This is a genomic window from Nonomuraea fuscirosea (assembly GCF_003001935.1).
Classification (GTDB): domain Bacteria; phylum Actinomycetota; class Actinomycetes; order Streptosporangiales; family Streptosporangiaceae; genus Nonomuraea; species Nonomuraea fuscirosea.
The window spans coordinates 113,472-171,142 of sequence record NZ_PVNG01000009.1; the positions used below are offsets into that span (position 1 = coordinate 113,472).

General features: G+C 70.5%; 46 protein-coding genes and 1 pseudogene (2 of these 47 cut by a window edge). 23 read left to right on the forward strand and 24 right to left on the reverse strand.

What is annotated here, in order from left to right:
- Positions 1-232 carry the 5' portion of a X2-like carbohydrate binding domain-containing protein gene (locus tag B0I32_RS21595; RefSeq protein WP_219911937.1) on the reverse strand. Its footprint begins 2,345 nt before the window's first position, so only the first 232 of its 2,577 coding nucleotides appear in the window; it begins with the start codon at positions 230-232; the stop codon falls past the left edge of the window.
- A 413-nt stretch (positions 233-645) separates the two neighbouring features.
- Between B0I32_RS21595 and B0I32_RS21600 the strand changes: the two genes are divergently transcribed.
- From B0I32_RS21600 to B0I32_RS21610, 3 genes are read left to right on the forward strand one after another with little or no spacing between them, the layout of a single operon-like run.
- Positions 646-1,644, forward strand: a complete 999-nt coding sequence (locus tag B0I32_RS21600) for an ABC transporter permease (RefSeq protein ID WP_106242185.1) — start codon at positions 646-648, stop codon at positions 1,642-1,644.
- Positions 1,641-2,573 (forward strand): carbohydrate ABC transporter permease, encoded by a 933-nt coding sequence (locus tag B0I32_RS21605; protein WP_181307638.1) that lies wholly within the window; start codon positions 1,641-1,643, stop codon positions 2,571-2,573. The genes B0I32_RS21600 and B0I32_RS21605 overlap by 4 nt, the downstream gene beginning before the upstream one ends.
- 26 nt (positions 2,574-2,599) lie before the next feature.
- Positions 2,600-4,273: a type 2 periplasmic-binding domain-containing protein gene (locus B0I32_RS21610; protein ID WP_106242188.1), complete on the forward strand. Its 1,674-nt coding sequence runs from the start codon at positions 2,600-2,602 to the stop codon at positions 4,271-4,273.
- 48 nt (positions 4,274-4,321) lie between these two features.
- On the opposite strand, the gene B0I32_RS21615 is transcribed toward B0I32_RS21610, so the two are convergent.
- From B0I32_RS21615 to B0I32_RS21630, 4 genes are read right to left on the reverse strand one after another with little or no spacing between them, the layout of a single operon-like run.
- Complete coding sequence (locus B0I32_RS21615; protein WP_219911938.1) at positions 4,322-6,067, reverse strand: alpha-1,3-galactosidase-related protein; 1,746 nt, start codon at positions 6,065-6,067, stop codon at positions 4,322-4,324.
- A complete protein-coding gene (locus B0I32_RS21620) occupies positions 6,042-8,411 on the reverse strand; it encodes a glycoside hydrolase family 95 protein (RefSeq protein ID WP_106242189.1) in 2,370 nt (789 codons plus the stop codon). Before B0I32_RS21620 ends, B0I32_RS21615 begins: the two co-directional genes overlap by 26 nt.
- Before the next feature lie 8 nt (positions 8,412-8,419).
- A complete protein-coding gene (locus B0I32_RS21625) occupies positions 8,420-9,376 on the reverse strand; it encodes an acetylxylan esterase (RefSeq protein ID WP_106242192.1) in 957 nt (318 codons plus the stop codon).
- A gap of 3 nt (positions 9,377-9,379) precedes the next feature.
- Positions 9,380-11,476 (reverse strand): alpha-galactosidase, encoded by a 2,097-nt coding sequence (locus B0I32_RS21630; protein ID WP_106242194.1) that lies wholly within the window; start codon positions 11,474-11,476, stop codon positions 9,380-9,382.
- 115 nt (positions 11,477-11,591) lie between these two features.
- Between B0I32_RS21630 and B0I32_RS21635 the strand changes: the two genes are divergently transcribed.
- Both B0I32_RS21635 and B0I32_RS21640 read left to right on the forward strand, forming a co-directional pair.
- Positions 11,592-12,746 (forward strand): ROK family protein, encoded by a 1,155-nt coding sequence (locus tag B0I32_RS21635; protein ID WP_106242196.1) that lies wholly within the window; start codon positions 11,592-11,594, stop codon positions 12,744-12,746.
- Positions 12,747-13,008: 262 nt separating this feature from the next.
- Positions 13,009-14,280 carry an extracellular solute-binding protein gene (locus B0I32_RS21640; protein WP_106242199.1) on the forward strand — a complete coding sequence of 424 codons (1,272 nt, stop codon included), beginning with the start codon at positions 13,009-13,011 and terminating at the stop codon, positions 14,278-14,280.
- Positions 14,281-14,371: 91 nt separating this feature from the next.
- Here the strand turns inward: B0I32_RS21640 and B0I32_RS58895 are convergent, their stop codons facing one another.
- The 3 genes from B0I32_RS58895 to B0I32_RS21655 all read right to left on the reverse strand — a co-directional run bounded on the left by B0I32_RS58895 (position 14,372) and on the right by B0I32_RS21655 (position 17,715).
- Positions 14,372-15,067, reverse strand: coding sequence for a CGNR zinc finger domain-containing protein (locus tag B0I32_RS58895; protein ID WP_146178260.1), 696 nt, complete (start codon positions 15,065-15,067; stop codon positions 14,372-14,374).
- A 64-nt stretch (positions 15,068-15,131) separates the two neighbouring features.
- Positions 15,132-16,349 carry an MFS transporter gene (locus tag B0I32_RS21650; protein WP_106242201.1) on the reverse strand — a complete coding sequence of 406 codons (1,218 nt, stop codon included), beginning with the start codon at positions 16,347-16,349 and terminating at the stop codon, positions 15,132-15,134.
- 187 nt (positions 16,350-16,536) lie between these two features.
- Positions 16,537-17,715, reverse strand: a complete 1,179-nt coding sequence (locus B0I32_RS21655) for an SGNH/GDSL hydrolase family protein (RefSeq protein ID WP_106242203.1) — start codon at positions 17,713-17,715, stop codon at positions 16,537-16,539.
- A 295-nt stretch (positions 17,716-18,010) separates the two neighbouring features.
- Here B0I32_RS21655 and B0I32_RS21660 point away from each other — a divergent pair, with 295 nt between their 5' ends.
- The 6 genes from B0I32_RS21660 to B0I32_RS21685 all read left to right on the forward strand — a co-directional run bounded on the left by B0I32_RS21660 (position 18,011) and on the right by B0I32_RS21685 (position 25,913).
- On the forward strand, positions 18,011-18,820 hold the full coding sequence (locus B0I32_RS21660; protein WP_181307640.1) for a GntR family transcriptional regulator: 810 nt from the start codon (positions 18,011-18,013) through the stop codon (positions 18,818-18,820).
- A gap of 117 nt (positions 18,821-18,937) precedes the next feature.
- The gene (locus B0I32_RS21665) at positions 18,938-19,972 is read left to right on the forward strand and encodes an ABC transporter substrate-binding protein (RefSeq protein ID WP_106242207.1); all 1,035 of its coding nucleotides are present in this window, start codon (positions 18,938-18,940) and stop codon (positions 19,970-19,972) included.
- Positions 19,972-21,648 carry an ABC transporter permease gene (locus B0I32_RS21670; protein WP_106242209.1) on the forward strand — a complete coding sequence of 559 codons (1,677 nt, stop codon included), beginning with the start codon at positions 19,972-19,974 and terminating at the stop codon, positions 21,646-21,648. The genes B0I32_RS21665 and B0I32_RS21670 overlap by 1 nt, the downstream gene beginning before the upstream one ends.
- Positions 21,649-21,662: 14 nt before the next feature.
- Positions 21,663-22,802, forward strand: coding sequence for an ABC transporter ATP-binding protein (locus tag B0I32_RS21675; protein WP_181307642.1), 1,140 nt, complete (start codon positions 21,663-21,665; stop codon positions 22,800-22,802).
- Between the two features lie 4 nt (positions 22,803-22,806).
- Positions 22,807-23,589 carry a phosphatase gene (locus B0I32_RS21680; protein ID WP_106242215.1) on the forward strand — a complete coding sequence of 261 codons (783 nt, stop codon included), beginning with the start codon at positions 22,807-22,809 and terminating at the stop codon, positions 23,587-23,589.
- An 11-nt stretch (positions 23,590-23,600) separates the two neighbouring features.
- Positions 23,601-25,913, forward strand: coding sequence for a phosphodiester glycosidase family protein (locus tag B0I32_RS21685; RefSeq protein WP_146178261.1), 2,313 nt, complete (start codon positions 23,601-23,603; stop codon positions 25,911-25,913).
- Between the two features lie 9 nt (positions 25,914-25,922).
- Here B0I32_RS21685 and B0I32_RS58900 read toward each other — a convergent pair whose 3' ends face one another.
- Positions 25,923-26,804 carry a helix-turn-helix transcriptional regulator gene (locus B0I32_RS58900; protein ID WP_245955949.1) on the reverse strand — a complete coding sequence of 294 codons (882 nt, stop codon included), beginning with the start codon at positions 26,802-26,804 and terminating at the stop codon, positions 25,923-25,925.
- Between the two features lie 102 nt (positions 26,805-26,906).
- Here B0I32_RS58900 and B0I32_RS21695 point away from each other — a divergent pair, with 102 nt between their 5' ends.
- Positions 26,907-28,343, forward strand: a complete 1,437-nt coding sequence (locus tag B0I32_RS21695) for an MFS transporter (protein WP_219911940.1) — start codon at positions 26,907-26,909, stop codon at positions 28,341-28,343.
- A 17-nt stretch (positions 28,344-28,360) separates the two neighbouring features.
- Positions 28,361-28,705 carry an EthD domain-containing protein gene (locus B0I32_RS21700; RefSeq protein WP_106242220.1) on the forward strand — a complete coding sequence of 115 codons (345 nt, stop codon included), beginning with the start codon at positions 28,361-28,363 and terminating at the stop codon, positions 28,703-28,705.
- Positions 28,706-28,774: 69 nt separating this feature from the next.
- Here the strand turns inward: B0I32_RS21700 and B0I32_RS21705 are convergent, their stop codons facing one another.
- From B0I32_RS21705 to B0I32_RS21720, 4 genes are all read right to left on the reverse strand, one after another.
- The gene (locus tag B0I32_RS21705) at positions 28,775-30,040 is read right to left on the reverse strand and encodes a serine hydrolase domain-containing protein (protein ID WP_106242223.1); all 1,266 of its coding nucleotides are present in this window, start codon (positions 30,038-30,040) and stop codon (positions 28,775-28,777) included.
- Positions 30,041-30,609: 569 nt separating this feature from the next.
- Positions 30,610-31,425 carry an alpha/beta fold hydrolase gene (locus tag B0I32_RS21710; RefSeq protein ID WP_106242225.1) on the reverse strand — a complete coding sequence of 272 codons (816 nt, stop codon included), beginning with the start codon at positions 31,423-31,425 and terminating at the stop codon, positions 30,610-30,612.
- A 19-nt stretch (positions 31,426-31,444) separates the two neighbouring features.
- Entirely contained in the window at positions 31,445-32,014 is a 570-nt protein-coding gene (locus tag B0I32_RS21715) for a DJ-1/PfpI family protein (RefSeq protein WP_106242228.1), read from the reverse strand.
- A gap of 87 nt (positions 32,015-32,101) precedes the next feature.
- Positions 32,102-32,845 carry a GntR family transcriptional regulator gene (locus B0I32_RS21720; protein WP_106242231.1) on the reverse strand — a complete coding sequence of 248 codons (744 nt, stop codon included), beginning with the start codon at positions 32,843-32,845 and terminating at the stop codon, positions 32,102-32,104.
- A 386-nt stretch (positions 32,846-33,231) separates the two neighbouring features.
- Here B0I32_RS21720 and B0I32_RS21725 point away from each other — a divergent pair, with 386 nt between their 5' ends.
- From B0I32_RS21725 to B0I32_RS21755, 7 genes are all read left to right on the forward strand, one after another.
- Positions 33,232-34,647: an extracellular solute-binding protein gene (locus B0I32_RS21725; RefSeq protein WP_106242234.1), complete on the forward strand. Its 1,416-nt coding sequence runs from the start codon at positions 33,232-33,234 to the stop codon at positions 34,645-34,647.
- Positions 34,644-35,594, forward strand: a complete 951-nt coding sequence (locus B0I32_RS21730) for a carbohydrate ABC transporter permease (RefSeq protein WP_106242237.1) — start codon at positions 34,644-34,646, stop codon at positions 35,592-35,594. Before B0I32_RS21725 ends, B0I32_RS21730 begins: the two co-directional genes overlap by 4 nt.
- On the forward strand, positions 35,594-36,505 hold the full coding sequence (locus B0I32_RS21735) for a carbohydrate ABC transporter permease (RefSeq protein WP_106242240.1): 912 nt from the start codon (positions 35,594-35,596) through the stop codon (positions 36,503-36,505). The genes B0I32_RS21730 and B0I32_RS21735 overlap by 1 nt, the downstream gene beginning before the upstream one ends.
- Positions 36,505-37,572 carry an ABC transporter ATP-binding protein gene (locus B0I32_RS21740; RefSeq protein ID WP_106242243.1) on the forward strand — a complete coding sequence of 356 codons (1,068 nt, stop codon included), beginning with the start codon at positions 36,505-36,507 and terminating at the stop codon, positions 37,570-37,572. Before B0I32_RS21735 ends, B0I32_RS21740 begins: the two co-directional genes overlap by 1 nt.
- Positions 37,572-38,648, forward strand: a complete 1,077-nt coding sequence (locus tag B0I32_RS21745; protein WP_106242245.1) for an ABC transporter ATP-binding protein — start codon at positions 37,572-37,574, stop codon at positions 38,646-38,648. The genes B0I32_RS21740 and B0I32_RS21745 overlap by 1 nt, the downstream gene beginning before the upstream one ends.
- Before the next feature lie 38 nt (positions 38,649-38,686).
- On the forward strand, positions 38,687-40,147 hold the full coding sequence (locus B0I32_RS21750; RefSeq protein WP_106242769.1) for an NAD-dependent succinate-semialdehyde dehydrogenase: 1,461 nt from the start codon (positions 38,687-38,689) through the stop codon (positions 40,145-40,147).
- A gap of 67 nt (positions 40,148-40,214) precedes the next feature.
- The gene (locus tag B0I32_RS21755) at positions 40,215-41,453 is read left to right on the forward strand and encodes an iron-containing alcohol dehydrogenase (protein ID WP_106242248.1); all 1,239 of its coding nucleotides are present in this window, start codon (positions 40,215-40,217) and stop codon (positions 41,451-41,453) included.
- Between the two features lie 36 nt (positions 41,454-41,489).
- On the opposite strand, the gene B0I32_RS21760 is transcribed toward B0I32_RS21755, so the two are convergent.
- From B0I32_RS21760 to B0I32_RS21795, 8 genes are all read right to left on the reverse strand, one after another.
- A complete protein-coding gene (locus B0I32_RS21760) occupies positions 41,490-42,830 on the reverse strand; it encodes a CE1 family esterase (protein WP_181307644.1) in 1,341 nt (446 codons plus the stop codon).
- 426 nt (positions 42,831-43,256) lie between these two features.
- Entirely contained in the window at positions 43,257-44,312 is a 1,056-nt protein-coding gene (locus tag B0I32_RS21765) for a hypothetical protein (RefSeq protein ID WP_106242253.1), read from the reverse strand.
- A complete protein-coding gene (locus B0I32_RS21770; protein ID WP_219911942.1) occupies positions 44,309-44,566 on the reverse strand; it encodes an acyl carrier protein in 258 nt (85 codons plus the stop codon). The genes B0I32_RS21765 and B0I32_RS21770 overlap by 4 nt, the downstream gene beginning before the upstream one ends.
- Positions 44,567-44,571: 5 nt before the next feature.
- On the reverse strand, positions 44,572-45,762 hold the full coding sequence (locus B0I32_RS21775; protein WP_219911943.1) for a radical SAM protein: 1,191 nt from the start codon (positions 45,760-45,762) through the stop codon (positions 44,572-44,574).
- Between the two features lie 23 nt (positions 45,763-45,785).
- Complete coding sequence (locus B0I32_RS21780) at positions 45,786-46,754, reverse strand: phosphotransferase family protein (protein ID WP_106242256.1); 969 nt, start codon at positions 46,752-46,754, stop codon at positions 45,786-45,788.
- Positions 46,754-47,773 carry a MupA/Atu3671 family FMN-dependent luciferase-like monooxygenase gene (locus tag B0I32_RS21785; RefSeq protein ID WP_106242258.1) on the reverse strand — a complete coding sequence of 340 codons (1,020 nt, stop codon included), beginning with the start codon at positions 47,771-47,773 and terminating at the stop codon, positions 46,754-46,756. Before B0I32_RS21785 ends, B0I32_RS21780 begins: the two co-directional genes overlap by 1 nt.
- Positions 47,763-49,226, reverse strand: coding sequence for an AMP-binding protein (locus tag B0I32_RS21790; RefSeq protein WP_106242261.1), 1,464 nt, complete (start codon positions 49,224-49,226; stop codon positions 47,763-47,765). The genes B0I32_RS21785 and B0I32_RS21790 overlap by 11 nt, the downstream gene beginning before the upstream one ends.
- On the reverse strand, positions 49,223-50,944 hold the full coding sequence (locus B0I32_RS21795) for a condensation domain-containing protein (RefSeq protein WP_106242266.1): 1,722 nt from the start codon (positions 50,942-50,944) through the stop codon (positions 49,223-49,225). The genes B0I32_RS21790 and B0I32_RS21795 overlap by 4 nt, the downstream gene beginning before the upstream one ends.
- A 289-nt stretch (positions 50,945-51,233) precedes the next feature.
- Here B0I32_RS21795 and B0I32_RS21800 point away from each other — a divergent pair, with 289 nt between their 5' ends.
- A complete protein-coding gene (locus tag B0I32_RS21800; protein ID WP_181307646.1) occupies positions 51,234-53,012 on the forward strand; it encodes an ABC transporter ATP-binding protein in 1,779 nt (592 codons plus the stop codon).
- Positions 53,009-54,760, forward strand: a complete 1,752-nt coding sequence (locus B0I32_RS21805) for an ABC transporter ATP-binding protein (protein ID WP_106242276.1) — start codon at positions 53,009-53,011, stop codon at positions 54,758-54,760. The genes B0I32_RS21800 and B0I32_RS21805 overlap by 4 nt, the downstream gene beginning before the upstream one ends.
- A 6-nt stretch (positions 54,761-54,766) precedes the next feature.
- On the opposite strand, the gene B0I32_RS21810 is transcribed toward B0I32_RS21805, so the two are convergent.
- From B0I32_RS21810 to B0I32_RS21820, 3 genes and pseudogenes are all read right to left on the reverse strand, one after another.
- Positions 54,767-55,504, reverse strand: a complete 738-nt coding sequence (locus tag B0I32_RS21810; protein WP_106242280.1) for an NAD-dependent epimerase/dehydratase family protein — start codon at positions 55,502-55,504, stop codon at positions 54,767-54,769.
- A gap of 228 nt (positions 55,505-55,732) precedes the next feature.
- Positions 55,733-55,881, reverse strand: a pseudogene (locus B0I32_RS61425) (IS3-like element ISRhosp5 family transposase); the annotation flags it as partial.
- Positions 55,882-56,411: 530 nt separating this feature from the next.
- Positions 56,412-57,098, reverse strand: coding sequence for an alpha/beta fold hydrolase (locus B0I32_RS21820; protein WP_106242283.1), 687 nt, complete (start codon positions 57,096-57,098; stop codon positions 56,412-56,414).
- 456 nt (positions 57,099-57,554) lie between these two features.
- Here B0I32_RS21820 and B0I32_RS21825 point away from each other — a divergent pair, with 456 nt between their 5' ends.
- On the forward strand, positions 57,555-57,671 hold the beginning of the coding sequence (locus tag B0I32_RS21825) for a hypothetical protein (RefSeq protein WP_106242286.1). Its footprint extends 363 nt past the window's final position; 117 of the gene's 480 nt are visible here — the first part of the coding sequence; its start codon is at positions 57,555-57,557; its stop codon lies off the right edge, out of view.

A 57,671-nucleotide genomic window follows, 5' to 3' on the forward strand; every position in this document is an offset into this window, starting at 1 on the left:
TGGCGGCCCGCGCGCCCAGTGCCGGGCCCGGCTTGGGACCGGTGACGGCCGACGGCCCGGCGGTCGGCTCGGGGCCGGTAACGGCGGTCGGCCCGGCGCTCGGCTCGGGGCCGGCGGTGGCGGACGCCGGCGGGGCGCTCGGCGACAGGAGCAGCGCGGCGGACAGTACGGCGGCGGCGGCGCGGGTTCGCCGGCCGCCTAAAGGTGCGGCGAAACGTAGCGGTGACCTCACGGTCACACCTCCTGAGGTGCGTACCGATCCTCGAACCAGGCGTCGGATGGACGGCGACCGCTGGGGTGCGGCACCCGAGGCCCGGCGCTCGAAGCCGGTGCGGATGGGCGAGTTCGAGATGGGCGCGAGAACTCGGTGCCATGTGGGGTGACGAGCACAGAGTGCCGCCGAGCGTAGGCCCGGTACGGGCGGCAAATCAATACTTGACGAAGGAAATTATTGGGCTTACGTTTCGGCCATGTTTCTAAAAATCGGCGCTACGGGTGCCGCCACCCCGCCCCGGATCGAGGAGGTGTGACTGTGAGGACACCGTCAGGCGCCCCTCGACCCGTCGTCCCGCAGGCGGCTTGGGCGGCGTTCTCGGGCCTGGGTACGGTGCGAACCGGCCCATCCGCCCGGAAGCGGGCGGTCTGATGTCGGCCACCACTTCGCCTCCGCTTCGCTCGCCGAGCGCGAACGAGGACCCGGCCCGCCCGGCCGGCCCGGCGCATCGGCGCCGCCGCTGGTCGGAGGCGCGCAAGTCCTGGCGGCTGCACTGGCAGCTGTACCTGCTGGTGAGCGTGCCGGTCGCCTATTTCATCGTCTTCAAGTACATACCGATGGCGTTCAACGTCATCGCGTTCAAGGACTACAGCCCCGTGCTGGGCCCGTGGGCCAGCGAGTGGGTGGGGCTTGAGAACTTCGAGCGGCTGTTCAGCAACCCGGTCTTCGTCGACCTGCTGACGAACACCTTCCTGCTGTCCTTTTACGTGGTGCTGGCGAGCTTCCCGATCCCGATTCTGCTGGCGCTGGCGCTGAACGAGATCGGCAACGGCTGGTTCAAGCGCACCGTGCAGATGGTCACCTACGCGCCGTACTTCATCTCCACCGTGGTCGTGGTCTCGATGATCATCCTGGTGCTCTCGCCCCGGATCGGCATCGTGAACCAGGTGCTCGCGCTGTTCGGCGTCGCCCCGGTCGACTTCCTCGGCGAGCCGGACGCCTTCCGGCACATCTACGTGTGGAGCGACGTCTGGCAGACCGCCGGTTACGCGGCCGTCATCTACCTGGCCGCGCTGGCCGGCATCGACCCGGCGCTGCACGAGGCGGCCAAGATCGACGGGGCCAGCCGGCTGCAGCGGATCCGGTACGTCGATCTGCCGGGAATCATGCCGACCGCGGTGATCATGCTGATCCTCGGCGTGGGCAACATGATGGCGATCGGGTTCGAGAAGGCGTACCTGCTGCAGAACAACCTGAACCTCGCGCAGTCGGAGATCATCCCGACCTACGTCTACAAGACCGGCCTGATCAACGCGGACTTCAGCATGGCCGCCGCCGTGGGCCTGTTCAACTCGGTGGTCAATCTCTGCCTGCTGCTGGTGGTCAACTTCGCGGCCAAGCGCGTCACCGGAAGAGGACTGTGGCGATGACGACCATGCTCACCTCCAAGCTGCGGCGCACCGGCCCGGCCGCGTCGAAGGTCCGCGAACCGCTCGGCGACCGGCTGGTGCTGATCGTCGTCAGGCTCATGCTGCTGGTCGTGCTGGCGATCGTGCTGTTGCCGCTCATCTACATCGTGGCCAGCTCGCTCAGCAGCCCGGCCGCGGTCAACGCGGGCCGAGTGCGGTTCTGGCCGGTCGAATTCTCGCTGGAGGCGTACCAGACCATCCTGAACAACGCGGAGATCTTGCAGGGATATTACAACTCCCTCATTTACGCCGCCGCCGGCACGGTGATCAGCGTCACGCTGACGGTGGCCATCGCGTATCCGCTGTCGCGCAAATCCTTTTACGGGCGCAATGTGCTGATGACCCTGCTCATCTTCACGATGTTGTTCTCCGGCGGTCTCATTCCGACGTACATGGTGGTCCAGGACGTAGGGCTGCTCGACACGCGCTGGGCCCTGCTCATTCCCAACGCGATCGGCGTCTGGCAGGTGATCATCGCCCGCACGTTCTTCGCGAACTCGATCCCCGACGAGCTGTACGAGGCGGCGATGCTGGACGGGGCGAGCGGGATGAGGACGCTGCGGTCGGTGGTGCTGCCGCTGTCGAAGCCGCTGCTGGCCGTGCTCGCGCTGATGTACACCGTCTATCAGTGGAACACCTATTTCGACGCCCTGGTCTATCTCAAAGACCCTGATCTGTTTCCGCTGCAGATCGTGTTGCGCAACATTCTTATTCTCAACACGCCCAGGACCGGCGCCGTCGATCTGGCCCAGCAAATGCATCAGATCCAGCTCGCCAACGTCCTCAGATATGCGCTCATCGTCGTCTCCAGCCTGCCCGTGCTGATGATGTACCCGTTCATCGCGCGGCACTTCACCAAGGGCGCGATGGTGGGGGCGGTCAAGGGGTGAAGGAAATCAAGAAAAGGAACAGTGCCATGAAGCCGCATTCACCGGGAAACAGGATCGCCGCAGTCGTGGCCGCCGCGGCGTTGCTCGCGGCGGGCTGCTCCTCCGGCGGGAACCAGAGCAGCACGGACAGCGCCCCCAAGGCGAAGACGGAGGGCGACAAGGTCGTCGTCTCGGTCATGGCGGCGGCCAACCCCGACATGAAGCTCGACACCAACCAGACCACTGCCCTGCTCAGCGACAAGTTCAAGATCAAGTTCCAGTGGCAGCCCACCACGATGGACGGCGCGGCGGCCAAAGAGAAGCGCCAGATCGCGATCTCGAGCGGCGACTACCCGGACCTGTTCCTGCTGATCCCCTACGTGGACGCGTTCACCAAGCCCGAGCTGCAGAAGCTCGGCAAGCAGGGTGTCGCGATGCCGCTGGAGGACCTGATCAAGCAGCACGCGCCGAACATCCAGAAGGCGCTCGACTCCAACAGCGTGCTCAAGGCGATGTCGACCGCGCCGGACGGGCACATCTACGCGCTGCCGCAGTGGTCCGACTGCTACCACTGCACCTACCCCAACAAGTTGTGGATCAACTCCGCGTGGCTGAAGAAGCTCAAGCTGGAGATGCCGAAGACGACCGAGGAACTGCGCGAGGTGCTGCGGGCGTTCAAGACGAAGGACCCGAACGGCAACGGCAAGGCCGACGAGGTCCCGATGACCACCGACAAGCAGAACAGCACGCTGATCGGCTACCTGATGGGAGCCTTCGCCTACGCCCCGTACGGCGCCGGCAACGGCGTCCCGTCACTGCTCGAGCTCAACGGCGGCAAGGTGAGCACGCCCGTCGACAAGCCCGAGTGGCGCGAGGGCCTGAAGTACATCAAGTCGCTCTACCAGGAGGGCCTGATCGACCAGGCCTCCTTCACCCAGAACGCCGAGGCGCTGCAGGCCGTCGGCAACGACCCGGACGCGGTCCGCATCGGCTCCTCGCCCGTGTTGTGGCCCGGCATCTTCGTCCAGCTCGGCTCCAAGGACGGCCGCGACGAGCAGTACGACCCCGCGCCGCCGCTGACCGGCCCCGACGGCACGAGCCTCACCGCGTACAACAACCCGACCTCGATCGGCTACACCTTCATGCTGACCAACAAGTCGAGCATGGAGGCGCGCGTCGCGGCGATCAAGATGCTCGACTACATGTACACCGACGAGGGCGCGATCATCGCCAACTCCGGCCCCGAAGGGGTCGGCTGGGTCAAGCCCGGCCCCGACGACGTGGCCCTCGACACGAAGGCGAAGCCCGTCTGGAAGAACCTGACCGGCACCCCGAAGAACATCGCCTGGGAATCCATGGGCCAGTACCACCTCCCGCTCCCGCTGCGTAACGCCCAGGCGGTGCCGAAGGACATCTACTCCGAGGCGGGTCTCGAACGGCGGCTGTTCCAGGCGACGCAGGCGTACGAGCCGCACGTGGACAAGGCCAAGGTCTTCCCCGAGGCGCAGGTCTGGACCGACCCGGGCGTGGTCTCCGAGCTGGCCACGCTGAAGACCAACCTCGACAGCTACGTCAGCCAGGGCCAGCTCGCCTTCATCACCGGGTCGAAGAACATCGACACCGAGTGGGACGCCTGGGTCAAGGGCCTGGACGGGCTCGGCATGAAGCGCTACCTCGAGCTCAACCAGCAGGCGTACGACAAGAACAAGCCCAGCAGCTGACGTGATGAGGGGAGTCCCGGCCCGGCCGGGACTCCCCTCATTCGCCGATCAGCGGTCGTCGCCGGCGATCACGATGCCGGAGCTGTCGTGGAAGACGAACAGCGGCCGTTCAGGCCCGTCCGGGCGGCGTACGACGTTGCCGGTGAAGCGGAACCCGCGGACGCCCTTGACGTCGGCCACGGTCACGTCGGAGCCGATGTCGAACGTGTTGTCCTCGACCGAGATGCCGTGGTGCACCTCGGCGGGGACCTCGTTGGTCGGCTGCACGAGGATGACGGGGCCGGCGGGCCTGGTGAAGGTGTTCCCCCTGATGGTCACGTCGGTGACCGCGCCGGACTCGTACCACGAGGAGGCGTCGGCGGAGATGAAGACGCTCGCCATCGACATGCCGTCGAACCGGTTGCCGGTGATGAGCACCGGCTTCGGCGTGGTCACCAGCACGCCGCGGGTCGGCACGTTGCGGAAGACGTTGCCGGAGACGAGCACCTCCGGCGCGTACGTGAGGTTCTCCGTGACCGTGCCGCCGGCCGCCACGCCATCGGGCACCGGGCGGTCGAACGTCACCGTCATCGTGGTCAGCGGCCGGGTGTGGTCCGTGCCGCTCGGCCCGTCCACCGCGGTGACGGTCGCGGGCGGGCCGGGGAGCGGGGTCATCGAGCGCTTGTCGATGAAGCGCACCTGGTCACCGGGGTAGAACTGGGGGAATCCGGCCGTCTCAAGGTGCTTGTAGGCGAGGGTGAGGGCAGCCGGTTCCGGTTTGCCGGTCACCTCCAGGTAGGTCCCGTGGACGTTGATCGGATCGTCGTGCGGCCCGTCGAAGGTGCAGCCGGTGATCGTGACCTTGCCCTTGACGCCGGACAGGTTGACGTGGTCGGCGAAGGACGACGACGAGCGGCCGGACGCGGGGTCCGGGGCGAAATTCACCCGGTCGATCGTGATGTCCTCGCTGAACTGCCCCACGACGCCGAACTCCTGGAGGTGGTGCAGGTTCATTGCGCGCATCACGACATTTCGTGACTCCCAGATGAACGCCCCCGGGTGCAGGCGCTCGATCAGCCGCATCTGGTAGACGAGGCCCGCGTCGGCGGGTGGCGTCGCGCTCGCGTAGTCGATGCGGATCCGGCCCGCGCCCAGGTCGGTGACCGCGGCGACGCCGGTGAACAGCGGGTTGTCCCCGCGCCAGGTCCGCTGCGCCGCGGGGTCGTGGATCTGGGTGTACGCCAGGCCGTCCACGCCCGACCAGTACGGCCGCCCGCCGGCCGGGGAGGTCTCGCCGAGCCAGGTGATGTGGGTGCCGTCGATCCGGTAGCGGGTGCCCTCAGGGAGGGACAGGACACGCCAGGCCCGTCCGCCGGTGACGCCGGCCGCGGCGACCGTCGCGTCGATCACCTTGGGGACGGCGTAGTCGACGGAGAAGTTCGTGAACGTCACGTTCGCCGAACGGATCGCCGCGAACGCCGTCTGCGGCCCGTGGTAGATCAGCCTGGCGCCGCGGCCGTCGACCGTGACGTCGCTCATGTCCTCGACCAGCAGCCCGATCCTCTTGTCCCGGTAGCGCTGGTCGGCGCCGACGGTGTTGGACACGTACAGCTCACGGACCTCGGCCTGCTCGGGATAGAGCTGGTACGTGCCGCCGGCGAAGACGATCTCGACGGGACCGCGGAGGGTTCCGGCGTACCGCAGTGCCGCGGCGACCGCGGGGGCCGAGTCGGCCCGGCCGGTGGGGTCGGCGCCGAACGCGGTCACGTCCACCTGGGACGCGCCGCGCTCAGGCCGTGAAGTGGTGCTCCTCAAGCATGAATCCTTCCCCTGGACGGCAGGCGACGTCGATGACGGCGTCGCGATGGCGGACGCGGGTGCGCGCCGCCCGGTCGCAGTGGATCCGGGCCCGATGCAGGCGCCCGTCTCGCCAGGCCACGTCGACCGTGAAGCCGCCGCGGGCGCGCAGCCCCCGGACCGAGCCGTCACGCCAGGCGGACGGCAGCGCCGGCAGCAGCTCGACCTCCTCGCCGTCGGACTGCAGCAACATCTCGGCGAGCGCGGCGGTGCCGCCGGCGTTGCCGTCGAAGGAGTAGATGTTCTGCTCGGCGCCGGCGACCCCGCCGACGGAGTAGCTGAGCAGGTTCGCCTCGCTGGCTTCCGTGATCAGCTTGGTGAGGTGGGTCAGCGCCTTGTCGCCGTCGAGCAGACGGGCGTAGAAGGCGGCGAAATTGGCCTCCACCCACTCGGTCTGCTCCCAGCCCGGCGCCCGCTGCCGGCGTTCCAGGACCACCTCGGCGGCACGAGCGAGCTCGGGCGTGCGGCGCGGCGTGATCTGCCGCTCGGGGAACACCGCGCACAGATGGGAGGTGTGCCGGTGGGCGGGGACCGCCTCCTCGGCGTCGTCCAGCCACTCCTGCAGCTGGCCGTGCCGGCCGATCAGGAACGGCGACAGCCGTTCCCGCGCGGCGGCCACGCGCTCGCGCAGGTCAGGATCGCAGTCGAGGATGGTGGCGGCCTGACCGCAGATCCGCAGGATCGCCTCGGCGAAGACGCGGTCGACCGTGTTGCCCATCGCGATCGAGCACGGGGTGCCGTCCGGCGCCAGGTACCAGTTCTCCGGCGAGTCGGACGGACCGGCCACGAGCCAGCCGTGGACCGGATGGGGCACCAGATAGGAGAGCAGGAACAGGGCGGCGTCGCGGAGGACGGGGTAGGCCTCCTCGCGGAGGAACTCCTCGTCGGGCCGGTACTCGTAGCGCTCCCACAGCTGCAGGGCGAGCCAGGCGCCGCCGGTGACGTTCAGGCCCCAGCCCAGGCCGGCGCCGGGCGCGGTGTAGCCCCAGGCGTTGGTGACCGTGTGCGCGACCCAGCCGTCCGCGCCGTACATCCCCTTGGCGGTGGCCCGGCCGTGCGCGGCGAGCCGCTGGAGGAACCGGACCAGCGGGGTGTGGCATTCGGCGAGGTTGGCCGGTTCGGCGGCCCAGTAGTTCTGCTGGGTGTTGATGTCGAGGTGGAAGTCGTCGCTCCAGCCCGAGGTGCTGGCCAGCCCGTCGTTCCAGACGCCCTGCAAGGCGAGCGGCAGGGGCGAGTCCTCCCGTGAGCCGGCCATGGTGAGGTAGCGGCCGTACTGGAAGTACAGGGCGATCAGGTCGTCGTCGCGCTCGCCGCGGGCGAGACGGTCCCGGCGGACGTCGGTGGGCAGGTCGACCGGCTCGCCGAGGTCGATCGACACCCGGCCCATCAGGCGGCGGTGGTCCTCGACGTGCGCGGCGCGTAGCACGTCGTAGCCGGCCTCGGCGGCCGCTGCGATCAACCGCTCCGCCCGCTCGGCCGGGTCGTCGCCGGCCCAGTCCGTGCCGACCGCGACCAGCACGACGGCCGCGTCCGCGCCGGTCACGGCGACCGTGCCGGCGTCGCGGCGCAGCGTCCCGCCCTCGGCCTCGATCCGGACCCGGATCTCGACGGCGGCGCCCCGGGTCCCGTCGCTGTGCAGCGACTCGACCGCGCGGCCGCTGAACGCGAGACCGCAAGTGACGCCGGACGTGACGCCGGACGCGAGGCCGGACGCGAGGCCGGACGTGACATCGGCGGCGAGGCCGGAGGTGACGCCGGGCGCGGTGGTCGTGACCTCGCCGGGGAACACGCTGTCGTCCAGGCCGGCCGTGAAGCCGACCGCGCCGGGCCGATCGGCCGTCAGGCGCAGCGCGATGACCCCGTGAGGATGGGAGGCGAGCACCTCCCGTACGTGATGGACGCCGTCCTGCTCGAACTCGACCCGGACGACTCCTTCGTCGAGGTCCAGCAGGCGACGGTAGCCGCGGAACCCGCCGCCGCCGAAGTCCAGCCGCAGCCGGGGGAGCGGCAGGTTGGTGCCGAACGAGGCCGGCCGGCCGAGCAGGTGCTCCTCGGCCAGCCGCTGGGCCTCGGCCGGCCGGCCGTCGAACAGCAGCCGCCGCACGGTCGGCAACGCGCCGAGCGCCGTGGGGCTCACGTCGGTGGCCGAGGGCGCCCCCGACCACGCGGTCGACTCGGACAGCCGGATGCTCTCGGCGCCCACACCGCCGTACACCATGCCGCCGAGCCGGCCGTTGCCGATCGGCAACGCGTCGAACCAGCGCTCGGCGGGCCGGTCGTAGCGGAGAACGGTGGAAGACATCGGACTCCTCATGCCAGCTGATCGCGCAGCCACGGAAGCTGGACCGGCGCCTGGAACGTCCCGCCGCCCTCGTGCCGGTTGTACGGCCAGACCTGCATCCGCTTCGGCCCCGCGTAGTGGTTGTAGGCGGCGTAGACCGTGGACGGCGGGCACACGTCGTCCATGAGGCCGACGGAGTACAACGCCGGCGCGGTGGCCCTGGCCGCGAAGTTCACGCCGTCGAAATAGCGCAGAGTGCGGAAGACCTGCTCGACGCGATCGCGGTTGGTCGCGCAGAAGACCGACAGCTCCTGGTACGGGTAGGAGTCGGTGATCTCGGTGGCCCGCCGGAAGGAGGTCAGGAACGGCACGTCGATCAGCGCGGCCCGGACCTGGCGGTGCAGACCGGCCACCGCCTGCGCGATGCCGCCGCCCTGGCTCGCCCCGGCCACCACGATGCGGCCCGGGTCCACCGCGGGGAGGGTGCCCGCCAGGTCCACCGCCCGGACCGCGTCGGTGAACAGCCGGCGGTAGTAGTACTCCTCGGGGTCGAGCACGCCCCGGGTCATCAGGCCGGTGTGGTGCGGTGTGCCGTCGCCGGGCAGGTCGGGGGTGTCTCCGTCGCCCTGCCCGCGGGAGTCCACCACGAGCACGGCGTAGCCGGCGGCCGGCCAGAGCAGCCATTCGTGCGGACGCCCGCGCCCGCCGCCGTACCCGATGAACTGCACGACGCACGGCAGCGGCCGCTCGCCGACGACGGGCTCGATCAGCCAGGCGGCCACCCGCTGACCGTCGTGGCCGCTGAACCGCACGTCGAAGACGCGCACCCCGGGCAGCAGCGCGTCGTAGGGCGTCACCTCGGCCGCCAGGTCGTGCTCGCGGGCGGCGCTGAGCGTACGGGACCAGAAGGCGTCGAAGTCGTCCGGCTGGTCGAGGGCCGGGCGGTAGTCGCGCAGCCGGTCGAGGGGAAGGTCGAACATGGCCATGGGTCAGTCCTCGATGCGGATGAGCTGGACGAGGGCGCTGGCGTGGTCGCCCTCGGGCAGGGGGAGGGGAAGGCCGGACCGCAGCAGGACGGCTCCGGAGTAGGTGGCGCCGGTGTCCGGATCCCGGTAGGTGGCGCCGGGATCGAGCGCGGTCAGCCGCAGCGGGGCCGGTTGATGCCCGTACGGGCGCGACGGGCACCAGGCGAGCACCACGAACCGGTCCTCGTGCGCGAATCCCACCGCCGTCAGGGTGCCCTCGCCGGTCAGCCGGTACGCCGTGCCGTGCTGCACCGCCGGCCGGATGCGTTTGTACGTGGCGATCAGCTCGGTGGCCTCCTTGAGCTCGTCCTCGGTCCACGTGGCGAGGTCGCCGCCGACCCCCAGCGCCCCGGCCATGGCGACGTGGAACCGGAAGCGCAACGGGGTCTGCCTGGCGGTGGCCACGTTCGGGCTGTCGGTCACCCACGCGCCCATGACCTGGGCCGGGAAGAGCTGGCTGAAGCCGTGCTGGATGGCGATCCGGTCGACGGGGTCGGTGTTGTCCGAGGTCCAGATCTGGTCGGTGCGGGCGAGGATGCCCAGGTCGGCGCGCCCGCCGCCGCCGGCGCACGCCTCGATGCGCAGACCGGGATGATCGGCGCGGAGCCGATCCATGATCCGGTAGACCGCCCGCGTGTGCTCGATCCACAACCGGTCGGGGTCGTCGTGCCCGGGCCAGCCGGCCTCGGTGAACGGCCGGTTGGCGTCCCATTTGAGATAGTCGATGTCGTGCTCCGCCACCAGCCGGTCGAGCCAGGCGTGGGCCCAGGCGGCGGTGTCCGGCCGGGCCAGGTTGAGCACGAGCTGGTGCCGCAGCTCGGTACGTTCGCGGTTGGCCATGTGCATGACCCAGTCCGGATGCGCCCGGTAGAGGTCGCTGTCGGGGTTGACCATCTCCGGCTCGACCCACAGCCCGAAGCGCATGCCGAGCCGGTGCACCTCGGCGGAGAGCGACCGCAGGCCATGGGGGAAGCGGTCCGGGTTGGGCGTCCAGTCGCCGAGGCCGGCGTGGTCGCCGACGCGGCCGCCGAACCAGCCGTCATCCACCACGAACAGCTCGACGCCGATCCGCGCGGCCTGCGCGGCCAGCGCCGTCTGGCCCGCCTCGTCGACGTCGAAGCCCGTCGCCTCCCACGAGTTGTAGAGCACCGGCCGCGGCTCGCCGGGGTGCGGAAGCACGTGCCGGGCGACGTACGCGTGCCAGGCCCGGCTGGCCGCTCCGAACCCGCCGGCGGTGAACAGGCCGGCGAAGACCGGCGTGCTGAGGGTCTCGCCGGGCGCGAGCGACCAGGTGAGCCCCTCGTGGCCGTGGCCGCCGGTCCACGTCGTGCGGCCGGCCGGGTCGCGGTGCAGGGTGATCCGCCAGCTGCCGCTCCAGGCCAGGGCGGTGCTCCACACCTCACCGTGCTCCTCGCCGGCCGTGCCGTCGTCGAAGGCCAGCCAGGGGTTGGCGTGGTGGCTGGTCAGGCCGCGCCGGCTGGTGAAGACCGTCTCGGCGGTGGCGACCTCGGCCCGGCGCAGCCGGAACTCGCTGTTCCAGCCGCCGACCAGGTGACTCACCCGGTAGCCGTCCCGGCCCGGCAGGGTCCACGCCGCGCTGTCGCAGCGCCGCAGCGTGATCGGGAGCCGATCGTCGCGGTTCTCGACGGTGGTCCACCGCTCGATCACGTCGCTGTCCTCGTGCACCCGGTAGTGCAGGGTGAGCCGCAGCGGGTAGTGCCGGTCGTCCAGGTGGATGCTCAGATAGCCGTCGTCGGCGTCGTGGCCGGCGTAGCGCCACTCGACGGCGCGGGTGCCGTCGGCGAAGCGCACCTGCAGGCCGGGCGGCCCGAAGCGGGCGCCGCCCTCCACGGCCAGCTCCTCCGCCCCGCCCACGGCGTCGAAGCTGCTGCCCGCCGCCGGGGTGCGCTCGGCCAGCTCTCCGGCCTGCTCCAGGGTCAGGGCCGCACCCCAGTGCACGTGCCGCACGGTGTCGTCCTCGTCGATCCGGACGGCGTACGACGTGGACGGGGTACGCAACAGCCACAGGCGCCGGCGGGGCTCGAACAGCGGAGGGGACATCTGGCTCCTTGGTGGTGATCGTGGGAGCGTGGGCGGTGAGTGCAGTGAGCGTAGGTCCGCGCTCGCGGCCAAATCAATACTTGACGAAGGAAATTATTGTGCCTAGATTTCAGTCATGTTTCCCGAGGCTGACGCCGTAGCCCCCGCGGTCACGGCGGTCTTCACCACCGTGCTGACCGAGGGCCCCCTCAGCCGCGTCGCCCTCGCCCGCCGGCTCGGCCTGTCCTCGGCCGCCGTCACCAAGGCCGCGCGTCCGCTCATCGAGCTGGGCTACCTGGAGGAACTGGCCGCGACCGAGCGGACCGGGCCGGGCGCCGGGCGTCCGGCCAGCCCGCTGGCCATCCGGGCCGACCGCGAGTTCTTCGTCGGCGTGAAGATCACCGGTGACGAGCTGATCGGCGTGGTCTGCGACCTTCGCGCCGAGGTGCGCACCTCGGCCCACCGGCGGCTGTCGGCGCCCGACGTGGATCACGTCCTCACCGAGCTGGGCGAGCTCGTCGGCGAACTGCTCGACCGTCCCGGCGGCTACCGGGCCCGTACCCGCCGGCTCGGGCTGGCCGTCTCCGGCGACGTCGACCGCTCCACCGGTCTGGTGCGGTATTCGCCGTTCCTGCGCTGGCACGACCTGCCCCTGCGGGAACAGGCGGAGAAGATCACCGGCCTCACCGTCACCGTGGAGAACGACGTCAAGGCGCTGACCACCGCCGAGCACTGGTTCGGCGAGGGCGTCGGCGCCGAGTCGTTCGCCCTCGTGACCGTCGGCGCGGGCATAGGCTGCGGCCTGGTCGTCGGCGGACGCCTCGTCTCCGGCTCACACGGCGTGGCCGGCGAGATCGGTCATATCGGCATCGACGTGAACGGCCCGGCCTGCCACTGCGGGAGCCGCGGCTGCGTCGAGGCGATCGCCGGCGCCGACGCCATCGTCCGGCAGGCCCGGTCGGCCGCCGGCCGGCCGGAGCTCACCTTCGACGACGCGGTGGCGCTGGCCCGAGCCGGCGACGCCCCGGCCGGCGCCGTCTTCGCCCGGGCCGGCGACGCGATCGGCTCCGGCATCGCCGCGGTCGCGAACCTGGTCGGCCCGGCCCGGATCGTGGTCTCCGGCGAGGGCTTGGCGGCCTACGACCTGTTCGAGCCGCACATCAGGGCCGGCTTCCAGCGCCAGGCGTTCGGCGCCGCCGCCGACTGCCCGCTCTCCATCCGCCCCCTGCCGTTCGAGGAGTGGGCGCGCGGGGCGGCCACCGTCAGCATCCAGGCTCTCGTAGCCTCCTGACGTTCCCGGCCGCCTTCCGCCGGGGTCTCTCCCCGAGATCCTGAGCGCCGCGGTTCGACTGTGATCTTTGCTGACTTTCTCTGACAAGGTCAGTACAGTGGTCGCACCGATGCGCAGAGCAACCCCTCGACCGCCATCAGGAGCGCCCGGATGTGTGCGATCCGCCACCGGGCTGACGCCGGACCGTCGATCCGTGTCGCCGGGCGCAGTGCCGAAGACGTTTTTCCACCCCCCCAACTGAAGACCCGCAGGAGGTAGAGCCGTGAGCTCTGGCAAGAAGATCTGGTCGGCGGCCTTACTCGCCGCAGCCATGCTGACGGTCACCGCGGCCTGCGGCGGCGAGAGCGCCGGGGGCGAGATCAAACTGCGCTTCTCCTACTGGGGTGGCGACGCGCGCCAGAAGATGACCGAAGCGGCGATCGCGAAGTTCGAGGCGAAGAACCCGGGGATCGACGTCGAGGCCGAGGTCTCCGACTTCCCCAGCTACTACGAACGGCTGTCCACGCAGGTCGCGGGCAGGGACGCGCCCGACGTCATGACCCTGGAGATCCGTGGCCTGCGCGAATACGCCGAACGCGGCACGCTGGCCGAACTGGCCTCCAAGGTCGACACCGCCGACATCGACGGCAAGGTGCTGGCCACCGGCGTCGTCGACGGCAAGCAGTACGCCATCCCCTCCGGGGTCAACGCCTACTCCATGGTGATCAACCCGGCCCTGGTCGAGGGCGCCGAGGTCGCACTGCCCGACGACACCTCGTGGACCTGGAAGGACTTCGTCGAGCTGAGCTCCAAGGTCACCTCCGGCAGCGGCGGCAAGGTCACGGGTACACAGCTGAACTGGAACCCCGCGTACCTGCAGATCTACGCCGCGCAGAAGGGCGAGCGGTTCTACGACGGCAACAAGCTCGGCGTGTCCCCGCAGACGGTCAAGGACTGGATGGCCATCGCGCAGGACCTGATCAAGACGAAGGGCTCGCCCGCCGCCGCCAAGAGCTCCGAACTGTACGACGTCGGCATCGAACAGACGCTGATCGGCACCAACACCGGCGCGTCGATGATGATGTGGAGCAACGTGCTCGGCGCGGCCGCCAAGGCCTCGGGCCAGAACCTCGAACTGCGGCGGATGCCGAAGGCCGAGGGCGCCACGACCGGCGGCATGTTCCTGCAGCCGGCCATGCTCTACACCGCCTCCTCCGGCTCGAAGCACGCGGCCGAGGCCGCGAAGTTCATCGACTTCATGGTCAACGACAGCGAGGCCGGTCAGATCATCCTCAGTGACCGCGGCCTGCCGGCCAATGCCAAGGTGCTGGCGGCGGTCAGCGCCAAACTGCCGCCCGCGGACCTGAAGACGATGGAGTTCGTGAACGAGATCCGTGACGAGCTGACCGACCCGCCCGCCGCCCCGCCGAGGGGCTCCAGCGCGATGGAGGACGTCATCAGGCGCTACGGCGAAGAGGTCATCTTCGGCCGGATGACCCCCGACGAGGCCGCGCAGAAACTCATCACCGAGGCCAACGCCCTGCTCGCGGGCTGAGCGCCACACTCTCCGCGGCGACCGGATGCCGCCGTCGGCATGGTCGTGAACGCGGCGGGCCCCGGAGCACGCGCCCGGCGACGTACCGGACCTACGGGGTGTCGTCCCGGGCGGCGCGGCGGCGCTCGGTGAGCCGCCGGGCCTTCGCCGTGTTGCCGCAGTCGGCCATGCGGCACCAGCGGCGGGAGCCGTTACGGCTCTGGTCGAGGAACAGCCACCCGCAGCCGCCCTCGTGGGTGGGGCAGCGGCGTACCCGGGTCAGGTCGGCCGTGCGCAGGACGTCGAGTGCGGCCTCGGCGGCCCGGTCGGGTATCAGCATGGTGGGTATCGTGCCGTAGGTGAGCCGCACCCGCGGCGGGTCGCCTCTGTCGAGCACCAGTGCGGCTCTGGCGGCCGCCCCGGCCCATCGCTCGTGCAGTGCGACCAGCGCGGCCCCGGCCGCGACCGGGTCCCCCTCGGCCGGGCCGCTCGCGTCGCCATCGGGTCCGCCGCCGGCGGGCCGGATCGTGGCGAGCACCACGACGTGCAGCCCTTCCCGGATGTCCCGTACCGCGGCCAGCCCCGCCCGCGCCGACGCGGGATCGTCGCGCCACGCCCGGCCGGCCCGATCGTGCTCCGCGTCGCTGATCAGGCCCGCCCTGGCCGCCCAGCGCAGCAGCGCGGAGGCGTCGGACAGGGAGTCGTGGGGCGGCCCGCCGTCGAGCGGTGACCCTCGTTCGAGCGTGTTGACCAGATCGAGCGCGGGGTGCCCGCCGACCAGGGGAAGGTGTCCCACGTCGAGTGACATGCCGTCGAGGCTACCACTCAAACCGCGCAAGGGGGTTGCACGGTTCGATGCGTGGGGCATCGGGTCACCTGACCCGGGCGCTCTCGGGCAGGGGGTCGCCGGTCGTGGCCCGCGTGACCTTCCGACGGCTGGACACGGCCGGCTCGGCCAGCACGATGGCGAACGCCACCAGGCTGAGCAGCGCCCCGGCCAGTGCCGTGCTGCGCACGCCGGGACCGGGCAGGAGCACGCTGCCGAGGAACGCGCCCGCGGTGATTCCCACATTGAACGCCGTGGAGGTGGCGGCGCTCGCCATGACCGACTCACCCGGCGCGTACACGAGCACCCGCGCCCCCAGTACGGCGGTCAGGCCCGCGAGCGTGAAGCCGGACAAGGAGATCGCGATGACGGCCCCGGCCGGGGAGGCGCCGAACGCGTACTGCCCGGCGAGCGCCAGCGTCTGCAGGCCGACGAGCCCCGTCATGGTGATCCAGCCGTGGCGGTCGACGAGGTAGCCCACCACGACCACGCCGGCCAGGCCCGCGATGCCGCGTGCCAGCAGAAGCGGGCCGATCGACGACTCGGTGAAGCCGCTGACGTCACTCAGGAACGGGGTGATGTAGGTGAACGCCGCGAACGCGCCGGTGACCGCGACCGCCGTCGTGGCCACGATGGACAGGTACCGGCCGCGGTCGGGCGCGCTGCCCCGGTCGGCCGCGCCCTGACCGGGGGGCGTGTCGGGCAGGACGGCCGCGATCGTGGCGAGGACGAGCAGGGCCAGGCCGCTGAGCGCGAGGAACGAGACCCGCCAGTTGGTCTGCTGGCCGAGCCACGTGCCGGCCGGGATGCCGGTCAGCGCGGCGCTGGAGGCGCCGGCGTACAGGATGGACAGGGCCCGGCCGCGCACCTCGGCCCGGAAGAGGCCGGCGGCGGCCGGCGTCACGATGGCCCAGAACAGCGCCTGGCTCAGCGCGGTCACCATCCGGGCGCCCATGAGCAGCCAGTAGTCTCCCGCCAGGGCCGACAGGCAGGTCGCCACGACGAAGACGCCTAACAGGACGCACAGCACCCGACGCCGGGGCAGCCGGCGGGTCAGCCGTGCGAGCGGCAGGGACACCAGGACGATGATCAGGCCGTATCCGGTGACCAGGAGCCCGACCGCCGACGGGCTGGTGCCGAGATCCTGGGCGATCTGGGGGAGCAGGCCGATGGGCAGCGACTCGGTGGTCACGTAGATGAACACGGCCAGGGTCAGGGCGGTCAGCGCGACGATCGCCGACTTGCTTCCGAAACGTTCTTGCACGCGGTCTCCTCAGCTGAGTCACCATCGTCCGGCATGACGAAGGTAGCTTTCTCATGGCTAGCATGAGCGTAGACATGAATCTGCTACCGGTCAATGCGCGTTAGCCGGTACGATGGTGACCGTGCTGGAGTCCGCCGGAACGCCCTTCAGGTGGCTCGCATCCCGCTGGCCCGCGGACGCCTCCGCCTCAGCGGGCTCGTCTGGTCAGGAGCGGGCGCAGGGCCCTGTCGTACGCGTCGGCGTACGTCATCATCCCGAGGTCGCTCGGGTGCGAGCCGTCCACCAGCTCCTCCGGCCCGGGGAGCTGGTCGGCCGAGAGGTAGGACAGACCTCCCACGCCGGAGCGGCGCAGGTTGTCGTAGGCCGTGCGCAGGGCGGCCGCGTTCTGGGCGTTTCGGGTGCGGCGGAACTCGACGAACTGGCCGTCCCCGTACCTGCGGTCCTCGACCATCAGGATGGGCGTGTCGGGGCGGGCCGCGCGCAGGATGCGGACGAAGGGCTCGGCGCGCTCGGTGATCTGCTGCGGGTTCATGTTGGGGGAGCTGTCGACCACGTAGACGGACGCGTCGAGCTCGGTGAGCAGCTGGGCGATCTCGGGCTCCATCCGCGCGTTGCCGGAGAAGCCCAGGTTGACGGTGGGGAGGTCGAAGCGGCGGCCCAGGAGCGCGGTGATGGACATGCCGGGCCTGGACGCCACGCCGCCCTGCATGATCGAGCTGCCGTAGCAGACGACGGGCGGGGTGGTGCGCGGCACGGCGCCGAGGAACTTCGCGCCGGCCTGGACGCCGATCTCCAGCCGCTGCGGGCTGTTGTAGAGCGGCAGGTAGGCGGTGTAGAGGCGCTCGCCGGGGTCGACCGCGATGCCCATCTGCTCGTTGACGTTCTGCGAGGCCGGGTGTGTGTTGGCGAGCCAGGCGTCGTGGCCCGCCGGGGTGCGCGCGTACAGGTCCACGCCGCTGTGGCCGATGGCGGGCATGTGGTACATCGCGACGGTGGCCAGGCTGAGCCGGTAGCGGGCCCGGAAGATGGTCGAGTCGGTGACGAACCGGGTCAGCAGCCCCGAGGAGTTGCGGCTGCGCACCCAGACCTCGGGGGTCACGACGCCTTCCGCCCTGGCCGGGAGCCGGTCGTAGTACGCCGCCGTGTCGGACCAGCCCTTGCCCTCGACGCCCCAGCGCGAGACGTCGTACCAGGCGATGTCGCCCTCGATCGTGGGCGTCACCTCGACGAACTCCGTGGGCCACGCGGCGGGCCGCCGTGGGGCGGCGTGGGCCGGGGTGGGTGACAGGGCGGGGATCGCGAGGGCGGCTCCGCCCGCGCCCGCGAGCCCGAAGAGATGACGTCGATTGACCATGTGGTTGCCCATCGGTGCTCCCTTGTCGGAACGATGCTGCTCAGGGCTGAGGCCGGTCGGGGGAGGGCGCGGGTCGGAGGCAGGGTGGTCATGCGTCGGCCCTGATGCGACGATGATCGGACCCGGCCTGACGGTCGCGGCCAGCCGTGGAACGGAGGAGCGGCGGTGGCGTTTCGCGCCCCGCCCTGGTTCACCGGAAGGTCATGATTCTTCGGTGACTGTAAAAGTTGGTATACAAGTCGTCAATACCAATCCATGGCTGTGGCGTAAAATGCGGAGAAGTGCGGATGTCGCCATGGAGGCGCCGATGAGGGGCTCGGAGGGGGTCGACGTGAGCGAGGCGGACGCTCGTCGCGGGCGCAAGCACGACATGGTCCGCGAGCGGATCATGAGCCTGCTCGAAGACCTCAACGTGGGAGATCCGATCCCGCCCGAGCGAGTGCTCGAAGAGGACTGCGGCGTCTCCCGGCTCACGGTGCGGCGCGCCGTCGACGACCTGGTCAGGGACGGCCATCTCATCCGCAAGCAGGGCAGCGGCACCTACGTCGCGCGGCCCACGATCACCCAGTCTCCGACGGCGTCGTCGTTCTCGATGGGGCTGCGCCGGCGCGGCATCACGCCCTCGACCCGCGTCGTCGGCGTGGAGCGCTCCGACGCGGGCGTGCGCATGAGCTGGCGGCTGCAGATCGCGCCATCCGACACGATCGTGACGATCCGCCGGCTGCGGCTGGCCGACGGCGACCCGATCGCGCTGGCCACCACGTCGCTGCCCGACGCGCTGGTGCCCGGCCTGCCCGCCGGGGAGCTGGAGGAGAAGTCCCTCTACCGGTTGCTCTCCGACCGCTACGGCCTGAAGGTGGCGGCGGGCACGCAGACCATCGAGCCGACGGTGCTCAGCCAGGAGGAGTCGGCCGTGCTGGACGCGCCGCCGTACTCTCCCGCGTTCCTCTTCAGGACCGCGACCCGCACGTCGGACGGTGTGGCGATCGAGTTCACCCAGACGTTGTTCCGCGGCGACCGCTACATGATCACATCGGAGCTGGACCTCACGTCCACCCTGGAGGAGGACCTCGGACACCCCCGCGGAGTGACCCACGACGCGACGTCCCTGGGATGACGACCGGTCAATTGGTCTACAAGAGGTATTGACATCTCGCGTCCCAGATAACACCATCTCGTGCATCGTGACCTTGCGCCCCTTGCTGCGGGCGCATCGATCCGAAGGCGGTCACTCATGCACACGTCCCTGTTACGAGTCGCCGCAGGCGCGCTCTCTCTCGCACTCCTCATGCTCGGGTCGGCCTGCGGATCCGGCGGCGGCGACGACGCCGTGTCCGCGTCCGGCGGCACGGTGACCTGGTACACGCCGATGCCCGAGGAACCCGCCCGGCGGCTGGCCGAGGCGTACCAGGCCGAGACGGGCACCGAGGTCGAGGTGCTGCGGCAGAGCGCCGGCGAGCTCCTGGCGCGGCTGAAGGCCGAGGCCGGCCGCCCGGCGGCCGACGTGATCGGCCTGGCCAGCGGGGACGCGGGACCGCTCGCCAAGGAGAAGCTGATCCGGTCGTTCAAGCCCGCGGCCGAGGGCATCGACAAGCGGTTCGTCGACCCCGAGGGCTACTGGCACGCCAACGAGCTCATCCTGATGACCGTCGGCGTCAACGCCGACCGGTGGAAGGAGGAGACCGGCGGCGCCCCGCTCCCGACGACGTGGGACGAGCTGCTGCGCCCCGACCTGAAGGGCCAGCTCGTCATGCCGAACCCGACGCTGTCCGGCACCGGGTACACGTTCGTGGCGACGCAGATCTTCCGCCACGGCGACGAGGCGGGCGCCTGGAAGTTCCTCGACGAGTTCCACAAGCTGATCGGCCAGTACACCGACAGCGGGGGAGCGCCGTCGCAGCTGGTCGCCACCGGCGAGTACGCCGCCGGCGTCTCCTTCGCCCACGACCTGCTCAACGTGCGCGGGGCCGGCTTCCCCATCGAGCTCGTCTACCCCAAGCCCACCGGCGTCGTCATCTCCGGCAACGCGCTCGTCCAGGGATCGCCGAACGCCCAGGGCGGCGAGAAGTTCGTCCAGTGGCTCCAGGGCAGGAAGGCGTCCCAGATGATCGTCGACCTCGTCCACTCCTACCCCGTGCGGAGCGACGTGGACCTGCCCGACGGCGCGCAGGGTCTGGCCGAACTCGACCTGGTGGACTACGACCCGGTGCGCGCGGGCGAGATGCGCGACGCGGTGTCCAAGGAGTTCGCCAAGCGGTACGGGGTCTGATGGCCGTCCCCTCGGCGACTGCCGCATCACAGCAGCGGGCGGAGCCGGGCTGGCAGCGGCGCAGCCGCAGACGCCTGCTGGCCGACCGGATCACGGTGGGCACGCTCGTCGCCTACGTCGCCGGCCTGCTCCTGCTGCTCGTCCTCGTGCCCACGGCCGCCATGCTGTTCGAGCCCGACGGCGAGGCCTGGAGCAGGCTGGCCGAGCCGCGCGTGGCGACGGCCGCGAAGAACACCGCCGTCATCGGCGTGGCCTCGACGCTGAGCGCCACCGTGGTCGGCTTCCTGTTCGCCTACGCCCTCAGCCGGCCCGACATCAGGGGCCGGGCCGTGCTGCGGGTGATGGCCCTGCTCCCGCTGATCTCGCCGCCGTTCGTCGTCGGCCTGGCGGTGCTGCTGCTGTTCGGGCGGCGCGGCCTGATCACGCACGAACTGCTCGGCCTGGACATCAGCCTCCTCGGCCTCGGCGGGCTCTGGCTCGTCCAGACGCTCGCCTTCTTCCCCATGGCCACGCTCACCCTGCTGCCGACGCTGAAGAACATCGGCTCCACCCTGGAGTGGGCCGGCCGGGACCTCGGCTGGACCTGGTTCCAGACCTTCCGCCGGGTCACGCTGCCGCTGACGTTCCCCACGATTCTGAACGCGCTGCTGCTCGTCGGCATGTTCGTCATCACCGACTTCGGCAACCCCGTCCTCATCGGCGCCGGGTACCAGGTGCTCTCGGTCGAGGCGTACGTGCAGGCCGTGGGCCGGCAGGACTTCGGGATGGCGGCGGTGCTGTGCGTGCTGCTGTTCGTCCCGACGCTGATCCTCTTCCTGATCCAGCGCCGCGTCCTCGCGCGGCGCTCCGCCGTCACCGTCTCGGGGAAGACGGGCAGCCTGCCGCCCGCGCCGCTGCCCGCGGCCGTGCGGCGCGGGCTCCTCACCGTGCTCGGCCTGGTCAGCGTCCTGATGATCCTCATCTACGGGAGCATCCTGGCCGGCTCGTTCACCCGGGCGTGGGGCGCGGACTGGAGCCTGACGCTGGACCACTGGCGGACGGCACTCCTGCGCGGGGACGACATCCGCAACTCCGCGCTGTTCTCCGCCACGGCGGCGATCATCACGACGATCAGCACGCTGGTCGCCGCCTACGTCGTGCACCGCACCCGGGTCTTCGGCCGGGGCGTGCTGGACGGGCTCGCGGTGCTGCCGTCGGCGATCCCCGGGACGATGATCGGCATATCGTGGCTGCTCACCTTCAACCAGCCCCCCATCGCCCTGACCGGCACCGCGCTGATCCTGGTGCTGGTCATGGTCGTGCGGGCCATCCCGGTCGGCTACCGCACCGCGGTGACCACCATCAGCCAGATCAGCCCGTCGATCGACGAGGCCGCCACCGACCTCGGCGCCTCGCGCGCCCGGGTCATCGTCCAGATCATGTTCCCCCTGCTGGGCGGCGCGTTCACCACGTCGCTCGTGTTCGGGTTCCTGCACGCGATCAACACGCTGAGCGCCGTCATCTTCCTCACCTCGCCGGGCATCGGCCTGGGCGCGCCCACCATCGTCAACCTCGCCGAGTTCGGCCAGTGGGGCGCCGCGACCGGCGTCGCGGCCGGCCTGATGGTGGTCAGCTTCGCCGGGCTCGCCGTCGCGAAGCTCGCCCTCGGCTCCCGGCTGCGGCTCTACGACCTGTGACACCTGGAGATCTCGTGATCGAACTGAAGTCGTTGTGCAAGTCGTTCGACGGGGTGCCGGCCGTGCGCGACCTCGACCTCGCCGTCGGCCGCGGCGAGTTCCTCTGCCTCCTCGGCTCCAGCGGGTGCGGCAAGAGCACCACGTTGCGGATGATCGCCGGATTCATCCGGCCCGACAGCGGGAGCGTGCTCATCGACGGCGTGGACGTGTCAGGGTACGGCCCAGACGCGCGGCCGACGTCCATGGTGTTCCAGGACTACGCGATCTTCCCGCACCTCACCGTCGCGGAGAACATCGAGTTCGGGCTGAAGGCGCAGAAACTCGCCAAGGACGAGCGGGCCCGCCGTACCGGTGAGGCGCTCGACCTGGTCGGCCTCACGGGACTCGGCGGCCGGCGGCCGAACGAGCTCTCGGGCGGGCAGCAGCAGCGCGTCGCCGTCGCCCGGTCGCTGGCCATCCGGCCGTCGGTGTTGCTCATGGACGAGCCGCTGTCCAACCTCGACGCGAAGACCCGCATCCAGCTGCGCACCCAGCTGCGCGAGATCCAGCGCGACACCGGGACGACGATCGTCTACGTCACCCACGACCAGGAGGAGGCGCTGGCCCTGGGCGACCGGATCGCCGTCATGAAGGACGGCTCGCTCGAACAGCTCGGCAGCGGGCACGAGATCTACCTGGCCCCCTCCAACGGGTACGTCGCCGACTTCGTCGGCATCACGAACTGGCTGGCGGGGGAGTACGCAGGCAGGTCGGACTCGGACGAGTCGTGGCAGGTGAACGTCGCCGGAGCGGTGCTCCGCGCGACGCCCGCGAGCCCGTCGTCCTCCGTCTCTCCCGGCTCGCCCGTCGATGTGTCCGTACGCCCTGAGGACGTGACGCTCATCGAAGAGGAGGCCCCCGGCGCGGGGGTGCTGCGCGGCGTCGTCCGCGACGTGCAGTTCCTCGGCCCGGTCGTCCGCACCTACGTCGAGGCCGGCGGCTCGATCGTGATCGTGCACACGGCCCAGAGCGGCTGGTCGCCGGGAGCGAACGTCCGGCTGAGCATCGGCGAGGGCGCGGCGCGGGCGTTCCCCAGGAGCGAGGGCGCGTGGCGCCCGCCGGAGGCCGCCGCCCGGTCCGCGGCCCGGCCCGTCGTCGCGGCCGCGGCGAGCTGACGGCATGGGCATCGCACACGAAGAGGCGGACCTGCGCGACCTGCTCGTCGGGCGGCGCCTGTCCGGCGGCATCAGGACCGTCCGGCGGCAGTCGCTGGCGTACGCGTACAAGATGCTCAAAGGAGACCCCGACCACACCTTCGGCCTGGACGACTGGCGGACCGCGTCCATCGACGAGGTCGTGGCCGCCGTCGCGGCCGGCATCGGCGACCGCATCACGGACGGCGACCCCGAGCTCGGGTACATCGCGCCCGAGCACACGCTGGCCGGCATCAGGGCGCACGCCGACGCCCTCGCCCCCTTCCTGCGGGACGGCGGCGGCACGGTGCTGCTGGCGACCGGGCACCCGACCGGGCTGCTCGACCACTACGCCGACCTGGCGCGGGCGCTGCGGAACGCGGGCAACAGGATCGTCCGCGTCCTCGACGACCACCGGCTCGACCACGCCGTCGGGGCCCACGCCGCCGGCGAGACGGGGATCCGGTTCTTCGGCGGGGTCGCGTGCGCCTTCCACGACGAGGCGATCCTGCACACCCACCGGCCCGACCACATGGAGGCCATGATCGCCGCCGGCGGGCGGATCGATCTCGTCATCGCCGACCACGGCATGGCGGGCGCGGCGATCGCGGCCGGCCTGCCCACGCTGTCGATCGCCGACGCCAACGACATCGCCCTGTTCCTGGCCCGCGCCAGGGGACGGCACGAGCACGTCCTGCCGATCGAGGACAACTTCACGCCCGCCGAGTTCGCGCCGGTGACCGCGTACCTGCTCCGGCGCGCTGTTTGAGGAGGATGGTCATGTCCCGTCACGGTTTGCTGGGCCGGAGTCTTTTAGCCACGGCTCTCGCCCTGGTCCTCACCGGGCCGGCGTACGCGGAGACGTCCGCGCCCGCCGCCGCGGTCGTCCTCGACGGCCGCACCGAGACCTACCGCGAGACCCAGCCGGTCGCTCCCGGCGTCGAGCTGAACACGGTGGAGCTGTACGGGCCCGACGGCGCCACCGGGGAGCCCGGCTGGCTGCAGACGTACCAGATGTCCGTCGACCTCAAGGCCGGCGTCCGGATCGGGCGGCTGTTCCCCGGCCAGGTCGCCGCGCGGCGGCCGCTGCTCGACATGGCGCGCGAAGCGGGCGCCGTCGCCGCGACGAACGCCGACTACTTCGACATCGCCGCCTCCGGCGCGCCGTGGGGCGTGGCCGTCCAGGACGGCGAGCTGCTGCAGTCGCCGCTGCCCAACACCAAGGCGACCCAGACGGACCGGACCGCGGTGATGTTCTCCGAGGACCAGGTGGGCGCCATCGGCGAGATCGTCTTCGAGGGCACCGTCAAGCTGCCCGGCCGGACCGTCCCGCTGGACGCGCTCAACAAGGCCGAGCTGCTGAAGGACCAGATCGGCATGTTCACCCCGGTCTGGGGCACCTACTGCCGCTGCCATCCGGTCAGGGGCGTCGCGCGGACCATCGAGGTGGTCGTGCGCGACGGCGTCGTGGCCGAGGTGGTGGACGTTCCCCGCGAGGGCGCGCTCGCCGAAGGCGCGTTCGTGCTGGTGGGACGGGAGGCCGGCGCCGACGCGCTGTCCTCGCTGCGGGTCGGCGACCCCGTCTCGGTGGACTATGCCGTCCGCGCCCCCGGCGACATGAAGGTCAAGGCGGCCATGAGCGGACGCCAGCTCATCGTCGCGGACGGCGAGCCGCTCGACCTTCCGCCCGAGAACAACACGCCGGAGCCCAGGACCGCCGTCGGATTCTCCGCCGACGGGAGCAAGATGTGGCTGGTCGCGGTGGACGGCCGGCAGCCCGAGTTCTCCCGCGGTCTCGGGCTGGACGAGCTGGGCGAGATGATGGTGAAGCTGGGCGCGCACACCGCGCTCAACCTCGACGGCGGCGGCTCGACCACGCTCGTCGTACGCGAACCGGGACAGAAGCAGGTGGACCTCGTCAACCGGCCGTCCGACGCGGCGGGCACCCGTCCCGTGCCGACCGGGCTGGCCATGTTCCTGCCCGAGGGCAGCGGCAGGGCCAAGGGCTTCTGGGTGAGCACGGCGACGGAACGCGACCGGTTCCCCGGGCCCGCGGCCGCCGCGTCGTGGCGTACCGAGCGGGTCTTCCCCGGGCTGACCCGCCGGCTGACGGCGGCCGCGTACGACGAGACGTACGGTCCCGCCGAGCTGCCCCGCACGATCAAGCCGCAGTGGCGGGTGGAGAACAGCCGGATCGGCGGGGTCGACCGCGACGGCGTCTTCCGCGCGCTGTCGTCCGGCGAGACGAGCGTGACGGCCAGGCACGGCAAGGCCGCCGGCGACATCGGCCTCACCGTGCTGGGCCGGCTGGCCCGCCTGGAGACCGGCCCCCGCCGTGTCAACCTGTTGACCAAGGGCGCCCAGGGCACCTTCGAGGTCAACGGCGCGGACACCGCCGGGTACGCCGCCCCCATCGACCCCGCCGACGTCCACCTCACCTACGACAAGGCCGCGCTGGACGTGACCCCGACCGGCACCGGCGCGTTCACCGTCACCGCGCGGGCCGCCGAGGGCGAGCACGTCGTCACGGTGTCCGCCGGCGGCGTCCGGACCGAGCTGGTCGTCGGCATCGGGACGTCCCAGGACGTCGTGGACACCTTCGACGACACCTCGAACTGGGACTTCTGGAGCCTGCGCGCCACTGGCTCCGCCTCCTCCACCCCTGACGGCCATGCCGGGAACGGGCTGAAGCTGGACTACGACTTCACCCAGAGCACCCAGACGCGCGGCGTCGGCATCTGGCCGTCCGCCGGCCTCCTGCCGGTGGCCGGGCAGCCGGCGGCGTTCAAGCTGTGGGTGAAGTCCGAAGGCCACGACCAGCGGACCCGCCTGGAGGTCGTCGACCGCGACGGCACTCTGCACACGATCGAACCCGCCTTCATCACCGAACCGGGGTGGCAGCAGATCACGTACGACGTGCCGGACGGCATGGCGTACCCGGTGAGCCTGCGCCGCGTCTTCTTCAACGAGATCAACCCCGACGCCCGCTACACCGGCACCCTGATCCTGGACGAACTGACCGCCGTGGCCGCCGGCCCAGCGGGCCGGCCGCCGGCTGCGCTGAAGGCGTCCGCGGCGCCTGGGCTGTCGTGAGCGATCTCGTCAGGTCGCCGCACGCAGCCGCCGTACCTTCGCGGGACCGTCGATGACGCCGCGGCCGATCCGGCTCGCGAGCTCTTCGAGCCGTTCCCCGGTCGTCCGATCCTCCGGCTGGTAGACGACGATTCGGGTGCGGGGGTTCGCCTGGAGCTGCATCGTGATGGTGCGCAGGGACAGCGTGCCGACGTGCAGCGACCGGATCCCCTTCACCCGGTCGGGATCGCCCGACACGTCCGCCTGGTCCCACAGGCGGACGAACAGCGGTGACTCCTCGCGGAGCCGGCCGAGCAGCGGTCCCCAGGCGGGATCGGTGACCGACTCGCCGTAGTACGCGCGCAGCCTGGCCACGATGCCCGCGCACTCCTGCTCGTGGTCGGAGTGCCCGGCGATCCAGTCGGGGTGGGTGAAGTGCAGGTAGGCGCAGTTGCGATCGGCCGCCGGCAGCGCCTCCACGTCGTCGATCATGAACCGGAACGGCGCGTTGTAGGCCAGGGGCTCGAACCACGGGTTCATCGCCACGGCCGGATGCGGGGAGAGGCTGTCCAGCAGTCCCTGCAACTGGCCGCCGACCTCCTCGAAGCCCGAAGGTTCTGTCACGTCCGCGTGCCCGCCGAGGAGCAGCAGGTGACGGCGTTCGCCGGGGGAGAGCCGCAACGCGTCCGCGATCGCCGTCAGCACCTCGACGCTCGGTTGTACGTCACGTCCCTGTTCGAGCCACGTGTACCAGGTCGACCCGACGTTCGCGAGGACCGCGACCTCCTCCCGGCGCAGCCCCTTGACCCGGCGCCGGCCGCCGCCACCGGGCAGGCCCACGTCGGCGGGCGCGAGCCGGTCACGCCGGGCGCGCAGGTAGGCGCCGAGCTCACGAGAACGTATGTCCGCCATGGCAACGAGCATGCCACGGCGGGGCCGGGCCAGGGTGGTGCTCCGACCACCAGCATCACGGCACTCTGGAGGGCCGCCCGCCAGGGGCGCAGGGTGGGTGCCATGCAACGGACATGGCCGGTTCTCGTGGCGGCATTCGGAGCGACGTACACGTTCAGCGTCGGCAACGTGACCGCCCCACGTCTCGGACCGGATCTGGGCGCCGATCGTGGCGAGGTCGCGCTCGTGCTCGCCGCCTTCGCGGTCACGTTCGCGGCCGGGCTGATCCCCGCGGGACGCCTCGGCGACCGGTACGGACGCCGGCGGCTGCTGGCCCTCGGGCTTCTCGCGGTCGCGCTGACCTCGGCGCTGGCCGCGGCGGCTCCCGGACTCTGGTGGCTGGTCGCCGCGCGGGTCCTGCAAGGTGCGGCCTCGGCGATGGTGATGCCACAGACGCTGGCGATCATTCGGACGTCGGCCGGCCGGGCCGCCCAGGTGCGCGGGGTCGCGGCGTTCACCGCGAGTTCCGGGGTCGGCACCGTGGCGGGGCAGGTCGCCGGTGGCCTCGTGATGGGGCTGAGCCTGCCGTGGGCGGGATGGCGAGGGGCGGTCCTGACCTCCGCGATCCCCGCCGTGGTGGCGTTGCCGGGCGTGCGCCGGCTCCGGGTCGCCCCGCCGAACAGCACAGAACGGCCCGACCTCGGCGGCGCGCTCCGGGCGGCGATCCCGCTCCTGGCCCTGGTCGCCGGACTGTCACTCGGCCCGGCGACAGGCTGGCCCTGGTGGACACTCGCGCTGGTGGCGTTCGGGTTGCTGGGGTTGTACGGCTTCTGGCTCAACCAGAGACGGCGCGAGCCGGCGGGCCGTTCGGTTCTCGTCGCCCCCTCCAGCCTGCGGCCCCCCGCGCTGCGGATCGGGCTGCTGATGACCGTGCTGCTCTTCGCCGGGTACGGCGCCTTCAGCTACGAGTACTCGATGTTCACCCAGGTGGGTCTCGGGTTGACGCCGGTCGCGTCCGGGCTCGGGCTGGCCGCGTTCGCGGGGGCCTTCGTCCTCGCGGGACTTCGCATGCCGCGCATCACCGCGCGGTTCGGCGACCGCACGATGGAGGTGGCCGCCGCCCTGCTGGCCGCCGGTCTGGTCGTGCTCGGCCTGGCCTCGTGGTTCAACCAGGGCGAGGGCGCGGCGGTCTGGATCGGCTGCTTCCAGGTGATCGGCATGCTCCTCGGCGCGGCGCAGGCGAGCCAGTACGGCCCTCTCGTCGCGACGGTCATGGCAGCGGTGCCCCATCGAGTCGCGGGCCTGGCCGGAGGCCTGTTCACCACCGCGCAACAGGCCGCGCTCGCGCTCGGCATCGCCACGATCGGCGGCATCCCCGGGACGCTCGCCCCGTCGCTCGGCTGGGAGCGCGCCTTCGCGGCGGGGCTGGGCGTCCAGGTGGTCACGACCGTGCTGTTCTGGGCCCTCGCCCGGCGGCTGCGCGGCTCCGGCACCCGCCATGCCCCGGACGGAAACGACCCTTCGACCACGTCACTTTCCTTGTCAGAAAACAACCAGTAGAGGATGGGAATTCACTCATGATCAAGATGATCATCACGCTGAAGCGCCGCGAAGGCATGACGCACGACGAGTTCAAGCACTACCAGCAGAACATCCACCGACCGCTGCTCATGTCGATCCCGGAGTCGGAGCAGTACATCCGCCGGTTCGTCGTGTCGTACCCCGTGCCGGCGCCCCGGTACCCGGCATCGGAGTACGACTCGGTGGTCGAGGCCTGGTTCGACGACATGGCCGGCCTCGAAGCCCTGTTCTTCAGCGAGAACTTCCTGAAGATCGTCGACCCCGACCACGAGAACTTCATCGACCTGGCGACGTTCGGGCGCATCATCTGCGAGGAGGACGTCGTCATCGATCGCGGCTAGCGCCGTAACCGCCCGAACCCTGGACCTCGGTGGCCGCTGTCACGCATGAACGACATGTACCGGCGCCCGCTACGGTGTGGTGCCGTGCAGTTCCCGGACGAGGGAGCCCGGCACCGGCGTGCCGAGCATGTGGCAGACGGCCACCTTCTGGGCGGCGAACTCCGCGTTGGTCCAGCGGGTGATCCCGTCGTTGGGCGCGAGGTCGCCGGCCTTGCCGGTGCTGTCGCTGATGGCGGTCCGGCGGCCGTCGTCGGAGACCGCGGTCGTGCTGTGGTGGCCCTGGGTGTCGCCGCCGTGGCCCCATGCCGTCCCGCAGGGCGTATCGAACTTGATCAGTCCGAGGCCGTAGCGGCCCTTGATGGGGAACTCGGGCGGCAGGGCGACGGTGGTCTTCATCTGGCGGAGCTGGGCTCGGGAGAACAGTTCGGCTTTGAGCAGGGCGGAGTAGAAGCGTGACAGGTCGCCGGCGGTGGAGATGACCGCCCCGGCGGCGCCGGCCCAGCCACCGATGTTCGCCCCGGTGTGATCGGTGTACTTCGGGGTGCCGCCGGCGAAGATGATGGCGTATCCGTGCGCGTATCCCGGGCCGGTGTCGGTGGCCCGGGGGTTGGCGTAGTAGGTGTGCTTGAGGCCGAGCGGGCGGGCGATGCGCCGGCGTACGAGGTCGGCGAGACTCGAGCGGGTCAGCTTCTGCGCGATCATTCCGAGCAGGGTGTAGTTCGTGTTCGAGTACGACCAGCCCTTGCCGGGGGCGAAGGTCGGCGGGTGGGCGAAGGCGGCGTCGAGCAGCTCTCGCTCGGTCCAGTCGTGGTGCGGGTCGTTCTGCATGAGAGCCAGCACCTTGGGGTCGCCGGTGTAGTTGAACAGGCCGCTCGTGTGGTTGAGCAGCATGCGCACGGTGATGTTGTCGCCGTTGGGGACGACGCCGGGCAGGTACGTCGAAACGGGTGCGTCGAGTGCGACGGCCTTCTCGTCGACCAGTTGCAGGATCAGTGTCGCGGTGAAGGTCTTGGTGTTGCTGCCGATCTCGAACTGGTCGTCCGCGCGCAGCGCCCGGCCCGTGGCCATGTCGGCGACTCCGGCGACGGTCTTGGAAACGCGCCGGCCGTCGTTGATCCGTGCCAGGTAACCAGGGTTGCCGATGGCCAGCATCTGCTGTGCGACGTCCCGCATGGAGCCACCGGCCGGTGGGGCCGGGTGGGGAGAGGCGGCAGCGGGAGCGGCGACGGCGACGACCGAACCGGCCAGTATCGCCGCCGCGGTCATGGCGACACCCGCGGTGCGCCGGATGGTGTGGTGCCTCGTCGTCGAGGCGGTGGGGGAGGTGGGGTTCATGGTCTGGTCTCCTTGGTCGACGGCGCGAGGTTCGGGACCGCCCCACCGCTGGTGGTGGGGATGGGTGAGGACAGATCCCTCCCAAGAAGCGCCGCGGCTGTCGCGTCTGTTCTATTAGATGTATATCAGATAGAACCTCTAGCGTGTAGCCGCCACGAACTGACCCACCGAACGCAGCGGGCCCGCCGTTACTCGGCGGGCCCGCGTCATCGCCCTCGACGCCGTGCGGTCGCGGCATCGCGGCGATCATTTATCTGCTGATGGAAGGCCGGATCAAGCGCCGCGAACCACTCGGACGCTCGGACGGGGTGATCGCGGTGGAGGAAGCGGCCCGCCCAGCCGTGGGCACAGGGCCACCGCGAGATCGCCTTCCTGGCCGGCCCGCAGGACATCGGCCCCCGTGGGGCGCAGACGAGATCGATGGCGGCCCTGGTCAGGAGACGCAGTCGCGGCTGCGAGGAGGGCTGAACGGTCCGCCGGGACGGCTCAGGACCGTCATGGGCCTCAGGGCTGGTCGCCGGTGGGGGCCGCGCGCAGGATGGCGTCGGGCCTGGCGACTGCCGCCAACCTCACCGTTCCCGGCTGAGGAAGCACGACAGGAGTCGCCTGAAGTCGTGCGGGTGCTCGAGCGACGGCACGTGCCCGCATCGGCCGAGGACGTGCAGGCGGACGTCGGCCAGGTGTTCGAGCAGGGGCAGGGCTGCCGTCCCGAGCGGGGTGACGCGGTCGTCGGCGCCGTGGACGAGCAGCACGGGCGCGCGGATTCCTGCCAGCGTCTGCGCCGAGAGGGTGAGGTCGTCGGCCCAGCGTGCCCTGGGCGGGGGGAACAGCGACGCGTATGCGGCCGCCCCCGCGCGCATCGCGGCCGTACGGGCGGCGACGGCGGACTCGGTCACGAGCGCCTGGTCGAGGACGAGGCGGCTCAGCATGTCTCGTGCCCCGAGCGGGCCGGGGGCGGCGGCCCAGATCGCGTCGAGGTCGGCGGAGAGCGGCGCCCCGGGGGCGCCCATCGTCGAGACCGCCACGACCCGGGTGACCTGCTGGGGACGCGCGGCCGCCAGCGCCAGCGCCACGGCGCCGCCCATGGAGTGGCCCACCACGGCGTAGCGCTCGGCACCGAGAGCATCCATCAGGCCCGCGGCCTGCTCCGTCCACAGCCCGAGCCCGCCCCTGGAACCCGCCGGGATCGGGGTACGGCCGAACCCCGCCTGGTCAGGAGCCACCAGGTGCCAGGACGTGCCCAGCGCCTGGGCCGTCGTCGCCCAGGCGCCGGATCCGGTCGTACCGGGTCCGGAGCCGTGCAGCATCAGCACCGCGGGCCCGGTGCCGCTCTCCAGGACGTGGACGGGGGAGCCGCCGACGGTGACGGTCCGAAGTGCCGTCACCGGGACAGGCCGGGCGTGCTCATGCCGATGCGGAGTTGACGGACTTCGAGAAGACCTCCATCATCGCCCTGCCGAACTGCGGCATGTCGGGCCACCCCCGGCAGGAGACGAGGTTGCCGTCCACGACGTCGGGAGCGTCGATGACCGTCGCGCCCGCGTTCTCCATGTCACCGGTGATGGGCGGGAAGCACGCCGTCTTCCGCCCTTTCAGCAGCCCGTACACGGCCGGCACCTGCGCGCCGTGGCACACCAGCGCGATCGGGAGGTTGCGCGCGAAGAAGTGCTCGGTGATGCGCCTGACGTCGGCGTCGACCCGGATCCACTCGGGAGCGCGTCCTCCGGGGATGATGAGGGCGTCATAGCGCTCGACGTCGACCTCGGCCCAGGGCACGTCCACCGGCAGCTTTCGGCCGTTCTTCTCCACGTAGGCATCGGAGTTGGGGTCGAACTCGTGGATGACCAGCTGAACGTCACGCATCGTCCGTGACGAGACGTCGACGTCCCAGCCGCCCTCCTGCACGCGATAGTAGGGATACATGGTGTCGAGCTCCTCGGCGGCGTCGCCGGTCAGGAGCAGTGCTCTGGGCACCTGCTTCTCCTCGCATCTGGAGCGGGTGAGGCGGATCCGATCCGATCCGATCGGATTGAGCTAGCATTTCTCGACCCGGCCCGCCCGTCAAGCCTCCGCCGCCATTCCGCCCGCGCTCTCGGCCTCGTCGAACAAGCGCCGGAACCGCTCGCCGGACAGCAGGATGTGCCGGCGCATGGCGTAGGCGGCGGCGTCGGGGTCGCGCGCGGCGATCGCGGCCAGGACCTCCTCGTGCTCGGCCATGGCCAGGTGGGTGACCTGGGCGTCGCGGTGCAGCCGGAACAGGTGCACGTGCGTGTGCAGGCGGGCGAGCGCTTCGCGGATGACCTGGTTCTCCGCGCTCAGGGCGACGAGATCGTGGAAAGCGGCGTCGCGCAGCCCGAAGGCGCCGTAGGCCATGGGTCCCTTGCCCCCCTCCAGCTCCACCATGTCCTCCAGCATGCGCCGCATGCCGGCCACCTGCTCCGAGGACGCGCGCTCGGCGGACCTGCGCGCCGCCGCCGGTTCGAGGAGCAGGCGGACCTCCAGCATGTCCTCGAATCGGTGCCGGGTGATCTGGGGGGGAATGTGATAGCCGGCATGGGGCACCCGCACGACCAGGCCCTCGGCCTCCATGCGGTTCAGAGCGTCTCGGATCGGCGTCTGCGAGACCCCCAGCTCCCGCGCCAGGACATCGATCGTGACGCGGGAGCCGGGCTCGATCCGGAGCGACATCATCTGTCCGAGCAGCGTGTCGTACACCTCGTCGGCGAGCCGGCCGCGAGATCTCGGCGGCGGCGTTCCGTCCGTCATGGCCTCACGGCGCCGCGCGATCACCGCTTCGTCGTCCATCGTCACGTGAGGTCCTTTCCTGCGTCTCCGGGAACCTGTTGACATCGGTCGCCATACTGCGGGATGTTGACGCTCCCCACCGGATCGTATAGGAAAGGTGGCGGATGCCAGCCATCCTCACCTATCGGGGAACCGTCCGCCATCGCTCCGCTTCGATCAGTTGGAGCTTCCATGAGCATGCTCGACGTCCTGCTCGGTTCGCCACCGGACCGTACAAGGACCGAATTCCCGACTGCTTGAAGCCCCACCACGTCGCGGCGCATGCGTGACTCCGGTCCGCGGGTCAGCCCCGCGCCGGCCGGTGACACGCCTGAACAAGCCGGCAACCGCTCGGCGAAGCACGCAGCAAGGCTCCAGAAGTCCCCGCCCAGAAAGCAGGCGAGAAGATGCGGTATCCCCAGCGAAGAGGACGACTGTCCGTTCCCGGGCGAACAGTGCTGCTGGCGACGGCGGCCATGGTGGTGGCCACGACCCTGGTGGCCTGCGGCGGCCAGAGCGACAGCGCCCCCAAGGCGCCGGCGACCATTCCGGAACTCACCAAGGATCCGCTGACCCTCAGCTTCATCTGGTTCGACTGGCCCCCCGCCCACGCGCTGGAGACCTTCGCGAACGCGGAGTACACCAAGCTGCGGCCGAACGTGACCGTCAAGGTCAAGACCGTGCCGAACGCGAACTGGCACGACGCGATGTTCACCCAGTTCGCCGCGCACAAGACCGACTTCGACATCCCGATCCTGGACTCGCAACACATCGGCGAGGCCGTGACGAACGGCAACATCCTCGACATCACCGACTTCGTCAAGAAGAACATCGACGTCAAGGCCTACAACCCGTACCTCCTGGCGGCCTACGGCCAGTTCCCCCAGGCGGAGACCGGCAAGCGCGACGAGAACGCCAGCCTGTACGGACTGCCGCTGCTCGGCGACACCTGGACGATGATCTACCGCAAGGACCTGATCGGCGACAAGCCACCGCAGACCTGGGACGAGATGATCTCGGTCGCCGAGAAGTGCCAGGCGGACAACCCCGGCGTCAGCGGGCTGGCCTTCCACCAGGCCAACGGCTCCGACGCCGCGGCCGTCACCTACAACACGGTCAACGGCGTCTACGGCGGCAACCTCTGGAACCCGAAGACGCGCAAGATCAACGGCGTCCTCAACGACGCCGCGGGCCATGAGGCGATGGACGTCCTGGTCAACAAGATGAAGCCGCTGACCGCCAAGGGCTCAGGCAACTGGTTCATCGACGAGGTGAACGCGGCGGTCGCCCAAGGCAAGGCCTGCATCGCGTTCAACTGGATCGCCGCGAGCGGCGGCCTGCTCGACCCGAAGCAGTCGACGCTCGGCACCACGCGGGAGCAGATTCTCGACAAGCTGGGTTTCGCCACCCTGCCGAGCCAGAAGACGAACCTGGTGCCTCTCGGCGGCATGGGGATGCACGTGTCGGCCTATTCCCCCGAGGCGAACCAGGCTGAGGCCCTGAGCTTCATGAAGTGGTTCGAGCAGGCCGACATCCAGAAGAAGTGGGCCGCGGCCGGTGGCGTGCCCTCGCGTACGGACGCCCTGGAGTCGCCCGAGTTCCTCGACGCCGCGCCGTTCAACCAGGTGTACACCGACTCGGTGCCGCGGATGCGGGACATGTGGAACGTACCCGAGTACGCGCGCCTCGTCGACATCGAGAACACCAACGTGAACGCGGCTCTCAACGGCGCGAAGACGCCGAAGGAGGCGCTCGACGACATCGCCAAGGAGCAGCAGAGCGTGCTCGACGCCGCCGGAGGCAAGGGCGGCGGCGGACTGTGAGTGACTCCGCCCCCCTGACGACCGACCAGCCCGGGCAGGTGGCGTCCGCGACGCCGCCCGCACCGGGCCGGTCCCGCCGCCTGAGCGACCGCGGGCTCGCCGTGGCCTTCACCTCGCCCGCGCTGCTGCTGTTGCTCGCCATGTCGGTGTTCCCGTTGCTGTGGGCGTTGTACCTGTCCTTCACCGACTACTCGGCCACCCGCGGGGGGCCGGCCCAGTTCGTCGGGTTCGGGAACTACACCGCCATCCTGGCTTCGGAGCAGGTCCACCTGAGGGCCTTGACGACGTTGGTCTACGTGGTCGGCGCGGTCACCCTGCAGACCGTGCTCGGTTTCGCCATCGCCTACCTGATCTCACGGCGCACGCGCGGGCGAGGACTGCTGACCACGCTGTTCCTGGTGCCGATGATGCTGTCGCCGGTCGTGGTGGGGCTGTTCTGGCGGTTCATGCTCGACGCGCAGTTCGGCGTGGTCAACAGCATGCTCGGCTCGATCGGCCTGGGGCAGGTGGAGTGGCTCACCGGGCAGCGAACGGCACTGATCTCCCTGATCCTGGTCGACACCTGGCAGTGGACGCCGTTCATCATGCTCATCGCCCTCGCGGGCCTCACCGCGGTTCCCCGGTACCTGTACGAGGCCGCCTCGATCGATCGGGCGTCCGAGTGGTTCCGGTTCCGCACCATCACCCTTCCCCTGGTGTGGCCACTGCTCCTCATCGCCGTGTTGTTCAGGGCCATCGAGGCCTTCCGGCTGTTCGACCTCGTCTACATCCTCACCAGCGGAGGTCCGGGGGTCTCCACCGAGACGTTGTCGTTCCACGTCTACAAGGTCGCGTTCCTGGGCTTCAACACCGGGACCGCCTCGGCGTACGGGATCCTGATGATCCTCGTCGTCATCATCCTCACGCAGCTCTACCTGCGCTACCTGAACAAGCTCAAGGAGGACTGATGGCCGTCTCCGTCGACGAGGCCGTGTCCACACGTCCTGCCCGGGATCGCGGGTCCCCCGCGCGCCGCTTCGGCGGCCGGGGCCGCTCCGCGCTGGAGGTCACGCTGCTGACCGTGCTGGCCGCCGTGATGCTCTTCCCGGTGCTGTGGATGATCGAGACGTCCATCAAGGAGAACCGGGACGTCTACGCCATCCCGGCCAAGTTCTTCGACTTCAAGGTCACCATGGACCATTACAAGGACGTGTTCGTCGCCTCCGGCAGCGGTCGTTCGACCCTGTCCGCCGCGTTTCTCAACTCCGTCGTGGTCGCCGGGGCCTCCACGGCACTGGCCACCGTACTGGGGGTGCCGGCGGCCTGGGCCTACTCACGCTTCGCGATGAAGGCCAAGAAGGACCAGCTGTTCTTCATCCTGTCCACCCGCTTCATGCCGCCCGTGGTGGTCGTGATCCCGATCTTCCTCATGTACCGCCAGGTCGGGCTCATCGACAGCAAGCTCGGCCTGATCCTCATCTACGCCGCGTTCAACGTCCCGTTCACGATCTGGATGATGAAGGGGTTCGTCGACGAGGTGCCCGCGGAGTACGAGGACGCCGCCATGCTCGACGGCTACACCCGCTTGCAGGCGTTCTGGCGATACACCCTGCCCCTGCTGCTGCCCGGCATCGCCGCGACGGCGGTCTTCGCCCTCATCTTCTCGTGGAACGAGTTCGTGTTCGCCATCTTCCTCACCTCCAGCGACAGCGTGCGGACGGCCCCACCCGCCATCGCCGGCCTCATCGGCGGAACCACCGTGGACTGGGGCCTGGTGGCCGCCGCCTCCGTGGTGTTCGCCCTGCCGGTGCTCGTCTTCGCCTACCTGGTGCGCAAGCACCTCGTCGCCGGTGTGACGCTCGGGGCGGTGCGACGCTGATGGCGGGCATCGAGGTGACCGCTCTGCACAAGCGCTACCCGGACGGGACGGTCGCGGTCGATCACGTGGACCTGTCCATCCGCGACGGCGAGCTGTTCGTGATGCTCGGCCCTTCGGGTTGCGGCAAGACGACCACACTGCGGGCCGTGGCCGGCCTGGAGCGGCAGACGACGGGCGACATCCGCATCGGCGACACGCTGGTCAACGACCTGCCGCCGGCCGAGCGCGACATCGCCATGGTGTTCCAGTTCTACGCTCTCTACCCGCATCTGCGAACCCGCGACAACCTGGCCTTCCCCCTGCGGGCCGAGGGACTGCCCAAGGCGGAGGTGCGCGCGCGGGTCGACGAGGCCGCCCGGCTGATGCGGCTCGGTCCGCTCCTGGACCGGCGGCCGCGCCGGCTGTCCGGCGGGGAGCAGCAGCGCGTCGCGCTCGCCCGCGCCCTGGTACGACGGCCGCGCGCGTTCCTCATGGACGAACCTCTCACCAATCTGGACGCGGAGCTGAGGGCGGACATGCGCACGGAGATCAAGCACCTGCAGGGGGAACTGGGGACGACGATGGTCTACGTCACCCACGACCAGGTCGAGGCCATGTCGCTCGGCCACAGGATCGCCATACTCAACAAGGGCCGCGTCGAGCAGATCGGCACGCCGCTGGAGGTCTACGACCGTCCGGCGAGTCTCTTCTGCGCCGCGTTCATCGGCTCCCCGCCGATGAACCTGATCGAGGTGGAGGTGGCCGACGGGAAGCTGCGCGGTCAGGGCGGACTGGTCCTCACGCCACCGCCGGGCCTGCCGCGCGACCGCCGCCTGGTCGCGGGCGTCCGGCCGGAGGCGCTGGAAGTCACCGAACCGCGGGCGGAACGTTCGGTCCCGGCCCGCGTGGTCTCGGCGGAGTGGCTCGGCGACGAGATCATCTACGTGGTCGACCACGGCGGCCGGAGGGACGTACGGGTGCGGATGCCGCCGACCGTGCGTTTCGCCGCTGACGCGCCGGTCGGGCTGCGGCACACCGGCGGGACCCCGGCGGTCTACGACGTGAACACGGAAGAGCTGGTGGCCTGATGGGAACCGTGGCGGTGCGCGGGCTGCGCAAGTCCTTCGGCAAGGTCCAGGCCCTGGACGGGGTGACGCTGGACGTTCCGGACGGATCGTTCTTCGTCGTCCTCGGACCCTCCGGGGCGGGCAAGACGACGACCCTGCGCGCGATCGCCGGACTGGACAAGCTCGACGCCGGGTCGGTGCATCTGGACGGGAGGGACGCGACCGGTGACGCCCCGGCCGCACGCGACCTGGCCATGGTGTTCCAGAACTACGCCCTCTACCCGCGGCACACGGCGTACGAGAACATCGCTTCGCCGCTGCGGGCACGCCGCTGTTCCGCGAGCGAGATCGCCGCCGCCGTCGAGCGGATCTCGAGCCTGCTGCACATCGAACGTCTGCTGCAGCGTCGTCCGGCGCAGTTGTCGGGCGGTGAGATGCAGCGTGTCGCCCTGGCCCGGGCGCTGGTACGTCACCCACGCGCGTTCCTCATGGACGAGCCGCTGACGAACCTCGATCTCAAGCTCCGCGTCGAGATGCGCACCGAGCTCACCCGCATCCACCGCAGCCTCGGAGCGACCTTCGTCTACGTGACCAACGACCAGGTCGAGGCCCTGTCCATGGCCGACCAGGTCGCGGTGCTCAAGGAGGGGAAGGTGCAACAGATCGGAACGCCGGCCGAGGTGTACGAGCGTCCGGCCAACCAGTGGGTCGCGGGATTCGTCGGGAGCCCGCCGATCAGCCTGCTCGCCTGCCACGCCGAGGGAGATCGCCTGGTCGGGGCGGAAGGCTGGACGCTGCCGCGGCCCCGCTGGACCACGGCCGAGGACGGTCGTCCGCTGCTGCTGGGCGTGCGCGCGGAGGACCTGTCCGTCGAGCGGCGTGGGGACGCGTCGTTGCCGGGTGAGCTCTACGGCCTTGAGCCGCTCGGTGACCGGACGGTGGTCGACGTCCGGGTGGGGACGGAGATCCTCAAGGTCAAGGCACGGACCACCGTCACCGGTACACCGGGCGAGCGGCTGCTCGTCACGGTCGACCTGGACCGTGCGCACCTGTTCGATGCGGGCACCGGGCTGACGCTGTCCGAAGCCGGAAGGTGATCGGTGGCGGCATCCAGAACATCACAGGAGGCGGCGCGATGAGTGACCCGATGAACGTCCTGGCCCCCGAGCACCGGCGGCTCCGGATCGGCGACGCCTGGCGCGACGCCGCCGGCGGAGCCACCTTCGCGGTCGAGGACCCGGCCACCGGCAAGACCATCGCCGAGGTGGCGGACGCCGGCGTCGCCGACGGGCTCGCCGCCCTGGACGTGGCGAGCGAGGCGATGGCGGAGTGGGCGGCGACCCCGCCGCGACGACGGTCGGAGTTGCTGACCGCGACGTACCGGGCACTGATCGGGCGATCCGAGGAGGTCGCCCGGCTGATCACGCTCGAGATGGGCAAGCCGCTCGCCGAGGCCAGGGGAGAGGTGGCCTACGGCGCCGAGTTCTTCCGCTGGTTCGCCGAGGAGGCGGTGCGCGTCGAGGGGCGCTACAACACCGCTCCCGCCGGCGGATATCGCATCCTCACCGTGCCGAAGCCGGTCGGACCGTGCGTCTTCGTGACGCCCTGGAACTTTCCGCTGGCGATGGGTGCCCGCAAGATCGCTCCCGCGCTGGCGGCGGGCTGCACGACGATCACCAAGCCGGCCGCCCAGACGCCGCTCACCATGCTGTTCCTGGCCCGCATCATGGAGGAGGCCGGCGTTCCTCCGGGCGTCGTCAACGTCGTGACGACCGAGCGGGCCGGCGAGGTGGTCTCAGCACTGCTGGCCGACCGCCGGACCCGCAAGCTGTCGTTCACCGGGTCGACCGAGGTCGGGCGCGTGCTGCTACGGCAGGCGGCGGACAACGTGCTGCGCACCTCCATGGAACTGGGCGGCAACGCGGCCCTGATCGTGTGTGCCGACGCGGACCTGGACGTCGCGCTCGACGGCGCCATGGTGGCCAAGATGCGCAACATCGGGGAGTCCTGCATCGCGGCCAACCGGATCTACGTGGAGGAGCCGGTGCGCGAGGAGTTCACGGCGCGCTTCACCGAGCGGATGGGCGCTCTCTCGGTGGGTCATGGTCTCGACGACGGCGTGGACGTCGGGGCGTTGATCGACGAGGCGTCGGTCACCAAGCTCGACGAGCTCGTCGCCGACGCGGTCGATCGCGGCGCCCGTGTCCTGGTGGGCGGCGAGCGTCCGGACGGGCCGGGCCACTTCTACCCGCCCACGGTCCTCGTCGACGTGCCCGAAGACGCGCGGATGCTGCGGACGGAGATCTTCGGCCCGGTGGCGCCGATCATCTCGTTCACGTCCGACGAGGAGGTGATGGCGAAGGCCAACGGCACCGAGCACGGCCTGGCCGGATACGTCTTCACCCGTGATCTCCAGCGGGCGCTCCGGTACGCCGAGGGGCTGGAGACGGGGATGGTCGGCGTCAACCGTGGCCTGATCTCGGACCCGTCGGCTCCGTTCGGAGGCGTGCGGCAGTCCGGGATCGGCAAGGAGGGGTCGCACGAGGGCATCCTCGAGTACCTCGACGTCACCTACGCGGCGATCGACCTGCCGTGACCGGCACGGATCCGCCGGCACCCGGGGGTCCAGCACATCACCGCCGACGTTCCAGAGAGGCACCGACATGCTTGAGACCGTCCGCGGACCACGCCAGCTGATCGTGGGCGAAGGGGTCGCGCAGAACATTCCACGCGTGGTGGCCGAGTGCGGCTCGCGCGTCCTCATCGTGACCGACCGGGTTCTGCTGGGGCAGCCGGGCGTGGCCGAGATCGTGGCCGCCGTACGGGAGAAGGTCGAAGCCGTCGAGGTGTTCGCCGACGCGACGCCGGACGTGCCACTCGCCGACGTCGCCCTGGCCGTCTCGGCCGCCGCAGAGGTGGACGCCGACGTCATCCTCGCCGTCGGGGGCGGCACGGTGATCGACCTCGCCAAGATCGTCGGCGTCATCCGGTGCCACGGTGGGACGCCGCGCGACTTCTACGGCGAGTCGAAGGTGCCGGGGCCGACGATTCCTCTCGTCGCGATCCCGACGACGTCGGGCACCGGCTCCGAGCTCACGCCCGTCTCGGTGCTGACCGACCCGGACCGCGAGCTGAAGGTGGGGGTCTCCAGCGTCCACATCGTGCCCGACTTCGCCATCGTCGACCCCGAGCTCACCTACACCTGCCCGGCGACCGTCACCGCCCACTCCGGCATCGACGCGTTCTGTCACGCGGTGGAGAGCTACACCGCGCGACCCCGGCCCCACGGACCGCGCGACCCGGTGGAGCAGGTCTTCCTCGGCCGCAACCCGATCACCGATCACTACGCGCTCCTGGCCGCGGCGCGGATCGCCCGCAGCCTGCCCCAGGTCGTCAGGGACGGAGGCGACAAGGAAGCGCGCGCGGACATGTCCTACGGGTCCATGCTGGCCGGGCTCGCCTTCGCCCACGCGGGCAACGCGGCTCCGCACGCCCTCCAATATCCCATCGGCGCAGCCACCCACACACCGCACGGCCTGGGCGTCGGGCTGCTGCTGCCCTACGCGCTGGACGCGGCCAGAGACGCCATCGGCGACCGGCTGGCCATCCTCGCCGGGGTGTGCGGGCTCGACGTGACCGACGCCTCGGAGGCCGAGGCCGCGGAGACGTTCCTCACCTGGCTCGACGGGCTCCTCGCCGGCATCGGCATCCCCGCTACCTTGGCGGACATCGGCGTGGCACGCGCCGACCTCCCGCGCTTCGCGGAGATGGCCGGCGGTGTCACCCGCCTGATCCAGAACCATCCGGGCCCGACCGACACCGCCAGCCTGACCGCGATCCTCGAAGCGGCCTGGCTCGGGGACCGCACCCGGCACGTCCTGACTCCGAAGCGGAGATGGTGACGGCCTTTCACCTGTCGGAAATCGTCTGGATGTCGTTCACGGGCTGGTGCAGGCGTATCCGGATGGCAGGGCCGTGTCGCCGCCGGGACGGCCGGCCTGGAAGCCGAGGCTGGTGGTGGCGGCTCCGGGGGCCAGCGTGCCGTTGAAGCTCATGCTCCTGGCCGTGACGGTCTGCCCGCTGGTGGTGACGGTGGCGTTCCACGAGCCGGTCAGCGTGTGCCCGGCCGGGAGCGTGAAGGTGACCGTCCAACCGGTGATCGTCGAGGTACTGGTGTTGGTGATCGTCAGCGGCTGGATCACATAGCCGGTACCCCACTGGGTCTGCACGGTCGGCGTGGCTGTGCAGGCTCCGGTGGTGCCGCCGCCGCTGGTGGTGACCTGGACCGTGCCGGACACCGGCGAGAGGTTGCCGGCGGCGTCCCGCGCGCGGACCTGGTAACGGTAGGTGGTGCTCGGGGTCAGGCCCGTGTCGCTGAACGAGGTCGTGGCCGAGGTGCCGGCCTGGGTGAAGGTGCCGCCGGTGGCCCCGGGTGCGCGCAGGATGTCATAGCCGCTCACCCCGACGTCGTCGGTGGAGGCGGTCCAGGACAGGTTGGTGCCGCCGGCGGTGGTGCCGGAGGCCGCCAGCCCGGTCGGGGCGGTGGGAGGTGTGGTGTCGTTCGTGCCCCCCTGGAACTGGTTGAAGAAGTTCCACACCACTGCCTTGGTCCAGGTCCGTGCGCCGTCGTCGGCGGTGGACCCGTCCACGGGACCGGGGGTATGACCCCCGTCGAACGCCGCCCATACGACCGGGTACCCGGACCGGCATCCCGAGTAGGCGGTGACGATGTGACTCAGGCTGCCCTGTGCCGGCTCGGGAGGGTTCTGGGGAGTGCAACCGTTGTTCCTGACGAACGTGTCGCGCAGGGACCGGCCCAGCGAGATGTTGAGCACGTCGTCCCTGAGGCCGTGCAGCCCGATGTAGGCGATGGGCTGGGTGCCGCCGCCGCATCCGCTGAGCTGCGCGCCGGAGTAGACGGCGACCGCGCGGAAGACCGTCGCCCGGGCGCAGGCCAGGGCGTAGCTCATGCCGCCGCCGTAGCTGAAGCCTCCGGCGAACCGCTGCGTGGTGTCGACACACAGGTCTGCTTCGATCAGCCTGATCAGGTCGTCGACGAAGGTCAGGTCTTCGCCGCCGGAATTGGCCCAGCCGTTGTTCAGGCCCTGGGGGGCGACGAAGATCGCGGTGTTGTTCGCCAGTTGCCTGAGCCCGTAGTAGGACCAGGTGAATCCGCTGCTCCCGCCCGAGTCGACGTCGTTGGCGGTGCCGCCTCTCCAGTGGAACCCGAAGATCAACCGGTAGGGATTGTTGTTGTTGTAGACATCGGGAATTCTCAAGATGAAGGAGCGAGTCCGGCCACCGCTCTGCATCGACTGCGTGCCGCTTCTGAGCGTCGGAGTCTTTCCGCAGCCCTGCGTCGCCGCGGCGGCGCTCGCTCCGCGTGACGGGGTTGCGCTGCTGCTCAGCGCCGTACCACCGGTGGCCGTCACGAGAAGCGCCGCGACCGTGACAGCGGCGAAGATGGATCTACCCCGTAACATCACTCGCCTGTCCTCCGTCGATGGGTGGTGGTGCGACGGAGCAAATCCGAGGCGGGCAGGTGCCGTCAAGGCGTGGCCCGCTCCCTGTCCCGGACGAGCGGCGCCCCATGCCCTCTTGCTGGCAGGTTTCGCAGCGTTCACCCGGAAACAAACTGAAAGTTTCAGGCCGACGAGCGGTGCCGGCGCCAGGGGTGTTTGGGCGTCGCCGACGCGCCGGGTGATCTACGTGGCGGCCAGTTCCCGTGCGTAGTCGCGGGGCCGGTCCCGCAGGTCGAGCAGGCGCCGGTGCATCCGCGCGAGCGGTTCCAGCGAGAAGCCGGTGTCCCGCCACGTCTCGAACGTGATGCCGATCCCCAGATCGACGCAGAACCGCACGTTGCGATCCTCGTGCTCGCCGTACCCCTCCAGGCCGATGATCGGCGTCGCCGCGGTGAACGCGTCGAGGATCGTGCCTCCGCCCAGCTTGGCCATGACCGCCACGGCGCGCCGGGTCAGGTCGAGCGCCTGGTGGTGGTCCTCGGCCTGCTCATAGACGGGCGGCGCGGCGGCGACGATCTCGCCGAAGGGCGGGAAGCCGTCGTCGTGCCAGGGGTTCCAGGAGGGGTCCATCATGAAGCGGCGCGACCCGGGAGCCAGGTCGGGGGCATCGCCGGCGTCGCGCACCACGAGGTCGAGCGGCAGCCCCGCGGCGCTCAGCTCCGCGGCCCGCTCCAGGTACGTGCCCATCGACCAGCCGCCGCCGTGCGCCAGGACGCGCCTGTCCCGCTCCTCCCAGCGCAGCGGCGGCTCGGTGGTGGCCCTGATCGTCCAGGGGATGTCGGTGCCGGCGGAGTCGAACAGCCACACCTCCCGATGCCTGTCCAGCGACCCGGCCCGGCGGGCGAAGGACGGCGAGTTGGCCGAGTCGGCGTGGCACACGTCAACGGGCACCGCCCCGAACTCCTCCGCGTAACGCTCCACGACGGGCAGCCAGAGACCGCTGAAGACGACGAAACGGCGGACCCCGTCGTCATGCCAGCGCTTCTTCACCGATGCGATCAGCATCGGGTCGAAGGCGTCCGACAGGTTGCGGAAGAGACGCTGGCCGACCCGGGCGAGACGGAAGTCGCGTTGGTACGCCTCCTTGCTGGCGGAGATCCTTTCGCGCCGGTCCGGCTGCCAGAACGCCTCCGCCAGGAAGACCTCGCCGGTGGCCCCGAGCTCCCTCAGCCGTCGCCTGAGCAGCAGGCCGGTGACATGGGCGCCCAGCCCCGGGCCGCCGGTCAGGATCGCGATCACGCGAGGGCGTTGACGTGCGACAGGACGAAACCGCAGAAGGCGCGGATGGAGTAGAGCCCCTCGATGTCCAGCCGGTCGAAGTCGAGCTCCACGTCGAACCTGTCCTCGACCATGAACAGGAAGTTGATCAACTGGATGGAGTCCATGCCCAGCTCGCGGATGATGTCCGCGTCGTCGCCGAGCTCCTCCGCGGCCCGGCCGTCGCCCAGGGCCTCGGCCAGCATCGACTTGATCTGCGGCAGGAGGTCGTCCATCCCGTTCACACTCCGTTCTCGTAGAGCGATGAGCACTTGGAGCAGACGGGCATCAGGCCCGTGGCGCGCAGGGTGGTGCGCACCCGGCGGAAGGCGGGGCTGTGCCAGACCTCCGCCAGCGTCCCGTCCCTGATGTCCCCGACGATGAACTCGGGGAAGAACTTGCACGAGCTGACCTTGCCGTCGGCGTGCACCTCCAACCGGCTGGAGACCGCCAGGCAGGTGGACTTGCCCGCGACCAGCCGGCTGCGGCCGAGGGCGAAGTCGGTGACGTCGTCGAGCGTCACCTCGGGCGTGTAGCGGATCCAGGGCCGCCACACGCGTCCGGCGAGTCTCCTCATCGACTCCCGCAGGACGGGGATGTTGTCCGGTTCGAGGTGGTAGGTGTAGGAGTGCCAGGTGGCCTGGCCGGGCGGGGGCGGCGGGTTGAGCCAGGCGAAGTCGCGCGCGTACACCTCGTCCATCCGCGCGGCGGCCTCGGGAGTGATCCACCAGGGCAGCTGGAAGAAGACCGAGTGGAGTTCGAGCTCCTCGGCCCACTCCATGAACTCGTACAGGCGGCCCGCCGTCGCGTTGCTGACCATGGAGTTGACGGTGACCTCGCCCCGATACTCTCCGCTCCTGCGCAGGTCGAGCAGGGTCTTGAGGTTGCGTTCCGTCCTGGAGAACGACCTCGGCCCGCGCAGCGCCTCGTGGTCGGCTTCGAGCCCGTCGAGGCTGACCGTCAGGTTGAGGTTGCTGCCGAGCTTGAGCAGATGCTCCAGGTTGCGCTCGATGAGCAGGCCGTTCGTGCAGATGTTGACCTTGCGCGGGTAGCGGAGCAGGAGCTCGACCAGTTCGGGCAGGCGGCGGTACATCAGCGGCTCGCCGCCCCACAGCCAGGTCTTGGGCCTGGTCTCGTCCGTCTCGCGGAGCAGCCGTTCCAGCACCTCGATGTCCAGCTCGGCGGTGACCCGGTCTCTGCTGTAGTCGCGCAGGAAGCCCTGGTCGTTCCACTGGAAGCAGTGGTCGCAGCGCAGGTTGCAGGAGTAGGTGAGCTGCAGGCTGAGCTCACCGGGCAGGTCGGTGGCGTAGCCGGGATCGGCTCCGACCCCTCTCTTGGTCTGCGACCGCACCGTGAGCTTGCGCCGGACGTCGGCGAACTCGGTCGGGGTCAGCGTCCGGCTGGATCGATTCTCCGTCAGCTTTCTGTCCACCTTGGTCATCTCCCTGCGCGGTTTCAGCGGATCAGTTGTTCGAGGAGCCCTTTCACGACGCGGTCATGGCGGTCGGCGTCATCGAATCCCCGGGGCTTCTCCTCGATGATCATGATCAGATAGAGGTAGGTCCGGTAGAGGGCGAGCCGGGTGAGCGCGCCCTCGGTGAGCTCCAGGCGCCCGCCGGCCTGCCGGTAGCCCCGCAGCAGGTCCGGGTCGTGCTCGGCCCTGCCGTACACGTCGAGGGAGACGAAGTCGGCCAGCGGGTCCCCCCAGAACGCGCGTTCGTGGTCGATCAGCGCCGCGATGCGCGGCGGCCGGCGGCCGAGGTCCAGCAGGATGTTGCCGGGCCACAGGTCGAAGTGGACCAGGGCCGGCTCGGTGACCTCGTCGAGCGCGCCGGCGCCGGCCCGTACGGCACGCGCGATCTCACCGGCCGGCCAGGGCAGGTCGGCGTCGAACCGGACGGCGTCGGCGAGGAGCCCGTCGACCATGGTCAGGAAGGCCTCCTTCCAGGTGGCGGCCCTCATCCCGGGCAGGTGCGGATAGCCGAACTCGGTCCCCTTCACGCGATGGAGCGCGGCGACGTACTGCCCGAGCGTGGCGCGCAGCTGCCGCGACTCCTCCTCGGCCAGCCGTTCGGCCGCCTCCGGCCACGGGATTCCCTCGACCGCGGTCATGATCAGGTGCGGTACGGGGCCGTCGAGGCAGGCGTGCAGCAACCGGGGCTGCGGCACGCCGGTCCCCTCGGCGAGGGGGTAGAACATCGCCTCCGTCCGGATGATGTCCCGCTCGTAGGCGAGGAGCGTGGCATCGGCGGGAGGGCTCAGCTTGACGACCACCTCGCGGCCGTCGTCCAGCCGGACCCGCCACAGCGCGGCGAACGTGCCCGCTCCCAGCTCCCGCGCGGCGACGGCGCGCCGCCCCAGCGCGCGGTGGACGAGCCCGTTGACCTCGGCCTCGGGCAGGCGCCTCTTGGTGTGCGCGTCCATCAGCGATCACCGCTGTCCAGCAGCCTGCCCAGCTGGTCCAGGCTCCCGAGGACCGCGGACGTCTCCAGGCCGAAGTCGATGAGGCAGGCGATCTCGTCCACCCCGATCGCGGCCAGCCGGCGGACGCGTTCCGCCGCGACGTCCAGTTCGCCCAGCAGACCCGCCTCGTCGAAGAACCGTTTGACCGCTCTGCGCGTCATGAACTCGACGCCCTTGCGCCCGAGCGCGGCGGGGTCGACGTCGCGCGCCGAGCCCGCGCTCGAACCGAGGTGCAGGCCGACCGAGCTCCGGACGTACGCCGTCAGCGCCTCCCGCACCGCGTCCGTCGTCGGCCCGAGGTGGGTGTGCAGCATCACCACGACGTCGCCGGGCCGGCCGGCGAGTCCCGCACGGTACTCCTTGATCTTGAGTGCCAGCTCGTCGACGCTCTGGCTGAGCAGGTTGGTCAGGACGCCGACGCCCAGGGCGCCGGCCGTACGGAACGTCTCGACGCTGCCGGAGCTCGTCAGCCAGACCGGGAGCTCCGGCTGGACGGGCGGCGGGAAGATACGGACCCGTTGCTCCTCGCCCACCCCGGTGACGACGCTCACTTCCTCCCCCCGCCACAACCGGCGGACCTGTTGCAGCGTCTCGACGGTGATACGGGTCCTGTCGGCGTACCCGCCGGGATTGAAGGCGAAGTCCACCGCGTGCCACCCGGAGGCGAAGGACACGCCCACCCGCCCGCCGGACAGGTTGTCGACCACGGCCCAGTCCTCCGCGATGCGGATCGGGTGATGCAGCGGAGCGACCACGCTGCCGGCGCGGACGGCCACGCGTTCGGTGACCGCGGCGACGGCCGCGCCGGTCACCGCCGAGTTCGGATAGAGCCCGCCGAAGGCGTGGAAGTGGCGCTCCGGCGTCCACACGGCCGTGAAGCCGTGCGCGTCCGCGTAGCGTGCTCCCTCCAGGAGCAGCTCGTAGCGGTCGGCGGAAGGCTGCGTGCTGTCGTCGGCGAAGTAGAACAAGCTAAAACGCATCGGCTCTTTCTCTTCCGCGGGGCTTGTCCGGAGGCTGGGGCAGCCGGGGGCGGTCGACCTTCCCGCTCAAGGTCCGTGGCAGCTCGTCGAGCCAGACGAACACGGCGGGGATGACGCCGGGCGGGAGCTGCTCGCGCAGATGGCGCAGCACCCGCTGCTCGTGCCGGCCGTCCTCGGCGACCACGTACGCGCACAGCTTCTCACCCGTGAGGACGACGTGGGCGTCGTGGACCCCGGGGCAGCGCATGAGCACGTTCGCCACGTCGTCGAGCTCGACGCGCACGCCGTTCACCTTGACCTGCCGGTCGCGTCTGCCCAGCAGCTCCAGGGAGCCGTCCGGCCGGAACCGCCCGAGGTCGCCCGTCCGGAACCGGTGCGGATCGGACGGATCGAAGCCGCCCTGCCGTTCCCCGAGGTAGCCGTGGAGCGGGAAGGGCGTGCGCAGCTCGACCTCGCCCGACTCCAGGAGCCGCACCGCCACGCCGGGGAGCGGCCGGCCGACGGGGACCGAGTCCGCGCTCGCGTCCGCGGCGGTCATGCGGTGGAAGAGCTTGGTCATCGTGGTCTCGGTGGGGCCGTAGAGGTTGATCAGCTCCTTCTCCGTCCCGAAGAGCTCCTGCCAGGAGCGGACGTCGGAGGGGCGTACCGGCTCTCCTGCCAGCAGGACGGCGCGCAGCTCCGGCAGCGATCCGGATGTCAGGCCCGCCGCCCGGAGAGTGCGGAACACCGTGGGAACGCAGTGCAGGATCTGGACGCGATTGCTCTCCAGCCAGCGGGCGAGCCCCTGGCCGCCGCGGGCGCTGTGCGGGGCCACGACCATCGTCCCGCCTGAGCACAGGGGGACGAAGGCGTCGCGCAGGAAGGCGTCGAATCCGGCGGAGGTGAGCGAGGAGACGCGTGTGCCCCTGCCCGCGTCCAGGAGGTCGATCTCCCAGGTGACGAAGTGCGTGATCGCCGGGAGGCTGCCGACGACCCCCTTCGGCCGGCCCGTGGTTCCCGAGGTGAAGTAGACGTAGCCGGGGCCGTCCGGCTCGCCGCGGTGCCATCGTGCCGGATCCACCGCGTGGTCCCGTACGTCCCGGGCGTCCAGGGTCCTGAACCCCTCCCTGCCGGTCGCGGCCAGGACCGGTGATCCGGACCGGTCGACGACGACCGCTCCCGGCCGCAGGTCGTCGATGGCCATGGCCAGCCGCGCGGGCGGCGTCCGTACGTCCACGGGGGCGAACACGCGCCCGCAGGCCATGGCCGCGAGCATCACGGCGACGGTCTCCACCGGATCGGCGCACACGATGAGCACGGGATCGCCGCCCGGGACGGCGTCGAGTTCCGCCAGGTGCCCCGATGCCCGGGTGGCGAGGTCGTGGTAGGTGGCGACCCGGCTCCTGCCGTGGATCGCGACGTCTCCGGGATGAGCCTGTACGTGGCGCATCCACCGGCCGGCGACGCCGGTCATCCCGGGTGCCCCGTCGTACGGCCCGCGCCCTCCGCCACCACGGGCCGGCTCAGCCAGGCGTCCAGGTCGGTCACGTCGTCCGGGGCGTGATCGCAGAGCACGTAGCGGCGGGGTGTCATCGCGGTGGGCCGGTGGGACAGGCCCTCCATGCAGAGCGTGTGCGCCTCCTCGGCGGATCGGACCCGCGGGCCGCGGGCGAGGAAGGCCACCAGCGGCTCGCCCCGGACCTCGGGGAAGACCCGGGCGCTCAGCGGCGCGAGCACCTCGTCCAGGAGCCGCTGCACGTCGCCGACCTGGATCCAGCACGAGTCGACCAGCAGCCAGTCGCCGTCCCGTGGGAGCGGGTCCAGCCCGGTGACCTCGTCCATCCTCGGACGGCTCAGATCCTCCGAGGCCGCCGACAGCAGGAGGTTCTCGATCGCCGAAAGGATCCGTTCGAGCTCGTCCCTGGGGACCCGGTCCAGGTGGCCGGTCCACAGCCGCAGGCGGAGCGTCTCCTCCGCGGCGAACAGGTCGAACCTGAGCATGACGTCGGTCTCCACCATCGGTGTCCAGGCCAGGGTGGTCCCGGCCGGTGCTTCCTGAGGTGGGGAGTCGATCCGGCCCACCACGAGATTGTTGAACAAGGGCTCGAAGCAGAAGCGGACACCTCGACGATGCTCGGCCTGCGCGGCCAGGCGCGAACGTTTCTCGACGTCGTAGATCCCGTGCCTGCCCGCCTTCACGGTCGCCAGCCAGGCCTGGTGGACACAGCCGTCGAAACTCACGGCCGCCGTGTCGACGCGCATGGGGGCCGACTGGACGAGGGTCCCGAGGTAGTCCGCCGACCGGCTGTCGTACCGGTTGCTGGAGAGCGTCAGGAAGTCACCGGCACTCTGGCCGGTGCGCTGGGAGAGCACGACGCAGATCGCGGCCAGGACGATCGCCGGCCGGCCGGACCCGGTACGCGCCTCTATCGCGGCCAGAGCCGTCGCCGCGGCCGGCGAGCACAGCTCGGCGGCGACCGAGTCGCGCGGCGCGCCCGTGGAGGCGGCCGTGTAGAGGTGGTGCGGCGCCCGGTTCAGCACGCTCTCCCACAACGTCAGAGCGCTCGCCGTACGGCGTGCCAGTGGCGCACGCCGCTCGGCCCAGGCCTGGTCCAGCGGCTGATGACGGGCCTGCCCGACCTCGCGGTCCGCGGGGTGACGCACCAGGTGCGCGAACTCGCGGCCGAAGACGGCCAGGCCGAGGAAGTCCGCGGTCAGGTGGGAGAGGTCCATGACGCCGGCGAGGACCTTGCCGCCACGCGTGGCCAGGGCGACGCGCAGCGGATGCGTCTTGGGACTGTGCGGCGCGCGCGTGTCCAGGAGGTGCCCGAGCTCCGCCGCCTCGACCGGTCGTGTGCCGGCGTCGAAGCGGTGGATGACCAGCTCGCCTGCCGCGGCGACCCGCTGGGCCGGGGGAGGGCCGGCCGCGTAGGTGGAGCGCAGCCCTTCATGGCGGGCCAGCAGCACGGCGAAGGTCTCGGTGACGTCGTCCAGATCGGTGCCCTCGGGCAGCTCCAGCTCCCACCGCATCCAGCCGTGCGAGTCGGGGAAAGCGTCCAGCCAGCGCAGGATGTTGAGCTGGCCGAGGGTCAGGGGCCCGTCACCGGCGCGATCGCCCTGGAAGGGAACGACGATCGGTTCGCACTCCGTCAGCGTGAGCTCGTGAGCGAGCGCGGTGGAGACGTTCGGCATCGACGCAGATCACCCTCGCAGACGCGTGCTTCGCGTGGACTGAAGGACCTTGCTCACCTGCATTCAGCCCATCGCGGAGCCCAGTCGCCGAAAGTTTCGGACTGCCCCCGATAAGCTAGCCGGAGCGTATGTGAGCACTTTCTGGTCGTCAAGAGCCGTGTTATGCGGCGAACGGGGGCGCCTGCGGCCGGGAGAAGCTGTATTGACCGATGCGCAGAACCGGACATACGCTGCGCAAGATTTCGCGAGGGAATGGAAAGTTTTCGTCGGCCTTGCCTGAGGGATGCCCATGCGAGAAAGGCTGGACCTGCTGGGGCTCTTCCGCCATGCGGGCCCGGCGGTGACCATCGCGCTGACCGCGATGGTCCTCATCGACGCGGTGGTGCCCGCGGGCATCGCGATCGCCGTCCAGGAGCTGGTGGCGGCGGACGGCCGATCCGCGCTCGCGCCGGTGCTGCTCATGAGCGGCGTGGTGTTGGCCGGGCAGCTGGCGCTGGCCTTCCGGTTCCCCGTGGGACGGCTGGCGGCCGACCGCATCGACGGCGCGCACCGTACCCGGATCGCCGCCCTGGTGATGGGCGTGCCGACCGTGGACGTGGCCGAGCGGCAGGACGTCCAGGACCGCGTGAAGACCACCACGGCGGAGCCGCGGGACTGGGTCGACAGGACCTCGGGCGACGGCGCCGTGAGCCAGCTGGAGCTGGTGGGCCACGCCGTCGCGCTGGTGTCGTCCTCGGTGGTGCTGTCCTGGTGGTCGTGGTGGCTGGTGCCGGCGACGGTCATCCCGGCGGTCTTCTTCCGCACGGTGCACGGCCGCCAGTGGGTCCGGCATTTCCGGATCTGGGTGGAAGGAGTCCTGTACCACCGGCGGTGGAAGTACTGGGGCGAGATCGCCACCACGCCGGCGGCAGGCCGGGAACTGCGCGTCTTCGGAGCGGGCGAATGGCTGCTCGGGCACTACACGCGTGACATGCGCACCCACGTGGACCCCGTGTGGGAGGACGACCGGCGGGTGCTGCGCGGGCTGTGGCTGGCGCTGCTCCTCCCGCTGGCCGGATGCACCGTGGCCTTCACCTGGGTGGCCCTCGGCACGGCGGCCGGCCAGGGTACCATCGCGCTGGAGGTGGCCGTGGTGACCGCGGCCTGGTCGGTGTTCAGCGTGGCCATCAGGACCGACGACGTGATCTCCCTCGAAGGAGCCCGGCCGGTCAGGCGGGCCGCCGGCGAGCTGGAGCGGATCAACCCCGCGCCGCTCCCGCTGCGCCCCCACGCCGGGACGGCCGCGGCCGCACCGCCGCTGGTGCGCTTCGAGAACGTGTCCTTCAGCTATCCGGGCCGGCCGGTGCTCAACGGCGTCGACCTGGAGATCAGGCCGGGGGAGTCGCTGGCGCTGGTCGGGCTCAACGGCGCGGGCAAGTCGACGCTGACCAAGCTCCTGGCCGGGCTGTACCGGCCCGACTCGGGCAGGATTCTCGCCGACGGGACGGACATCGCCGACATCCCCGGCTGGCAGTCCCGGCTGAGCGTGGTGTTCCAGGACTTCCTGAAATACCCCCTCTCCCTGCGCGACAACATCGCCCTCGGAGCCGACGACCCCGACCTGCTCACCGGCGTCGTCCGGGACGCCGGGCTGGCCCCCGTGGTGAGCCGGCTGCCCGGCGGGTACGACACGCCGCTGTCGCGCAGCCGCACCGCGGGGGTGGACCTGTCGGGCGGGCAGTGGCAGCAGGTCGCGCTCGCCCGCGCCCTCTACGCCACCCGCCGGGGCGCCAGGATCCTGGTGCTGGACGAACCCACCGCCCACCTGGACGTCCGCACCGAGCACGACCTCTTCCAGCGGCTGCCGGACATCACCGAGGAGATCAGCGTGGTGCTGATCTCGCACCGCCTCTCGACGGTACGGCAGGCGGACCGGATCGTGCTGCTCGACGGCGGCCGGATCACCGAGTCCGGGACGCACGAGGAGCTCATGGCCGGGGGCGGGCAGTACGCCACCATGTACGCGCTTCAAGCCCGGCGCTTCAGCCAGGGATACGAGGACCGGCTGGACGAAGGAGACCTCGCGTGAGGGAGTACGCGCGCCTGTGGCGCGAGCTGATCGCGCTGTGCCTGCGGCGCTATCCCGGGTCGACCGTCTTCCTGATCGGCTGGCACGTCGTCTCGACGGTCATGTTCGCGGCGGTGGGGCTCACGCTGCGCGCGCTGGTGGAGGCCACCCAGGCGGGCACCGTCACCGCGATAGGGGTGGCGGCGCTGGGCGCCGCGCTGGTGCTCACCCTCAACCTCGGCGTCGAGCACATCGCCTACCTGCGGACCATCCACCTGGTGGAGCGGATCAGCCTCACCGAGGTCGAACCCCGGATCCTGCGCGCCTGCGCGGAGCTGCCGCAGGTGCGGCACCTGGAGGACCCGGAGTTCCTGGACCGGGTCACCACGTTGCGCGGCCAGTCCGGCGCGGTGGTGGACTGGGCGTGGGCGGTCCTTCAGGCCGTCTCCGCCACGATCGGGCTGCTGGTGGCGCTCGCGGTGCTCGGCGGAGTGAACCCCTGGCTGCTCGCGCTGCTGCCGTGCGCGGCCGTACAGCTGGCCATGGAACGGCTGGGCCGCAAGAAGATCGCCGAAGAGGACCTGGCCTCGGCCGAGGACCTGCGCCTCCACCGGGAGCTGTACGACGACATCTGCGTGAACCCGGCCGCCCTGAAGGAGCTGCGCGTCTACGGCGCCGCGGCGCAGGCGATCAAACTGCAGGCCGAAGCCTGGGAACGGGTGACCCGCTCCCGCGCCCGCGCCGCCCTGATCGCCGCCGGCTGGTCGTCGGCGGGCTGGCTGGTCTTCGGCGGCGGGTTCACCCTGGCGATCTTCCTGGTCACCGCGGCGGGCCGGCCGGGGGACATCATCCTGGCCGTGTCCATGGGCGTCCAGTTCCGCAATGTGGTCGAGCACGCGCTGCACCGATCGATGCAGGTCGGCGGGTACCGCCGGCTGCTGGGGCCCTACCTGTGGCTCATGGAGTACGCCCGGACGCACCGCGACCCCGCCGACGCGGCCCCGCCCGCCCGGCTGAGGCGCGGGATCGAGCTGCGGAACGTGTCCTTCACCTACCCGGGGACCACCAAGCCCGTCCTGGAGGACCTGTCCGTGCACCTGCCCGCCGGAGCGGTGGTCGCGGTGGTCGGCGAGTACGGTTCCGGCAAGACGACGCTGGTCAAGCTGCTGGCGAAGATGTACGCCCCGGACTCGGGCAGCATCCTCGTCGACGACGTGGAGCTGTCGGCCCTGGACACCGCCGGCTGGCGGGCCTCGATGAGCGCCGCCTTCCAGGACTTCGGCCGCTACTGCACCACCTTCGAGGACTCCGTCATGATGGGCGCCCGCGGCGACCTGAACTCCACGGTGCGCGACGCCGACGCCGAAGCGCTGGTCTCCCGCCTGCCCGACGGTCCCGCCACCGAGCTCGGCCGCCGTTTCGGCGGGATCGAGCTGTCGGAGGGCCAGTGGCAGAAGGTGGCGCTGGCCCGCTCGGGCGCACGGCCGCGCCCCCTGCTGTTCGTCCTGGACGAGCCCACCGCCTCCCTGGACGCTCCGAGCGAGCACGCCATCTTCACCCGCTACGCGCGGCGTTCCCGCGAACTCGCGGCCCTGAACGGAGCGATCAGCGTCATCGTCTCCCACCGTTTCTCCACCGTGGCCGACGCCGACCTCATTCTCGTGATGGCCGCGGGAAAGCTGGTGGAGTCCGGCAGACATGACGAACTGCTCACCCGGAACGGCATGTACGCGGACCTCTACGGCATTCACGCGGCCGCGCACGCCTGAATTCCCTCAGCAACGGTAATAGCGGTCGATGACGTTTCGATAGTAGGTCGGCGAGAAACCCATCCGGGCCGACGAGGGCGCGTGCCGTGCCATTCTCTTCGTCGACACGTTGTAGTCGTTGGCCGGAATGTCCACGTAGACCTTGGTAGCCGCCCGGCCGGATATCTCCAGCAGATGGGAGACGATTTCATCGGCGGTCACCGGATGGCCTGAGGCGACATTGACCGTCGCGTGACGGAGGTCGCCGCAAAGGAGTTCAGCGGCGATGGTCACGAGGTCCGCGACGTCGATGAGATCGCGGCGGGCGCCCCGGTAGACGGTCACCTCACCCTCGTTCACCTGGCTGAACAGCGCGGGCAGCAGCTGGTGCCGCCGCTGGTGCGGCCCGACGACCTCCGTCACCCGGAGGATGAGATGGTCCACCCCGGAGGCCCTTATCATGTCCTCCATCGCCACCTTGTGGCGCCCGTACGCGGTGGTGGGGCTCACCGGGTCCTCTTCCGAACGAGGCGACCCGTCGCCGTTCCCGTACAGATGCGCCGACGCGGTGGAGAAGTAGAGGAGCCGGCGCCGCGCGGCCCGGGCATCGCCTATCACTTCATTGAGCAGATCGGCTTCCCGGGCGAACTCCGTCGCTTCGGTGGTGGTCGAGCGCGACACTCCGGCGGCGAACACCACCACGTCCATCCGCATCCCTGAATTGACGAAAGCCCGGGCAATCATTCCGTCACCGACGACCTTCATGAAATCTATTCTCGTATGCGGACGAGCTTTCGGGGAGTGCGCCCGCCAAAAAATGCCATCTGCCCCATGCCATGTGTTTCTACGGTGCGCGCTCTCCGGCCGTCAGGAGAGGGAACAGTTACGGCATGATGATCGGCCGCGCTCCTTCGCCTGGCCTATCGTGCTGTCACGAACGCCTTGGCCGCACTACGGTTGCTGCCGAACCGCCCTCCTGAGATCGCTGCCCTGCGAGCAGTACTGCGCCCCGTTGCCGCTGTGAAATACCGCGCCGTCCAGACGTCGGCCCCGGGTGCGCGCCGCGGCCTGCATCGCGTCGAGGACGGTTCGGTGCGCATGTGATCGGCGATTGACCAGCCTGCCAGTCGGCGCGAGCACAGTGCGCCTGCCGGTGATTTCATCCCTCCAGGTCACGCCCTTGACTCCCGAGAGGACCGCCAAATCCCTGATACGGAACCGGCACGCCAAGTTCACCGTGGCTTTCGACGCGGAGCTGGCCGATGCCGGAGTACGCATCGTCAAGAGCGGGGTCCGGATACCACGGATGAACTCACATCATGGAGCACTGGATCCGGACCTGTATAGCCCCACGACGCGTTCTCCCGTGTCAGCCGCAACACCAGCAAGCGGATAGACCGGACGGTACGCGAACGTCCACGCCCGCCAGGCGCGCTGGCCGCAGCGTGTCGGCGCCGCAGCAGATCGCGGTGCCGGCGCAGGACGGTATCCGGGCGGACCAGCAACGCAGGGTGCCGGAGTCTGTCCATCGGCAGGCGGTGAAGCGTCGTGACCGTGAGGTAGGCCAAGCGCAACAACACGATCAACCATCATCCGCGGGGTGCGCGACGAGAGCACAAGAGAGCGCATCACCTCCATGACCTGCACGGATAAAGATTTGGCACCCGCAGGGCTAACCGCCGCACAGGAAAGGCAGCACCTCGGCGGCGAACGCACTGGGGGCGAGGCTGTGGATGCGGTGACCGACCGGGATCTCCGCGACCCTGCAATCGGGGATGGCTCCTGCCATCAGATCGATGTGCTCTCGGGTGACATGGCTGGTAGCGCCGCCCCAGAGCAGCAGCGTGGGTGCTTGGACACGCGTCAACACGTCCGCGAAGCCGGGCGAGGGCGTGCGGAAGGCGTCCAGGATCGGAGTGATCATCCGCCAGTCGAAGCCGAGGTCGTGCTCGGGCTCGGTCGGCTCCGGTTCGCCGGGTGGTGCCGGTGGCATGCCTCCCAGCGGCGGGGTGTCCTCAATCACCAGCCTCTGGACCGCCGCCGGACGGTGCGCGGCCGCGAGCAGCGCCACCGCTCCACCCATCGAGTGCCCGACCAAGTCGACCCGCTCCAGCCCGAGCCGGTCCAGAACCCCGAGAACATCGTCACGCAGGGCCTCCATCGAGTACACGCCGGGGCGAGCACTCTCTCCATGGCCTCGCTGCTCGACCGCGATCGCACGCCTGCCCCGGGCTGCGAGCTCGGCGGAGAAGCCGTCCCAGGTCGCAGCACCAGAGATGAACGCGTGTAGCAGGACGACCGGATGCCCCTCACCGGCCTCCCGAACGGTCAACTCCACATCCCTCAGCGTGATCTTCATCCGCCGAGAATAACCACCTCGCGCAGGGCCAGGAAGATGTCCCTTACGAGCCCGCCCATGCCAAGCCCTCATTCACTCGCCGGGGCCCGCCTCCGGGAGGCGGTGTTGCGCCTGGCCCGGGAGAATCCCACGTGGGGCTACCAGCCCATCAGCGGCGAACTAGCAGGCGTCGGCCTTCGGGTACCGCCCAGCACCGTACGCGACATCCTCAAAGAAGACCGGTGGGCTGTTCTTCATCGAGCACGCTACCCGGGTGGTCCACTTCGCCGGCGTCACGGCGCATCCGACCGGAGCCTGGTAGCTCAGCGGGCCCGCAATCTGGTCATGAACCTGAGGGATCGGGCCGAGGGCGTCAGATTTTTGATTCGCGACCGCGACGCATCGCTCACGAGGTCGTCGGCCACCTCAGCCACCGCAGGTCAGAGGCCGCACCCGGGTTTCCGCACCCCACACGTCGTGGACACCTTCGACGACACCTCGAACTGGGACTTCTGGAGCCTGCGCGCCACCGGCACCGCCTCCTCCGCCCCTGACGGCCATGCCGGGAACGGGCTGAAGCTGGACTACGACTTC

What these genes read in the sequence shown, in the direction of transcription:
- B0I32_RS21600 (WP_106242185.1), top strand. Translation starts at nt 646, where the DNA reads ATGTCGGCCACCACTTCGCCTCCGCTTCGCTCGCCGAGCGCGAACGAG.
- B0I32_RS21605 (WP_181307638.1), top strand. Translation starts at nt 1,641, where the DNA reads ATGACGACCATGCTCACCTCCAAGCTGCGGCGCACCGGCCCGGCCGCG.
- B0I32_RS21610 (WP_106242188.1), top strand. Translation starts at nt 2,600, where the DNA reads ATGAAGCCGCATTCACCGGGAAACAGGATCGCCGCAGTCGTGGCCGCC.
- B0I32_RS21620 (WP_106242189.1), bottom strand. Translation starts at nt 8,411, where the DNA reads ATGTCTTCCACCGTTCTCCGCTACGACCGGCCCGCCGAGCGCTGGTTC.
- B0I32_RS21625 (WP_106242192.1), bottom strand. Translation starts at nt 9,376, where the DNA reads ATGGCCATGTTCGACCTTCCCCTCGACCGGCTGCGCGACTACCGCCCG.
- B0I32_RS21630 (WP_106242194.1), bottom strand. Translation starts at nt 11,476, where the DNA reads ATGTCCCCTCCGCTGTTCGAGCCCCGCCGGCGCCTGTGGCTGTTGCGT.
- B0I32_RS21635 (WP_106242196.1), top strand. Translation starts at nt 11,592, where the DNA reads ATGTTTCCCGAGGCTGACGCCGTAGCCCCCGCGGTCACGGCGGTCTTC.
- B0I32_RS58895 (WP_146178260.1), bottom strand. Translation starts at nt 15,067, where the DNA reads ATGTCACTCGACGTGGGACACCTTCCCCTGGTCGGCGGGCACCCCGCG.
- B0I32_RS21655 (WP_106242203.1), bottom strand. Translation starts at nt 17,715, where the DNA reads ATGGGCAACCACATGGTCAATCGACGTCATCTCTTCGGGCTCGCGGGC.
- B0I32_RS21660 (WP_181307640.1), top strand. Translation starts at nt 18,011, where the DNA reads ATGAGGGGCTCGGAGGGGGTCGACGTGAGCGAGGCGGACGCTCGTCGC.
- B0I32_RS21665 (WP_106242207.1), top strand. Translation starts at nt 18,938, where the DNA reads ATGCACACGTCCCTGTTACGAGTCGCCGCAGGCGCGCTCTCTCTCGCA.
- B0I32_RS21670 (WP_106242209.1), top strand. Translation starts at nt 19,972, where the DNA reads ATGGCCGTCCCCTCGGCGACTGCCGCATCACAGCAGCGGGCGGAGCCG.
- B0I32_RS21680 (WP_106242215.1), top strand. Translation starts at nt 22,807, where the DNA reads ATGGGCATCGCACACGAAGAGGCGGACCTGCGCGACCTGCTCGTCGGG.
- B0I32_RS21685 (WP_146178261.1), top strand. Translation starts at nt 23,601, where the DNA reads ATGTCCCGTCACGGTTTGCTGGGCCGGAGTCTTTTAGCCACGGCTCTC.
- B0I32_RS58900 (WP_245955949.1), bottom strand. Translation starts at nt 26,804, where the DNA reads ATGGCGGACATACGTTCTCGTGAGCTCGGCGCCTACCTGCGCGCCCGG.
- B0I32_RS21695 (WP_219911940.1), top strand. Translation starts at nt 26,907, where the DNA reads ATGCAACGGACATGGCCGGTTCTCGTGGCGGCATTCGGAGCGACGTAC.
- B0I32_RS21700 (WP_106242220.1), top strand. Translation starts at nt 28,361, where the DNA reads ATGATCAAGATGATCATCACGCTGAAGCGCCGCGAAGGCATGACGCAC.
- B0I32_RS21705 (WP_106242223.1), bottom strand. Translation starts at nt 30,040, where the DNA reads ATGAACCCCACCTCCCCCACCGCCTCGACGACGAGGCACCACACCATC.
- B0I32_RS21720 (WP_106242231.1), bottom strand. Translation starts at nt 32,845, where the DNA reads ATGGACGACGAAGCGGTGATCGCGCGGCGCCGTGAGGCCATGACGGAC.
- B0I32_RS21725 (WP_106242234.1), top strand. Translation starts at nt 33,232, where the DNA reads ATGCGGTATCCCCAGCGAAGAGGACGACTGTCCGTTCCCGGGCGAACA.
- B0I32_RS21735 (WP_106242240.1), top strand. Translation starts at nt 35,594, where the DNA reads ATGGCCGTCTCCGTCGACGAGGCCGTGTCCACACGTCCTGCCCGGGAT.
- B0I32_RS21740 (WP_106242243.1), top strand. Translation starts at nt 36,505, where the DNA reads ATGGCGGGCATCGAGGTGACCGCTCTGCACAAGCGCTACCCGGACGGG.
- B0I32_RS21745 (WP_106242245.1), top strand. Translation starts at nt 37,572, where the DNA reads ATGGGAACCGTGGCGGTGCGCGGGCTGCGCAAGTCCTTCGGCAAGGTC.
- B0I32_RS21750 (WP_106242769.1), top strand. Translation starts at nt 38,687, where the DNA reads ATGAGTGACCCGATGAACGTCCTGGCCCCCGAGCACCGGCGGCTCCGG.
- B0I32_RS21755 (WP_106242248.1), top strand. Translation starts at nt 40,215, where the DNA reads ATGCTTGAGACCGTCCGCGGACCACGCCAGCTGATCGTGGGCGAAGGG.
- B0I32_RS21770 (WP_219911942.1), bottom strand. Translation starts at nt 44,566, where the DNA reads ATGGACGACCTCCTGCCGCAGATCAAGTCGATGCTGGCCGAGGCCCTG.
- B0I32_RS21780 (WP_106242256.1), bottom strand. Translation starts at nt 46,754, where the DNA reads ATGGACGCGCACACCAAGAGGCGCCTGCCCGAGGCCGAGGTCAACGGG.
- B0I32_RS21785 (WP_106242258.1), bottom strand. Translation starts at nt 47,773, where the DNA reads ATGCGTTTTAGCTTGTTCTACTTCGCCGACGACAGCACGCAGCCTTCC.
- B0I32_RS21790 (WP_106242261.1), bottom strand. Translation starts at nt 49,226, where the DNA reads ATGACCGGCGTCGCCGGCCGGTGGATGCGCCACGTACAGGCTCATCCC.
- B0I32_RS21795 (WP_106242266.1), bottom strand. Translation starts at nt 50,944, where the DNA reads ATGCCGAACGTCTCCACCGCGCTCGCTCACGAGCTCACGCTGACGGAG.
- B0I32_RS21800 (WP_181307646.1), top strand. Translation starts at nt 51,234, where the DNA reads ATGCGAGAAAGGCTGGACCTGCTGGGGCTCTTCCGCCATGCGGGCCCG.
- B0I32_RS21810 (WP_106242280.1), bottom strand. Translation starts at nt 55,504, where the DNA reads ATGAAGGTCGTCGGTGACGGAATGATTGCCCGGGCTTTCGTCAATTCA.
- B0I32_RS21820 (WP_106242283.1), bottom strand. Translation starts at nt 57,098, where the DNA reads ATGAAGATCACGCTGAGGGATGTGGAGTTGACCGTTCGGGAGGCCGGT.